This window comes from Glycomyces lechevalierae (assembly GCF_027622945.1).
GTDB lineage: Bacteria > Actinomycetota > Actinomycetes > Mycobacteriales > Micromonosporaceae > Glycomyces > Glycomyces rutgersensis.
The window spans coordinates 185,215-241,534 of record NZ_JAPZVQ010000005.1 but is presented as its reverse complement, the minus strand read 5'-3'; the positions used below and the strand labels follow the sequence as shown (position 1 = coordinate 241,534).

The 56,320-nt window shown below is 70.0% G+C and carries 53 protein-coding genes (2 of these 53 running past the window's edge); 36 read left to right on the top strand and 17 right to left on the bottom strand.

Going from position 1 to position 56,320, the window contains the following annotated elements:
• The 8 genes in view from O2L01_RS11490 to nuoN are tightly spaced (at most 10 nt apart) and all read left to right on the top strand, a layout consistent with a single transcriptional unit that may run on beyond the window.
• Positions 1-2,200 carry the 3' portion of an NADH-quinone oxidoreductase subunit G gene (locus O2L01_RS11490; RefSeq protein WP_270122068.1) on the top strand. Its footprint begins 248 nt before the window's first position, so only the last 2,200 of its 2,448 coding nucleotides appear in the window; its start codon lies off the left edge, out of view; the stop codon is at positions 2,198-2,200.
• Positions 2,200-3,516, top strand: coding sequence for an NADH-quinone oxidoreductase subunit NuoH (nuoH, locus tag O2L01_RS11485; protein ID WP_270122067.1), 1,317 nt, complete (start codon positions 2,200-2,202; stop codon positions 3,514-3,516). The genes O2L01_RS11490 and nuoH overlap by 1 nt, the downstream gene beginning before the upstream one ends.
• Complete coding sequence (nuoI, locus tag O2L01_RS11480; RefSeq protein WP_270122066.1) at positions 3,517-4,083, top strand: NADH-quinone oxidoreductase subunit NuoI; 567 nt, start codon at positions 3,517-3,519, stop codon at positions 4,081-4,083. It begins immediately after the preceding gene.
• Positions 4,080-4,859, top strand: a complete 780-nt coding sequence (locus O2L01_RS11475) for an NADH-quinone oxidoreductase subunit J (RefSeq protein WP_270122065.1) — start codon at positions 4,080-4,082, stop codon at positions 4,857-4,859. The genes nuoI and O2L01_RS11475 overlap by 4 nt, the downstream gene beginning before the upstream one ends.
• Complete coding sequence (gene nuoK, locus O2L01_RS11470) at positions 4,856-5,155, top strand: NADH-quinone oxidoreductase subunit NuoK (protein ID WP_270122064.1); 300 nt, start codon at positions 4,856-4,858, stop codon at positions 5,153-5,155. Before O2L01_RS11475 ends, nuoK begins: the two co-directional genes overlap by 4 nt.
• Positions 5,156-5,165: 10 nt before the next feature.
• Entirely contained in the window at positions 5,166-7,067 is a 1,902-nt protein-coding gene (gene nuoL, locus O2L01_RS11465) for an NADH-quinone oxidoreductase subunit L (RefSeq protein ID WP_270122063.1), read from the top strand.
• Positions 7,064-8,620 carry an NADH-quinone oxidoreductase subunit M gene (locus O2L01_RS11460; RefSeq protein WP_270122062.1) on the top strand — a complete coding sequence of 519 codons (1,557 nt, stop codon included), beginning with the start codon at positions 7,064-7,066 and terminating at the stop codon, positions 8,618-8,620. The genes nuoL and O2L01_RS11460 overlap by 4 nt, the downstream gene beginning before the upstream one ends.
• On the top strand, positions 8,613-10,166 hold the full coding sequence (gene nuoN / locus O2L01_RS11455; protein WP_270122061.1) for an NADH-quinone oxidoreductase subunit NuoN: 1,554 nt from the start codon (positions 8,613-8,615) through the stop codon (positions 10,164-10,166). Before O2L01_RS11460 ends, nuoN begins: the two co-directional genes overlap by 8 nt.
• Before the next feature lie 68 nt (positions 10,167-10,234).
• On the opposite strand, the gene O2L01_RS11450 is transcribed toward nuoN, so the two are convergent.
• The gene (locus O2L01_RS11450; RefSeq protein ID WP_270122060.1) at positions 10,235-10,954 is read right to left on the bottom strand and encodes a hypothetical protein; all 720 of its coding nucleotides are present in this window, start codon (positions 10,952-10,954) and stop codon (positions 10,235-10,237) included.
• An 89-nt stretch (positions 10,955-11,043) separates the two neighbouring features.
• Between O2L01_RS11450 and O2L01_RS11445 the strand changes: the two genes are divergently transcribed.
• Positions 11,044-11,631, top strand: a complete 588-nt coding sequence (locus tag O2L01_RS11445; protein WP_270122059.1) for a TetR/AcrR family transcriptional regulator — start codon at positions 11,044-11,046, stop codon at positions 11,629-11,631.
• Between the two features lie 48 nt (positions 11,632-11,679).
• On the opposite strand, the gene O2L01_RS11440 is transcribed toward O2L01_RS11445, so the two are convergent.
• Positions 11,680-12,228: a hypothetical protein gene (locus O2L01_RS11440; RefSeq protein ID WP_270122058.1), complete on the bottom strand. Its 549-nt coding sequence runs from the start codon at positions 12,226-12,228 to the stop codon at positions 11,680-11,682.
• A 281-nt stretch (positions 12,229-12,509) separates the two neighbouring features.
• Between O2L01_RS11440 and O2L01_RS11435 the strand changes: the two genes are divergently transcribed.
• From O2L01_RS11435 to O2L01_RS11420, 4 genes are all read left to right on the top strand, one after another.
• A complete protein-coding gene (locus O2L01_RS11435) occupies positions 12,510-14,036 on the top strand; it encodes a DHA2 family efflux MFS transporter permease subunit (protein ID WP_270122057.1) in 1,527 nt (508 codons plus the stop codon).
• Positions 14,014-14,604: a TetR/AcrR family transcriptional regulator gene (locus O2L01_RS11430; RefSeq protein WP_270122056.1), complete on the top strand. Its 591-nt coding sequence runs from the start codon at positions 14,014-14,016 to the stop codon at positions 14,602-14,604. The genes O2L01_RS11435 and O2L01_RS11430 overlap by 23 nt, the downstream gene beginning before the upstream one ends.
• Positions 14,605-14,800: 196 nt before the next feature.
• Positions 14,801-15,070 (top strand): type II toxin-antitoxin system Phd/YefM family antitoxin, encoded by a 270-nt coding sequence (locus O2L01_RS11425; protein ID WP_270122055.1) that lies wholly within the window; start codon positions 14,801-14,803, stop codon positions 15,068-15,070.
• The gene (locus O2L01_RS11420; protein ID WP_270122054.1) at positions 15,067-15,465 is read left to right on the top strand and encodes a type II toxin-antitoxin system VapC family toxin; all 399 of its coding nucleotides are present in this window, start codon (positions 15,067-15,069) and stop codon (positions 15,463-15,465) included. The genes O2L01_RS11425 and O2L01_RS11420 overlap by 4 nt, the downstream gene beginning before the upstream one ends.
• Here the strand turns inward: O2L01_RS11420 and O2L01_RS11415 are convergent.
• Both O2L01_RS11415 and O2L01_RS11410 read right to left on the bottom strand, forming a co-directional pair.
• Complete coding sequence (locus tag O2L01_RS11415; RefSeq protein ID WP_374727641.1) at positions 15,462-16,457, bottom strand: polyprenyl synthetase family protein; 996 nt, start codon at positions 16,455-16,457, stop codon at positions 15,462-15,464. The genes O2L01_RS11420 and O2L01_RS11415 overlap by 4 nt on opposite strands.
• 77 nt (positions 16,458-16,534) lie before the next feature.
• Positions 16,535-17,701, bottom strand: a complete 1,167-nt coding sequence (locus O2L01_RS11410; RefSeq protein ID WP_270122052.1) for an MFS transporter — start codon at positions 17,699-17,701, stop codon at positions 16,535-16,537.
• Between the two features lie 501 nt (positions 17,702-18,202).
• On the opposite strand from O2L01_RS11410, the gene O2L01_RS11405 reads away from it, so the two are divergent.
• The gene (locus O2L01_RS11405; RefSeq protein ID WP_270122051.1) at positions 18,203-19,111 is read left to right on the top strand and encodes an IclR family transcriptional regulator; all 909 of its coding nucleotides are present in this window, start codon (positions 18,203-18,205) and stop codon (positions 19,109-19,111) included.
• 77 nt (positions 19,112-19,188) lie between these two features.
• The gene (locus O2L01_RS11400; protein ID WP_270122050.1) at positions 19,189-20,373 is read left to right on the top strand and encodes a hypothetical protein; all 1,185 of its coding nucleotides are present in this window, start codon (positions 19,189-19,191) and stop codon (positions 20,371-20,373) included.
• Between the two features lie 59 nt (positions 20,374-20,432).
• Here O2L01_RS11400 and O2L01_RS11395 read toward each other — a convergent pair whose 3' ends face one another.
• From O2L01_RS11395 to O2L01_RS11380, 4 genes are all read right to left on the bottom strand, one after another.
• A complete protein-coding gene (locus O2L01_RS11395; protein ID WP_270122049.1) occupies positions 20,433-21,452 on the bottom strand; it encodes a 2-oxoacid:ferredoxin oxidoreductase subunit beta in 1,020 nt (339 codons plus the stop codon).
• Entirely contained in the window at positions 21,445-23,301 is a 1,857-nt protein-coding gene (locus O2L01_RS11390; protein ID WP_270122048.1) for a 2-oxoacid:acceptor oxidoreductase subunit alpha, read from the bottom strand. Before O2L01_RS11390 ends, O2L01_RS11395 begins: the two co-directional genes overlap by 8 nt.
• A 328-nt stretch (positions 23,302-23,629) precedes the next feature.
• Positions 23,630-24,547, bottom strand: a complete 918-nt coding sequence (locus tag O2L01_RS11385) for a hypothetical protein (protein WP_270122047.1) — start codon at positions 24,545-24,547, stop codon at positions 23,630-23,632.
• A complete protein-coding gene (locus O2L01_RS11380) occupies positions 24,544-25,164 on the bottom strand; it encodes an RNA polymerase sigma factor (RefSeq protein ID WP_270122046.1) in 621 nt (206 codons plus the stop codon). The genes O2L01_RS11385 and O2L01_RS11380 overlap by 4 nt, the downstream gene beginning before the upstream one ends.
• 461 nt (positions 25,165-25,625) lie before the next feature.
• On the opposite strand from O2L01_RS11380, the gene O2L01_RS11375 reads away from it, so the two are divergent.
• From O2L01_RS11375 to O2L01_RS11355, 5 genes are all read left to right on the top strand, one after another.
• On the top strand, positions 25,626-25,994 hold the full coding sequence (locus tag O2L01_RS11375; protein WP_270122045.1) for an NADH-quinone oxidoreductase subunit A: 369 nt from the start codon (positions 25,626-25,628) through the stop codon (positions 25,992-25,994).
• On the top strand, positions 25,985-26,512 hold the full coding sequence (locus tag O2L01_RS11370) for an NADH-quinone oxidoreductase subunit B (RefSeq protein WP_270122044.1): 528 nt from the start codon (positions 25,985-25,987) through the stop codon (positions 26,510-26,512). The genes O2L01_RS11375 and O2L01_RS11370 overlap by 10 nt, the downstream gene beginning before the upstream one ends.
• Positions 26,505-27,173 (top strand): NADH-quinone oxidoreductase subunit C, encoded by a 669-nt coding sequence (locus O2L01_RS11365; protein ID WP_270122043.1) that lies wholly within the window; start codon positions 26,505-26,507, stop codon positions 27,171-27,173. Before O2L01_RS11370 ends, O2L01_RS11365 begins: the two co-directional genes overlap by 8 nt.
• On the top strand, positions 27,163-28,116 hold the full coding sequence (locus O2L01_RS11360) for a complex I subunit 1/NuoH family protein (RefSeq protein WP_270122042.1): 954 nt from the start codon (positions 27,163-27,165) through the stop codon (positions 28,114-28,116). Before O2L01_RS11365 ends, O2L01_RS11360 begins: the two co-directional genes overlap by 11 nt.
• Positions 28,117-28,178: 62 nt before the next feature.
• On the top strand, positions 28,179-30,353 hold the full coding sequence (locus O2L01_RS11355) for a transglycosylase domain-containing protein (RefSeq protein WP_270122041.1): 2,175 nt from the start codon (positions 28,179-28,181) through the stop codon (positions 30,351-30,353).
• A 55-nt stretch (positions 30,354-30,408) separates the two neighbouring features.
• On the opposite strand, the gene O2L01_RS11350 is transcribed toward O2L01_RS11355, so the two are convergent.
• Both O2L01_RS11350 and O2L01_RS11345 read right to left on the bottom strand, forming a co-directional pair.
• Positions 30,409-30,729, bottom strand: coding sequence for an FmdB family zinc ribbon protein (locus O2L01_RS11350; RefSeq protein ID WP_270122040.1), 321 nt, complete (start codon positions 30,727-30,729; stop codon positions 30,409-30,411).
• 92 nt (positions 30,730-30,821) lie between these two features.
• The gene (locus O2L01_RS11345; protein ID WP_270122039.1) at positions 30,822-31,424 is read right to left on the bottom strand and encodes a 5-formyltetrahydrofolate cyclo-ligase; all 603 of its coding nucleotides are present in this window, start codon (positions 31,422-31,424) and stop codon (positions 30,822-30,824) included.
• A gap of 158 nt (positions 31,425-31,582) precedes the next feature.
• Between O2L01_RS11345 and O2L01_RS11340 the strand changes: the two genes are divergently transcribed.
• The 4 genes from O2L01_RS11340 to O2L01_RS11325 all read left to right on the top strand — a co-directional run bounded on the left by O2L01_RS11340 (position 31,583) and on the right by O2L01_RS11325 (position 36,548).
• On the top strand, positions 31,583-33,628 hold the full coding sequence (locus O2L01_RS11340) for a diguanylate cyclase (protein ID WP_270122038.1): 2,046 nt from the start codon (positions 31,583-31,585) through the stop codon (positions 33,626-33,628).
• An 81-nt stretch (positions 33,629-33,709) separates the two neighbouring features.
• Positions 33,710-34,600, top strand: coding sequence for a UTP--glucose-1-phosphate uridylyltransferase (locus O2L01_RS11335; RefSeq protein WP_270122037.1), 891 nt, complete (start codon positions 33,710-33,712; stop codon positions 34,598-34,600).
• 54 nt (positions 34,601-34,654) lie between these two features.
• Positions 34,655-35,893 carry a molybdopterin molybdotransferase MoeA gene (locus O2L01_RS11330; protein WP_344469270.1) on the top strand — a complete coding sequence of 413 codons (1,239 nt, stop codon included), beginning with the start codon at positions 34,655-34,657 and terminating at the stop codon, positions 35,891-35,893.
• Positions 35,894-35,918: 25 nt separating this feature from the next.
• Positions 35,919-36,548, top strand: a complete 630-nt coding sequence (locus O2L01_RS11325; RefSeq protein WP_270122036.1) for a GNAT family N-acetyltransferase — start codon at positions 35,919-35,921, stop codon at positions 36,546-36,548.
• Positions 36,549-36,695: 147 nt separating this feature from the next.
• On the opposite strand, the gene map is transcribed toward O2L01_RS11325, so the two are convergent.
• The gene (gene map, locus O2L01_RS11320) at positions 36,696-37,463 is read right to left on the bottom strand and encodes a type I methionyl aminopeptidase (RefSeq protein ID WP_344469330.1); all 768 of its coding nucleotides are present in this window, start codon (positions 37,461-37,463) and stop codon (positions 36,696-36,698) included.
• A 53-nt stretch (positions 37,464-37,516) separates the two neighbouring features.
• On the opposite strand from map, the gene O2L01_RS11315 reads away from it, so the two are divergent.
• The 4 genes from O2L01_RS11315 to O2L01_RS11300 all read left to right on the top strand — a co-directional run bounded on the left by O2L01_RS11315 (position 37,517) and on the right by O2L01_RS11300 (position 39,956).
• Positions 37,517-37,777: a helix-turn-helix domain-containing protein gene (locus tag O2L01_RS11315; protein ID WP_270122034.1), complete on the top strand. Its 261-nt coding sequence runs from the start codon at positions 37,517-37,519 to the stop codon at positions 37,775-37,777.
• Positions 37,778-37,875: 98 nt separating this feature from the next.
• A complete protein-coding gene (locus tag O2L01_RS11310) occupies positions 37,876-39,009 on the top strand; it encodes a 5-(carboxyamino)imidazole ribonucleotide synthase (protein ID WP_270122033.1) in 1,134 nt (377 codons plus the stop codon).
• Entirely contained in the window at positions 39,009-39,521 is a 513-nt protein-coding gene (purE, locus tag O2L01_RS11305) for a 5-(carboxyamino)imidazole ribonucleotide mutase (protein ID WP_270122032.1), read from the top strand. The genes O2L01_RS11310 and purE overlap by 1 nt, the downstream gene beginning before the upstream one ends.
• A 45-nt stretch (positions 39,522-39,566) precedes the next feature.
• Positions 39,567-39,956 carry a RidA family protein gene (locus O2L01_RS11300; protein WP_270122031.1) on the top strand — a complete coding sequence of 130 codons (390 nt, stop codon included), beginning with the start codon at positions 39,567-39,569 and terminating at the stop codon, positions 39,954-39,956.
• A 62-nt stretch (positions 39,957-40,018) separates the two neighbouring features.
• On the opposite strand, the gene O2L01_RS11295 is transcribed toward O2L01_RS11300, so the two are convergent.
• From O2L01_RS11295 to O2L01_RS11285, 3 genes are read right to left on the bottom strand one after another with little or no spacing between them, the layout of a single operon-like run.
• Positions 40,019-40,453, bottom strand: coding sequence for a nuclear transport factor 2 family protein (locus O2L01_RS11295; protein ID WP_270122030.1), 435 nt, complete (start codon positions 40,451-40,453; stop codon positions 40,019-40,021).
• A gap of 56 nt (positions 40,454-40,509) precedes the next feature.
• Positions 40,510-41,001 (bottom strand): HPP family protein, encoded by a 492-nt coding sequence (locus O2L01_RS11290; protein ID WP_270122029.1) that lies wholly within the window; start codon positions 40,999-41,001, stop codon positions 40,510-40,512.
• 41 nt (positions 41,002-41,042) lie between these two features.
• The gene (locus O2L01_RS11285; RefSeq protein WP_270122028.1) at positions 41,043-41,585 is read right to left on the bottom strand and encodes a carboxymuconolactone decarboxylase family protein; all 543 of its coding nucleotides are present in this window, start codon (positions 41,583-41,585) and stop codon (positions 41,043-41,045) included.
• Positions 41,586-41,697: 112 nt separating this feature from the next.
• Between O2L01_RS11285 and O2L01_RS11280 the strand changes: the two genes are divergently transcribed.
• The gene (locus O2L01_RS11280) at positions 41,698-42,219 is read left to right on the top strand and encodes a CGNR zinc finger domain-containing protein (protein ID WP_270122027.1); all 522 of its coding nucleotides are present in this window, start codon (positions 41,698-41,700) and stop codon (positions 42,217-42,219) included.
• Between the two features lie 157 nt (positions 42,220-42,376).
• Positions 42,377-43,795, top strand: a complete 1,419-nt coding sequence (locus tag O2L01_RS11275; protein WP_270122026.1) for an ATP-binding protein — start codon at positions 42,377-42,379, stop codon at positions 43,793-43,795.
• Here O2L01_RS11275 and O2L01_RS11270 read toward each other — a convergent pair.
• A complete protein-coding gene (locus tag O2L01_RS11270; RefSeq protein WP_270122025.1) occupies positions 43,776-44,945 on the bottom strand; it encodes a class I SAM-dependent methyltransferase in 1,170 nt (389 codons plus the stop codon). The genes O2L01_RS11275 and O2L01_RS11270 overlap by 20 nt on opposite strands.
• Positions 44,946-45,204: 259 nt before the next feature.
• Here O2L01_RS11270 and groES point away from each other — a divergent pair, with 259 nt between their 5' ends.
• Together groES and groL are read left to right on the top strand one after the other, a co-directional pair.
• Positions 45,205-45,504, top strand: a complete 300-nt coding sequence (groES, locus tag O2L01_RS11265; RefSeq protein ID WP_091037834.1) for a co-chaperone GroES — start codon at positions 45,205-45,207, stop codon at positions 45,502-45,504.
• 86 nt (positions 45,505-45,590) lie between these two features.
• On the top strand, positions 45,591-47,228 hold the full coding sequence (gene groL / locus O2L01_RS11260; protein WP_270122024.1) for a chaperonin GroEL: 1,638 nt from the start codon (positions 45,591-45,593) through the stop codon (positions 47,226-47,228).
• A 307-nt stretch (positions 47,229-47,535) separates the two neighbouring features.
• Here the strand turns inward: groL and O2L01_RS11255 are convergent, their stop codons facing one another.
• On the bottom strand, positions 47,536-49,272 hold the full coding sequence (locus tag O2L01_RS11255) for an ABC-ATPase domain-containing protein (RefSeq protein ID WP_270122023.1): 1,737 nt from the start codon (positions 49,270-49,272) through the stop codon (positions 47,536-47,538).
• A 189-nt stretch (positions 49,273-49,461) separates the two neighbouring features.
• Between O2L01_RS11255 and O2L01_RS11250 the strand changes: the two genes are divergently transcribed.
• Positions 49,462-50,082 (top strand): helix-turn-helix transcriptional regulator, encoded by a 621-nt coding sequence (locus O2L01_RS11250; RefSeq protein ID WP_270122022.1) that lies wholly within the window; start codon positions 49,462-49,464, stop codon positions 50,080-50,082.
• 622 nt (positions 50,083-50,704) lie between these two features.
• Here the strand turns inward: O2L01_RS11250 and O2L01_RS11245 are convergent.
• On the bottom strand, positions 50,705-51,832 hold the full coding sequence (locus O2L01_RS11245) for an amidase (protein ID WP_270122021.1): 1,128 nt from the start codon (positions 51,830-51,832) through the stop codon (positions 50,705-50,707).
• Between the two features lie 237 nt (positions 51,833-52,069).
• On the opposite strand from O2L01_RS11245, the gene O2L01_RS11240 reads away from it, so the two are divergent.
• From O2L01_RS11240 to O2L01_RS11230, 3 genes are all read left to right on the top strand, one after another.
• Positions 52,070-53,266 carry an LppU/SCO3897 family protein gene (locus O2L01_RS11240; protein WP_270122020.1) on the top strand — a complete coding sequence of 399 codons (1,197 nt, stop codon included), beginning with the start codon at positions 52,070-52,072 and terminating at the stop codon, positions 53,264-53,266.
• Positions 53,267-53,622: 356 nt separating this feature from the next.
• The gene (locus tag O2L01_RS11235; RefSeq protein WP_270122019.1) at positions 53,623-54,687 is read left to right on the top strand and encodes a patatin-like phospholipase family protein; all 1,065 of its coding nucleotides are present in this window, start codon (positions 53,623-53,625) and stop codon (positions 54,685-54,687) included.
• Positions 54,668-56,320 carry the 5' portion of a protein kinase domain-containing protein gene (locus O2L01_RS11230; protein ID WP_270122018.1) on the top strand. 693 nt of this gene lie beyond the right edge of the window, so the window shows 1,653 of its 2,346 coding nt (coding positions 1-1,653); the start codon lies at positions 54,668-54,670; its stop codon lies beyond the right edge, outside the window. Before O2L01_RS11235 ends, O2L01_RS11230 begins: the two co-directional genes overlap by 20 nt.

Sequence of the window (56,320 nt, the reverse complement as noted above, 5' to 3'; positions counted from 1 at the left end):
CCAGCACACCAGCGAGGTCGCCAAGGAGGCGCAGGAGGGGATCATGGAGTTCCTCCTGATCAACCACCCCCTGGACTGCCCCGTCTGCGACAAGGGCGGCGAGTGCCCCCTCCAGAACCAGGCCATGAGCGCCGGCCGCACCGAGACGCGCATGGAGCCCAAGGACAAGCGCCGTTACAAGAAGGCGCTGCCGATCTCCTCCCAGGTGCTGCTCGACCGCGAGCGCTGCGTGCTCTGCGCGCGCTGCACCCGCTTCTCCGACCAGGTCGCCGGCGACCCGTTCATCGAGCTCATGGAGCGCTCGGCGCTCGAGCAGGTGGGCGTCTACGAGGACGAGCCGTTCGAGTCCTACTTCGCGGGCAACACCGTCCAGATCTGCCCGGTCGGCGCGCTCACCGGCACGCAGTACCGGTTCCGCTCGCGGCCGTTCGACCTCGTGTCGAGCCCGAGCGTGTGCGAGCACTGCTCGGCCGGGTGCGCGCAGCGAACGGACCACCGCCGCGGCAAGGTCCTGCGCCGCCTCGCGGGCGAAGACCCGGCGGTGAACGAGGAGTGGAACTGCGACAAGGGCCGCTGGGCCTCCTCCTACATCGAAGCGTCCGACCGCATCACGAAGCCGCTCGTCCGCGACGAGGACGGGTCCCTGCGCGAAGCGTCCTGGCCCGAGGCCCTGCGCCGCGCGGCCGCCGGACTCAAGGAGGCGGCCGGCCGCGTCGGCGTCCTCCCGGGCGGGCGCCTCACCGTCGAGGACTCGTACGCGTACTCGAAGTTCGCGCGGGTCGTCCTCGGCACCAACGACATCGACTTCCGCTCCCGCCCGCACTCCACTGAGGAGTCCGAGTTCCTGGCGCACGCCGTGGCCGGGGTCTTCCCGTCGAGCGGCGCGGTCACCTACGAGGACCTGGAGAAGGCCCCCGTGGTCGTCACCGTCGGCCTCGAGGTCGAAGAGGAGTGCCCGATCGCGTTCCTGCGCCTGCGCAAGGCGGTGCGCCAGCACGGCCAGCGCGTGCACGTGGTGGCGCCCTTCGCGACCCGCGGCACGGCGAAGCTCAACGGCAACCTCATCGAGGCCCTGCCGGGCGAGGAGGCCGAACTCCTCGACGGCTGGAAGCGCGGCGGCTTCGTGCGCGACGCGCTCAGCGAGGACGGCGCGGTCATCCTCCTCGGCGAGCGTCTCGCCACTGTGGAGGGCGCGTTCTCGGCGGCGGTCAGCTTGGCCAAGGCCACGGGCGCGCGGCTCGCGTGGATTCCGCGGCGAGCGGGCGACCGCGGCGCGGTCGAGTCCGGTTGCCTCCCCGCGCTCCTGCCGGGCGGCGGTCTCGCCTCCTATGCGGCGGACCGCGAGCAGCTCGCCGAGTACTGGGGCGTCGAGTCCCTGCCGAGCAGCGACGGCCGCGGCGCGTGGGACATCCTGCAGGCCGCCGCGGACGGTGACCTGGACGGCCTCCTGATCGGCGGCGTGGACCCGTACGACTTCGCGGACGGTCCGGCGGTCGAGGCGGCGCTGTACGCCGCCCGCTTCGTGGTCTCGCTGGAGATCCGGCACTCGGCCGTGACCCGCGTGGCGGACGTGATCCTGCCGGTCGCGCCGGTGACCGGCAAGCCGGGCGCGTACTTCGACTGGGAGGGGCGCCTGCGGACCTTCGACACGGTGATCCCCACGGATCTGATGTCGGACCACGCGGTGCTGGACACGCTCGCGACGGCGATGGGCGTCGAGCTCGGGACGGCCGAGACCCGCACGGTGCGTGCGGAGCTCGCGGGCCTTCCGGACCCGCTCACCCGCCAGCCGGCCCCGGACTGGGCCGCGGACAAGCCCGCGCACACGCATGAGGACGGCAAGGCCGTGCTCGCGACGTGGCGGCAGCTGCTCGACGGCGGTTCGCTCCAGGAGAACAACCCGCACCTGGCCGGCTGCGCGCCGGACCCGGTGGTGCGGCTCTCCGCCGCGACGGCGAAGGCGATCGGGGCGAGCGAGGGCGGCGGTGTCACCGTGGCGACCTCGATCGGCGGGATCACCTTGCCGCTCAAGGTCACCGACATGCCCGAGGGCGTGGTCTGGCTGCCGCAGAACGCGCCGGGTCGCGGGATCTACCGCCACCTGGGCGCCGGTTCGGGCGATGTGGTCACGATCCGCGCCTACCCGAACGTCCCTCGCCCGGTCACCGACGTCGGAGAAGCCGTGGAGGCGGTCAAGTGATGAACGATCCGATCTGGCTCATGCTCGTCAAGGGCGTGCTCGTCTTCGTGGTGCTGGTGCTGCTGGTGCTGTTCACCATCTGGTTCGAGCGGCGCGTGGTGGCGATCATGCAGGTGCGGCCGGGGCCGAACCGCAACGGGCCCTTCGGGCTCCTGCAGTCGCTCGCGGACGGTCTGAAGCTGGCGTTCAAAGAGGACGTGATGCCGCGGACGGCGGACAGGGTCGTGTTCATCGCGGCGCCGGTCATCGCCGTGGCGTGCGCGTTCACGGCGTTCGCGGTGATCCCGTTCGGGCCTGAGGTGAACGTCTTCGGGATGGAGACGGAGCTGCAGCTCACCGATTTCGAGGTGAGCGTGCTGCTGATCCTGGCGTGCTCGGCGGTCGGCGTGTACGGCATCGTGCTCGCCGGCTGGTCCTCCGGTTCCACGTACTCGCTGCTGGGCGCGCTCCGCGCTGCGGCGCAGGTGATCTCGTACGAGATCGCGCTGGGCCTGGCGGTCTTGACGGTCTTCTTCCAGTCGCAGCTGATGTCGACGGGCGCGATCGTGGAGGCGCAGGCCCAGGGCCTGCCGCTGAACATCGCGGGTGCGGAGATCACGCTGCCGGGCTGGTACTTCCTGGTGCTCGCGCCGAGCTTCGTGATCTTCGTGATCGCGATGGTGGGCGAGACGAACCGCGCCCCGTTCGACCTTCCCGAAGCGGAGTCGGAGCTGGTGGCGGGGTTCGCGACGGAGTACTCGAGTCTGAAGTACGCGTCGTTCTTCCTGGCGGAGTACGTCAACATGGTGACGATGTCGGCCCTGTGCGTGACGCTCTTCCTGGGCGGCTGGGCCGCGCCGTTCCCGAACTCGTGGTGGCCGGGCGCGAACGAGGGGTTCATGCCGCTGGTGTGGTTCTTCGGGAAGGTCCTGGCGTTCCTGTTCTTCTACGTGTGGCTGCGCGGCACGCTGCCGCGCCTGCGCTACGACCAGTTCATGCGCCTGGGCTGGAAGGTCCTCGTGCCGGTCTCGCTGGTGTGGCTCATGGTCTTGGCGGCCATGAACATCGGCCTGGACACGGACAACGAGCTGCCGACCCGGATCGCCTTCGCGGGCGGCGCGGCGATCGTGGTGATGGCCCTGATCTTCTTCTGGCCCAGCCGGAAGCCGTACGAAGACCCGGCCGAGCCGGACACGGGCCTGGGCGGCTTCCCCGTCCCGCCCCTGGATCTCGCGGTCCCGCCGAACCCGCGCGCGCTGCGCGAGCTCGAACCTGCAAACACGTCTGCCGTCCCTATCAACGGCTCTCGTCCGACTGACAAGGGAGAGGAGGAGTAGATGTCCGGTTTCGCAAAGGGTTTCGGCGTCACCTTCTCGCACATGTTCAAGCCGAAGGTCACGGTCGACTACCCCGAGGAGCCTTCGAAGCTCCAGCCGCGCTTCCACGGCCGCCACGTGCTCAACCGCCACCCGGACGGGCTCGAGAAGTGCATCGGCTGCGAGCTGTGCGCCTGGGCCTGCCCGGCCGACGCGATCTACGTGGAGGGCGCGGAGAACACCGAGGCCGAGCGGTTCTCGCCCGGCGAGCGGTACGCCAAGACCTACCAGATCAACTACGCGCGCTGCATCTTCTGCGGCCTGTGCATCGAGGCCTGCCCGACGCGTTCGCTCACGATGAGCAACGAGTACGAGCTGGCCCGCGACGACCGGCGCGACCTCATCTTCACGAAGGAGGAGCTGCTGGCCCCGCTCATCGAGGGCATGGAGCAGCCGCCGCACCCGATGCGCCTGGGCGCCAGCGAGAAGGCCTACTACGACTCGGGCCCGGTCAACCCCGGCGCGAGCGAGGGCGCGGAGTTCTCGCTGACGGAGATGCTGGCGCAGAACCGGAGGGGTGAGCAGTGATCGACCTGGCGCAGACCGTCGCTCAGAACGCCTCAATGGGCGAATCGGTCTTCTTCTGGATCCTCGCGCCGATCGCGCTCGGCGGGGCCATGGGCCTGGTGCTGGCGCGCTCGGCGATCCACGCGGCGCTGATGCTGGCGATCACCATGATGTGCCTGGCGGTCTTCTACATCATGCAGTCCGCGCCGTTCCTCGGCTTCGTGCAGATCATGGTCTACACGGGCGCGATCATGATGCTGTTCCTGTTCGTGCTCATGCTGTTCGGGCGCGACTCGAAGGACTCGATGTTCGAGACGCTGCGCGGGCAGCGGCTCCTGGCCGTGCTCCTCGGCATCGGCCTGGCGGCGCTCCTGGCCTCCGGGCTGGCCCGCGCGGTCTCGGGCATGACGATCGCGGCCGACCCGCGCTGGGCCACCGGGGCGCAGACGAACGTGGAGGCGATCGCCGAGGCGCTGTTCTCGACGTACCTGTTCCCGTTCGAGGTCGTCTCGGGCGTGCTCACCGTGGCCGCCGTGGGCGCCTTGATGTTCGCGCACGTCGCCAAGAAGGGCGGCCACCGCGGGCAGCGGGAGCACAGCCGCGAGCGGTTCGCGCCGGGCAACTACCCGGGCCCGAAGCCCGGCCCTGGCGTGTTCGCGACCTCGGACTCGACGGCGACGCCCGCGCTGCGGCCGGACGGCTCGATCGAGCCGGCGTCGCTCTCGGAGTACGTCCCGCCGCGCCAGCTCACGGCCGCCGAGTCGGCCCCGAAGCACACGGAAGGGCGGGACGCATGAGCCCCGAGTACTACCTGATCCTGGCGGCCGCGCTGTTCACGATCGGCGCGGTCGGCGTCCTGGTGCGGCGCAACTCGATCGTCGTGTTCATGTGCGTGGAGCTGATGCTCAACGCCGGGAACCTGACCCTGGTCACCTTCGCCCGCACCACCGGCAGCATCGACGGGCAGGTGATGGCGTTCTTCGTGATGGCCGTGGCCGCCGCCGAGGTCGTCGTCGGCCTGGCGATCATCATGGCGATCTACCGGTCCCGGCGCTCCGCCTCCGTCGACGACGCCAACCTGCTGAAGGCCTAGAGAGGACACAGTGGACGAAATCTCGTACGCACCGGCCGAAGGGCTCCTCTCGTGGACGTGGCTGCTCATCGCCCTGCCCGCGATAGGCGCGACGGTCCTGCTGCTCGCGGGCCGCCGCTCCGACAAGTGGGGCCACTGGCTCGGCGTCGTCACCGTCGGCGGCGCCTTCGCACTCGCCGTCGCCATGTTCAGCTCCCTTGCGGGCCTTGACAACAAGAGCGCGAACCTCGACCTGTTCACGATCATCTCGATCGGAGACCTGCGCCTCGAGGCGAACCTGCTCTTCGACCCGCTGAGCGCCGTGTTCTGCCTGCTCATCACCGGGGTCGGGCTGCTCATCCACGTCTACGCCGTCGGCTACATGGCCCACGACGAGGGACGCCGGAAGTTCTTCGCCTACTTCAACCTGTTCGCCGCCGCGATGCTCGTGCTCGTCCTCGGCGGCAACTACTTCATGACCTTCATCGGCTGGGAGGGCGTGGGCCTCGCCTCCTACCTCCTGATCTCCTTCTGGCAGTTGAAGCCCGCCGCGGCCACCGCCGGCAAGAAGGCCTTCCTCACCAACCGCGTGGCCGACGTCGGGTTCCTCCTGGCGATGTTCACGATGCTCGGCGCCCTCGGCACCGTCGACTTCCAAGAGGTCTTCAACGGCGCCGGGTCGCTCTCGACCGGGACGAGCCTCGCCATCGGGCTGCTGCTCCTCGCGGCCGCCTGCGGCAAGTCCGGCCAGTTCCCGTTCCAGACCTGGCTCCCGGACGCGATGGAGGGCCCGACCCCGGTCTCGGCCCTCATCCACGCCGCCACCATGGTCACCGCGGGCGTCTACCTGATCGCCCGCTCGAACGTCATCTTCAGCCTCAACGCCGACGTGCAGACCGCCGTCGTCGTCGTGGGCGCCCTCACCCTCCTCTTCGGAGCGATCGTGGGCTGCGCCAAGGACGACATCAAGCGGGTCCTCGCCTGGTCCACGGTCTCCCAGATCGGCTACATGTTCCTCGCCGTCGGCCTCGGCGGCGGGGCGTTCGCGCTCGGCATCATCCACCTGCTCGCGCACGGCTTCTTCAAGGCCGGCCTCTTCCTCGGCTCCGGCTCGGTCATGCACGCCATGAACGACCAGACCGACATCCGCCGCTTCGGCGGCCTCTGGCGGAAGATGCCCCTCACGTACGCGACCTTCGCCGCCGGCTGGCTCGCCATCATCGGCCTGTTCCCGTTCTCGGGCTTCTGGACCAAGGACCCGATCATCGCCTCCGCGTTCGCCCGCGAAGGCTGGCAGGGCTGGGTCGTGGGCAGCGCCGCCCTCCTCGGCGCGGCGCTCACCGCGTTCTACATGACCCGCCTGTTCGTGCTCACCTTCCACGGCCCCAAGCGGTGGACCGAGGACGTGCACCCGCACGAGTCCCCGGCGATCATGACCGCGCCGCTGGTGCTGCTCGGCCTCGGCTCGCTCGGCGCGGGCGGCCTCATGGCCACCTCCGTCGCCGACTGGCTCGTCCCGGTCTTCGGCGAGCCGCACGAGGTCCACGGCCACCTGAGCCACATGCAGGTCACCATCGCCACCACTGTCGTGGTGGTCCTCGGCGCGGCCCTCGGCTGGTTCCTGTTCCGCAACGGCACCGACGAAGTGCCGCGCGCCGCGGCCTGGCCGGTGCGCTTCGCCCGCGCCGACCTCGGGGGCGAGGCCGTCAACCGCGGCGTCTTCGAACGCCCGAGCCGCCTGGCCGCCAGCGCTTCGGTCGCCATGGACGGCCGCGTCGTCGACGGCGCCGTGAACGGCCTCTCGGCCGCGATCGGCGGCACCTCGCGCCGCCTGCTCGTGGTGCAGACCGGTTTCGTCCGCACCTATGCCCTGTCCATTCTGTCCGGCGCCGTCATCGTGGTGGCCGCGCTCATGGTGGTGGTCGTCCAATGAACGAACTCCCGTTGCTGTCGGCGCTGGTCGCCGTGCCCCTGATCGGGGCCGTGATCGTCGCGTCGATCCGCCGCGAGAACGCCGACGCGGCCCGCTGGACCGCCCTCGGCGTCTCCGGCGCGGTCGCCCTGCTGACCGCGCTCGTGGCGCTCGGCTTCGACTACTCCGCGGGCGCGCCGTGGCTCCAGTTCACCGAGTCCTACACGTGGATCGACGCGTGGGACCTGAACCTGTCGTGGGGGATCGACGGCATCGCGCTGCTCCTGGTCATCCTCACGGCCGGGCTGACGCCGATCGCGATGCTCGCGGCCTGGCGGGACCTGGACTCGGTGAAGCGCTCGGTGCCGGCGTTCTTCGCGCTGATCCTGGCGCTCGAGGCGGCGATGCTGGCGACCTTCCTGGCCTCCAACGTGCTGCTGTTCTACTTCTTCTTCGAAGCGATGCTCGTCCCGATGTACTTCCTCATCGGCTCGTACGGCACCGGTCAGAAGAAGCAGTACGCGGCGGTGAAGTTCTTCCTCTACAACCTGCTCGGCGGCCTGCTCATGCTCGTGGCCGTGATCGCCCTGTGGGTGGACAACGGCGGCGTCTTCGACTGGCAGACCCTGGTGGACGCGGATCCGATGGCGGCCGGGACGCTGCAGAACTGGCTGTTCCTCGGCTTCTTCCTGGCGTTCGCGATCAAGGCCCCGTTCTTCCCGTTCCACACGTGGCTGCCGGACGCGGGCGGGGCGGCGCCCGCCGCGGCCGCGGCGCTCCTGGTCGGCGTGATGGACAAGATCGGGACGTTCGCGATCCTGCGCTACTGCATCCCGCTGTTCCCTGACGCGACGAAGACGTTCGCGCCGTGGGTGATCGGCATGAGCGTCATCGGCGTGCTGTACGCCGCGTTCGTGGCCATCGGGCAGACCGACCTGAAGCGCCTGGTGGCCTACACGTCGATCGCGCACTTCGGCTTCATCGGCATCGGCATCTTCGCGTTCACGCAGGAGGCCGCCACCGGCGCGGTGCTGTACATGTTCAACCACGGCCTCGCCACGGGCCTCTTGTTCATGGTCGTCGGCTTCCTCACGATCCGCCGCGGCTCGGCGCAGATCGCGGACTACGGCGGGGCGGCCAAGACGCTGCCGCTGCTGGCCGGGATCTTCCTGTTCGCCGGGCTCGCGTCGCTCTCGCTGCCGGGCACGGCGCCGTTCATCTCCGAGTTCCTGGTCCTGCTGGGCGCCTTCAACGGCACGTTCGGCGGCAACGAGCCCGTGGCGGTCCTCGCGACCCTCGGCATCATCCTCGCCGCCGCGTACGTGATCTGGATGTACCAGCGCACCATGCAGGGCACCCGGAACCCGGTGCTCGACGAGATGCCGGGGATGAAGCGCGACCTCACGGTCCGCGAGAAGGCGCTCGTGGCGCCGCTGGTGATCGCGATCCTCGTCTTCGGGTTCTACCCGCAGCCGCTGATCGACGCGGCCCAGCCGGCCGTCGACAACACGCTCCTCTTCATCTCCGGTTCCACCGAGGACCTGCCCGCCGCCGAAGGAGTCACCAATGAATGAGGCCCAGCAAGCGGGGCTCCAGATCGACTGGGCCGGCCTGGCCCCCATGGTCATCGTGTTCGTCGCGGCCTTCGGCGGGCTCCTCGTGGAGGCCACGGTCCCCAAGGGCCGCAGGCTCGTGGTGCAGGTGTCCCTCGCGGTCCTCGCCCTGGCCGCCGCGTTCGTCGCGGTGGTCCTGAACTCTGACAAGCACGGCACGGCGTTCTCCATCGAGGGCGTCGGCATCGGCTCGGTCGTCCTGGACGGCCCCGGCCTGTTCCTGCAGGGGACGCTGGCGATCCTGTCGATCATCGCGGTGCTGCTCCTCGCGGAGCGGCGCACGACGCGCGGCGGCGACTTCGTGGCCGAGGCCGCCGTGGTCGCGGACTCGGCGGCGGACAAGGCGCAGCGGCGCGAGGACGGCGCGACGGAGATCTTCCCGCTGACGCTCTTCGCGGTCGGCGGCATGATGATGTTCGTGACCGCGGGCGACCTGCTCACCATGTTCGTGGCGCTCGAGATGCTGAGCCTCCCGCTGTACCTGCTGTGCGGGCTGGCGAAGCGCCGCCGCCTCATCAGCCAGGAGGCCGCGCTCAAGTACTTCCTCTTGGGCGCCTTCGCCTCCGCGTTCTACGTGTACGGCATGGCGATGCTCTTCGGCTTCGCCGGCACCGTCGACCTCGCCGGGATCAACCAGGCGGGCGTCGACTCCGGCCAGCCGCGCCTGTTCCTGTACATCGGGGTGGCGATGATCGCGGTCGCGATGCTCTTCAAGGCCGCCGCGGTCCCGTTCCACATGTGGACCCCGGACGTCTACACGGGCGCGCCGACCCCGGTCACCGCGCTCATGGCCGCGTGCGTCAAGGTCGCGGCCTTCGGCGGGCTCCTCCGCGTGTTCAACGTGGGCCTGGCGTCCTCCGCGTGGGACTGGCACCTGATCCTCACGGTCATCGCGGTGGCGACGATGCTGGGCGGCGCGATCTTCGCCGTCACGCAGCGGAACATCAAGCGGCTCTTGGCCTACAGCTCCATCGCGAACGCCGGCTACCTGCTGATCGGCGTGATCGCCCTCGGCGAGGCGGTCGGCCAGACCATGTTCTACCTGGCCGCTTACGGCTTCACCGTGATCGCCGCGTTCGCCGTCGTCTCGCTCGTGCGCGACGGCGACGAGGAGGCGACCCACCTGGCCCGCTGGGCCGGGCTCGGCAAGAAGTCCCCGGGCACCGCGGTCGTGGTCACGATCCTGATGCTCGCCTTGGCGGGTCTGCCGTTCACGAGCGGCTTCACCGCCAAGTTCAGCCTGTTCGCCGCGGCCCTCCAGGCCGACGAGCTCGGGCTCGTGATCGTCGGCGTGGTCTCCTCGGCGATCCTCGCCTTCCCGTACTTGAAGGTGGTCGTCCTGCTCTGGCTCAACGAGCCCGCGCCCGACGCCCCCACGGTCAACCTGCCGAGCCCCATGGCCGGCACCGTGGTCGCCGCGGGCGTCGCCGCCACGATCCTCCTCGGGATCGTGCCCGGCTTCCTCCTCGACCTCGTCGACCAGGCCAGCACCTTTCTGAACACCTAAGGCACGCAACGAAAAAGGGCCGCGGGGAGCATTGCTCCCCGCGGCCTTTCCATACCCCCTAGGCAGGTCTACGGCTCCCTCGACGCGTCCGCGTAGGGAGGTGCGGGCTGCGGCCCGGTGCCCTCATAGGCCGCGATCCACGAGTCGTGCAGCCACATCTGGGTCCCGCGGCGGCCTTCGCCGGAGTCCCACGCGATGTCGCGCTCGTAGGTCAGCACGCCCCCGTCAGGGCCGACGATGACCCAGGCGTACAGGCCGTCCTCGTGGTGCATCTTGACCTTCATGCCGGAGACCGTGATCTCGGCGCCGTCGTCGGTCGTGACGGTCTCGTCGTGCTGCTGCACGAAGTTCACGGAGAGCCCGCCCAGGTAGTCGGGCGCGACGGTGTGGATGAAGTCGAACGCGCGCTTCTCGGCCTCCTCCTCGTCGAGCAGCGCCGCCCCGGCGCCCTCCTCCGAGAGCTTCGTGAAGCCCAGGATCGTGCCCTCCTGGTCGAGCACGACCGTGGCGTGCGGCCCGCCGAGCCGGTAGTCCCCGGGCTGGTGGCGAATGACGTGGACGGCGCGCTCGTCGTGGTGCTCGGTGCGCACGTCGACGATCTCCCACCCCTCCGGGATCTCCAGGCCGGTGCCTTCCAGCGCGGCGGTCTCGAGTTGCTGTGCGGTCTGCATGTCCGGCTCCGGCAGGTCGGGTTCGGGTTCGGTGTCGTCGGCGGCGTAGACCGCCGCTGCGGTGCCGACGGTGACCAGGACGGCGCCCGTCACGACGGCGGTGGCTATGCGACCCATTCGGTCTGCTCCTTCCAACGGAAACGTTGGAGTTGAGTATAAGCATAGCGTGGATGGATTTCAACGCAACCGTTGGATATGATTCCCGCATGGCCTGGAACACCGCTGAGACCAAGCGCAAGCTCAAGGAAGCCGCCGTCGCGGAATTCGCCGAGCACGGGCTCGGCGGCACCACCATGGAGCGCGTCGCCCGCCGCGCCGGCGTCAACAAGGAGCGGCTCTACAGCTACTTCGGCGACAAGTCCCAGCTCTTCGCCACCGTCCTCGCGGACGAGCTGAACAAGGTCGCCGCCGCCGTCCCCCTCACCGCCCTCGAAGGCCCCGAAGCGGTCGGCGACTACGCGGCCGACGTCTACGACTACCACTCCGAGCACCCCGAGCTCACCCGCCTGCTCCTCTGGGAAGCCCTCACCGACCTCCCCGAAGTCCCCGACGAAGAGGCCCGCACCGACTACTACCGCGCTAAGGTCGCCGTCTTCGCCGAAGCCCAGCGGGCCCGCCGCATCAGCGACCACCTCGCCCCCGCCGACCTCGCGTTCCTCATCCTCGCCCTCGCCGGCTGGTGGTACGCCGTCCCGCAGATGGCCCGCATGATGCACGCCCACGCCACCGCCGAAGACTCCCCGCGGACCGCCCTCCGCAAGGCCGCCACGACCCTCGCCACCCCTGCTCCTTGAACGCGAAAAAGCCGCGGAGCGTGCTCCGCGGCTTTCTCTCCATGCGTCTTAGCGGGCGTTGACCGCTTCGAGTTCCCCGGTCTCGGAGAGCTCGCGGTCGATCTCCTCGAACAGCTCTTCGGCGGCGAACCAGGCCTTGGCGGCCTTGGTGCGCAGGAGCAGGAGGGTCGCGGTGGGGAAGGAGCCGCAGACGACGAGCATCGCGGCGGCGCTGAGGAAGAACGGGGCCTCATCGGGGAAGGTCGCGAAGTAGGCGCGGCCGAGGATCCACAGGTACATCGCGGCGGGGACGATCGCGAGGGCCCACCACGCGGCCGTGACCGCGTGGGCGCGGCGGCGGCCGAGGCGCGTCGCGATGAACGGCATCGAGACCGTGACGGCGACGCTGAGCAGGATCGTGACGAGGCGTTCGAGGTCGATCGAGCCGATGACGTCGAGCATCGTGTCGTGGCTGGAGGTCGACCGCGTCGCGTCGAAGAGGAACCGCACGCCGATCGAGTAGAGCAGCACGATGGCCGCGAACTGGAGCCAGATGACGCCTTGCGCGGCGAGGACGGACTTCGGCTTGGCAGAGGGCCCGGTGTGTCTGGGTCGCACTGCGCTCCCTTCTCGGCCGCGGATGCGCGCCGAAGGATCGCCCGGCGGACCACGGGTCGACACCGGAACACTCAAGCGTTGGCACGGCTCGCAAGCTTCGCCGTGGCGGAGGGCGCCGCTTCCTGGGGACAGCGACCTTTGAACGATAGCGAACCCCGACTACCCGCAGGGAACCGGTGCGATCCAGAACACGAACGATCCGGACACAGTTCGGGCACCCTTGACAGCCGAAATTCTGATAGCTACTGTCAAATGACAGTAACTTCCAGAATTGAGGCGCCATGGCACCCGTATCCGCCCGCCGTCGCTGGTGGGCCCTCCTCTCGCTCCTGTTCGGCCTGCTCGTCGTGGGCCTCGACATCACGATCCTCAACGTCGCCCTGCCGACCCTCGCCGTCGACCTCGACGCCTCGACCGCGGACCTGCAGTGGATCGTCGACGCGTTCATCGTCGCGCTGGCGGCGCTGCTCCTGCCCGCAGGCATCCTCGGCGACCGGCTCGGACGCAAGAAGGTCCTCCTCGCCGGCCTCGCGATCTTCGGCCTGGCCTGCGGCCTCGCGACGATCGCCGACTCGGTGGGCGTGCTCATCGCCGCCCGCGCCCTCATGGGCGTCGGCGCGGCCGTGGTCATGCCCGTCTCGATCGCGGTGGTGCCCAGCATGTTCCAAGGCGCCGAACGCACCCGCGCCGTCGCGCTCCTGACCGCCGGCATGGCGGTCGGGCTGCCGCTCGGCCCGCTCCTCGGCGGCTGGCTCCTCGAGCACTACTGGTGGGGCTCGGTCTTCCTCATCAACCTGCCGCTCATCGTGATCGGCTTCTTCGCCATCGCGTTCCTGCTCCCCGAGTCCACCGACCGCAACGCGCCGAAGCTGCACCTCTTCGCGACCCTCGCGGCCGTGGTCGGGCTGGCCGCCCTGGTCTACGGGGTCATCGAAGCGCCCGTCGACGGGTGGCTCTCGGCCTCGACGCTCATCGGGTGCCTCGGCGGGCTCGCGCTCATCGCGGCCTTCGTCGCCTCGCAGGTCCGGTCTCCCGAACCGATGGTCGACCTCGGCCTGTTCAAGGACCGGGCGTTCCTGTGGGGCTCGATGATCGCCACGGCCGCCTCGATGCTCATGATGGGCGCGCTCTTCCTTGTGCCGCAATACCTCCAGATCGTCGAGGGGCACAGCGCCTTCGGCACGGGCCTGCGGCTGCTGCCGATGATCGGCGGGCTCATGGTCGGCGGGCTCGGCGCGGAACGCCTGGCCGCCCGGTTCGGGTACCGGTTCACCGTCATCGCGGGCCTGGTCCTCTCCGCCGCCGGGTGCGCGCTCGCCACCGCCACCGACCCGGGCACGGGCTTCGGGCTCGTCGCGATCTGGCTCGCGGTCCTCGGCGCCGGCTTCGGGCTCTCGCTCGTGCCCGCCACGGACGCGGTCCTCGCCGCCCTGCCGCCCGACCGCGCCGCGATCGGCTCGGCCCTGATGCAGACCCTGCGCCAGACCGGCGGCGCGATCGGCGTTGCCGTCTTCGGGTCGATCGCCTCCAGCGTCTACCGCTCCGAGCTCGACCTGCCGCCGCTCCCGCCCGAGGCCGCCCACGCCGCGGAGGACTCCGTGGCCGGCGCCGCCGCCGTCGCCGAAGCGCTCGGCTCGCCCGAGACGGCGCAGCAGGCGTTCGACGCGTTCACGGACGGCATGGGCGCGGTGTTCCTGGTCTGCGCGGTGCTCGCCGTCGTGGTCGCGTGCGCGGCCGGCCCGAGGTTCCCGAAGCACCCGGGAGCCGAAGAGGCACAATCGCAGCATGAACCGTCCCGGGCTGCGTGAGCGCAAGAAGATCGAGACCCTGCACCGGTTGCAGGAGGAGGCCCTGCGGCTCTTCGACGAGCACGGCTACGACGCGACGACGATCGAGCAGATCGCCGAAGCCGCAGGGGTCTCCCCCTCGACCTTCTACCGCTACTTCCCGACGAAGGAGGACGTGGTCGTCCAGGACGAGTACGACCCGCTCATCGTCAACGTGTTCGAGAGCCAGTCCGCGGACGACGCCCCCCTCGACGCGCTGCGCGCCGTCCTCAGCGTCCTCTTCGCCGAGTTCACCGACGCGGACATCGAACGCGTGCGCCGCCGCGTCCGCATGATCTTCGCCGTCCCGGCCCTGCGCGCCAGGCAGGTCCAGCAGACGGTCGCCACCGAGGAACTGCTCGCCCGCATGGTCGCCGAACGCACCGGCCGCTCGCCCGGCGACCTCGAGATCCGCCACTTCACGGCCCTCATCGTCACCTCGTGGACCGTGGCCATCAGCGCCTGGGCCGAGACCGACGGCGGCAAGGACGACCTCGCGGCCACGATGGACCGCTGCCTCGCGCACCTCGAAGCGGGCGCCCCGCTATGAGGCCGAAGCACCGACGGGAAGACTTGGAGGACACGATCGCCATCCTCCGCAACCGGATCGCCCGAGCCGGAGACGCGCAACCGGTCGAGCATGAGGAGGCCAAACGGCGTCTCCGCGAAGCCGCAGCCAAGGCGGTAGGGCGCGACGGCCGCTCAAGTCCGTAGCCCAACGTGTCTCGTCGTGCTACATTGGGGGTATGGAGACGATCACACAGCGCGAGTTTCGCAACAATTCCGCCGCGGTCATGACCGCTGTCGAGGCGGGGCAGAGTTTCGTCATCACCCGCAACGGCGTCGAAGTCGCGGAGGTGCGACCAGTAAGCCGTCGGCGCAGGCTTACTACCGCCGAGTTGATCGAGCGTCACAAGCGTCTTCCGAAGATCGATTACGCGGAGATGCGTGCTGAAGCGGACGAGTTCTTCGGGGAGAACCGCCTCGGCGACAGCGATCCTTGGGAGCGAAAGTGACCGAGCCTCGCGGAGTGCTGGACACCTGCACCTACATCGATGTGGTCGAGATCGACCCGAAACTGCTGCCCGCGATACCAGAACTGACGGCGATCACGCTGACCGAGCTTCACCAAGGCGTTGCGATGGCGCGGACCGCGACCTCGCGTGCCCTTCGGTTGGAGGTACTCAACTCCGCCATTGACGAGTTCGAACCGTTGCCTTACGACGGTGAGGCCGCCAGCCGATTCGGCACGCTCGCGACCTTGACGGTCGAACAGGGGCGTTCGCCGAAGCCCCGCCAGATGGACCTCATGATCGCAGCCGTCGCATCGGTGCACGAGCTGCCGCTCTACACACGCAATCCGGAGGACTTCAAGGGACTTGAGTCCCTGGTGCGGGTCGTAGGGGTCTAGGCGTCGCGCTCGATCATGTAGTCGCAGATGTCGACCAGGGCCTTCTGGGCCGGGCCCTCCGGAAGGGATTTCGCGAGGGCGCGGGCCCGCTCCTGGTACTGCAGCAGCGTCGCCTTGGCCTGCTCGAGGGCCTTCGACCCGCGCAGGAGTTCAAGGGCCTCTTGGAGATCCGCCTCGGGGACGGGACCGGCGACGAGCTCGCGCAGGCGCGCGTCCGCCGGGTCGTCGTCGGCGAGCGCGTAGATCACCGGGAGCGTCGGCACGCCTTCGAGGAGGTCCGTGCCCGGGGTCTTCCCCGACGAGTCCGAGGCGATGTCGATGATGTCGTCGGCGATCTGGAACGCGACGCCGATGACCTCGCCGAACTCCTCGGCGGTCGCGATGGTCTCCTCGGTCGCGCCCGCGAACCACGCGCCGAACTTGGCGCATGTGGCGATGAGCGAGCCGGTCTTCTCCGAGAGGATCTCGAGGTGCCATTCGACCGGGTCGACGCCCTCGGGCTGCGGCATGGTCTCGTTGATCTGGCCGCGCACGAGCCGCGCGAACGTCGCGGCCTGGAGGCGCACGGCGTCGATGCCGAGGTCGGCCATCATCTGCGCGGCCTGGCTGAACAGGTAGTCGCCGGTGAGGATCGCGACCGAGTTGTCCCAGCGGGCGTTGGCGCTCGGGGCGCCGCGGCGCACGGCGGCCTCGTCCATGACGTCGTCGTGGTACAGCGTCGCGAGGTGCGTCAGCTCCAGCGCGACGGCGGCGTCGAGGATCCCGGGCCGGGCCGGGTCGCCGAGGTGCGCGCACGCGAGCGTGAGCATCGGGCGGAAGCGCTTCCCGCCGGCGCGGATGAGGTGGGACCCGGACTGGCGCAGCAGCGGCTGGTCGGTGTCGACGGCTTTGAGCAGTCGTTCCTCGACGAGCTCGAGGGAAGCGCGGATGGCTTCGGCGAAGGCCTCGTCGGAGAAGGTCAGCGCGGTCTGGGCGCGTCGGGTGGTCACCACAGCCTCACCTTATCGTGTGAACGCCCCGGACCGCTCGGCACGGGATGAGGGAGTCGCGCGCGCCGCAACGAGGAACGTCAATGCGCGAGGCGTTTGCCGACCATGCTGCCCGCGACGATGAACAGGGCCGACGCCGCCATCGCCGCGACCGCCGCCGTCCAGCCGACGCCCCACCCGGCGTGGTCCACGATGAGGCCGAATCCGATCGGGCCCACCGCGCCGCCGAGGAAGACCCCCGTCTGGGTCACCGAGGTCGCCAGCGCGGGCGCGTCCGCGTACCGCTGCACCACCGCGTGGTTCATCAGTCCGGGCCAGGCCCAGCCCAGCCCGTACGCGGCGGCGGTGCCGAACGGCAGCAGCCACGGCAGTTCGAACAGGTACGTGGCGACGCCCGCGGCCCCGGCGGCGAGCATGAGCGCGATGATCGTGAACTCGCCGCCCTTGCGCACGTCTGCGAGCGCGCCGAACCCGGTGCGGCCGATGACGCCCGCGATGCCGCCGATCATGAGCACGAGGCCCGCGTAGCTCTCGGAGCCGCCCACGTCGACGGTGAACGTGGTGACGAATGAGCCGATCGGCGTCGCCGCGAGCGCCCCGAGGAAGGTCGCGACCGCGAACAGCACGAGCTGCGGGTCGAAGGAGCGCGCGCCTTTGGTCTTGGGCCGCACGGCGGGCCGTCCGAGCCCGGCGAGGGGGACGAGCGCGAGGAGCACGAGCCCGGCGCCGATGACGAAGGCCCACCGCCAGCCGAGGGTCAGCGCGACGAGCGGGACGCTCGCGCCGCCGAGCATGGTGCACAGCGGCACCGAGGCCTGCTTGGCGCCGAAGAGGAGCCCGCGGCGGCCCTGCGGCGCCCATTCGCTGAGGACCGTGTTGGAGGCGAGCTGCCCGAGTCCGTTGGCGGGTGCGCACAGGACCATGAAGACGGTGAGCACGACCGGGTCGTGTGCGAAGGCGGCGATGCCGAGGAGCCCGGCGGCGGACATCGCGATGGCGACCCTGGCGGTGACGAGCGCGCCGAAGCGGTCGACGAGCCGCCCTGAGGGGACGGTGGTGACCGCGGTGACGGTGAAGTAGATGCCCGAGATCCAGCCGATCGCGCTGAGGCCCATGCCGAGTTCGCCGGTGATCTGCACGGCGAGGCCGCCGAAGAGGAAGAGCGGGAGGACGGCGGCGACCTGGACGGTCATGGCGGCGGTGACCGTGGTGGAGGTTTTCGGACGAGCTGGTGCGGAGGTGGACACGATGGCAACCGTACTCCGCTTATCTGATAACCAGTCTCGTTCTTGCGCGTGGTGAAACGTGAAGGTTCGTCCCTCGTCCGCGTGATCTGTCTCGGCTCTGTCTTGACTCCGACACGTAGTGTGTGCGACCGTTGCGTCTGTACGACAGCACCACTGGATGACGACTGGTTCCCTTCAGAACCGCCGTATCGCTTTCCGGCCCATAAGGTCTCAGGGGGAAACGAAACGCGGCGGCCCTGGTGGGAGGGAGCCGCCGCGTTACGTTTATTCGAATGTTCCGCGACGGCGACGAGGAAGTTTGGTGGGGACTCGACGCCGCCGTCGCGGGTTGTCCGCGACCGGCGGAAGCCGGACCGCGAACGGTGCTGACACATAGATACTGCCCCGTATGCGACCGTGACGCAACCGGCTGTTGTTTATATAGTTAGATCACGGCCGGTTCGACCGGCGCCACACCCGGTGCCGACAGTCGGATCAACTGGTGCAAATTGGAGCGGCGGCATGGTGGAGCAGCGGCGACCAGGGGACGAGCCGCAAGGCGGCGTCCCGAACTACAAGAGCGCGCCCCGACAGCGGGACACCAGGAACCGGCCCGCGCCTCCGGACCGCAAGCCCGCCAAGGCCTCGGCCGCCGGCGCCTTCGCGGCCGCGCAAGGCGAGCCGACCAAGATGATCCAGAGCGTCCAGAGGGCACTGCGCATCATGGAGCTCGTGGGCAACCACCCCTCCGGCGTCACCGCCCCGCGCATCGCCTTCGAATGCGGCCTGAACCGGGCCACCGCCTACAACCTCCTGCGCACGCTCGTCTACGAGCGGTACCTGCGCCGGGACGAGAACGGCCGCTACACGCTCGGCCTCGAGGTCTCCGACCGCTACTCCGAGCTCACCCGCGCGATCGCCGGGCCGAGCACCTGCGGCGAGTTCATGCGCCGCATGTCGAACGAGACCGGCTACTCCACCTTCATCGCCCGCTTCGTGGAGGGCCGCCCGGCCGTCACGGACGTGATCGAGGGCCAGCGCAGCCCGCACGTGGAAGAGCTCATCGTCGGCTTCGACGACGGCGCGCACGCCACCGCGCTCGGCAAGGCCCTCCTCGCCACGCTGCAGCCGCACGAACGCAACCGCTTCCTCAAATCCGCCGGGATGCGCCCGTTCACGCGCCGCACCCTCGTCGAACCGGACGCCCTCGAATACGACCTCGCCGTCTACGGCGAGTCCGGGGTCTACGCCGAGATGGGCCAGTTCCGCGAAGGGGTCGGCTGCGCCGGCGTCGTCGTCCGCGTCGGGGACACCCCGAGCGAGCGCATCGTCTTCGCGGTCGCGCTGCCGCTCGAGGAGATCCGCACCTCCTGGCCGGAGCTCACGCGCCGCCTGCGCGTCGCCGCCGTCGAGCTCGAGCCGCTGCTGTAGGGCAACCGAACCGCGCCGGGGACGCGTACTCAGGGAGTCGAAGGCCTTTCGACGCCACCTGAGAGGAACGCGGATCGATGCTACGCAAGACCCGGGCCGTCTGCGCCCTCGCGGCCGCGCTGGCCCTGACGGCCGCCTGCACGGACGACCCGAAGGACGACGCCGAGGGCGCGGGCGAGGTCTTCGAGGAGCCGCGCCTGGTCGACATGGTCAACGAGAGCAACCGGCTCCTGTACGAACTGGAGTCCGCGGAGAACCGGATCATCCAGGCGTGCCTGGAGGAGGACGGCCTCACGGTCCACGACCAGCTGTGGTTCTCGGCCACCGAGCCCGAGGAGCAGGAGGCCCTGTTCGGCGCGGACGACTGGGGGAACTGGCTGCCGCCGGTCGAGGAGGCCCAGAAGTACGGGCTCGGCGACTGGCGGTTCACCGACGAGGGCATGAACTCCGCGCTGGCCGAGGAGTACGCCGAGTTCAAGGGCTACGAGATCGACGCCGACTCCCCCGAGGCTGGCGGGGGCTCCAATCTGCCCGACAACAGCGCGTTCGAGGCGCTCTCCCCTGAGGACCAGTACGCCTGGTACGTCGGCTACTTCGGCGAGGCGGCCGCGGCGCAGGAGTGGGGCTACCTGGTCGGCGAGGAGGCCGCGGACACCGGCGGGGGCGACGATGGCGAGATCGACCTCGGCGACGACTTCGCCTATGTCCAACCGGAACCGGGCGGCTGCCAGCGCGAGATGATCGACGCGCTGTACGGCGACGCCCTGCAGCGGGTCGACACCCCCGAAGGCGAGGAGTACCGCGAGTCGACCTGGTCGTGGCGGCCGCTGAACCCGGTGGACGACCTCGCGGCCTACGAGGAGTTCGACCTGCTCTACGAGGAGCGGCTCACCGGCGTCCAGGGCGAGCTCGTCACCTGCCTCGCCGAGCGCGGCCACCCGGGCTGGGAGTTCGGCGAGGAGGGCTCGCTGCCGACCACGGACTACTTCATGGAGCTCTACGAGGGCAGCGCCGACGTGCACGACCACCCGGACCTGCCCGACGACGCCCCCACCGATTTCGAGGGCAAGATGGCGTTCGAGATCGCGTTCGCCGTGGACCTCGCCGAGTGCGGCGACGAGACCGGCTACCGCGAGACGGCCGCGCAGGCCTGGGGCGACACGCAGGAGGAGTACTACCTGTCGATCGAGACGCAGGTCTACGCCTGGCAGGAGGAGGTCCGCGGGATCCTGACGAAGGCCCAGGAGGTCCTCGAAAGCTAAGCAGCGCAAAGCAAGACGGGCCGGACCTTTCGAGGTCCGGCCCGCTTCATGCTTCTTGCTTACAGCACGGTCCAGGTGTCGCCCGAGTGCAGGAGCCGGTCGAGGGCCTCCTTGCGGTCGACGCCGGCGGCGGCCTCGTCGACCTGGGAGCGCACGCCCGCGTCGTACGTGGGCCGCTTGACGTTGCGGAACACGCCGATCGGGGTGTGGTCCAGGGCGATGCCCGAGAGCCGCGACAGCGCGAACGCGTACGCCGGGTCGTCCACATCGGCCTTGTGCACGACCACGTCGGCGGCGTCCGCCTCCGAGGCGTCCTTGACCTGCAGGCCGTAACCGGACTGCACGACGACCTTGTCGCCGAAGGTGATCGGTTCGCCGTCCTGGAGCCGGATGATCGACTCGTCGCGGGTCTCCGGGTTCTTCAGGACCTCGAACGCGCCGTCGTTGAAGATCGGGCAGTTCTGGTAGATCTCGACGAACGCGCTGCCCTCGTGCTCGGCGGCGGCCCGCAGCACCTCCTGCAGGTGCGCGCGGTCGGAGTCGAGCGTGCGGGCCACGAACGTGGCCTCGGAGCCCAGCGCCAGCGACAGCGGGTTGAACGGCGCGTCGACCGAGCCCATCGGGCTCGACTTGGTGAGCGTGCCCGGCCCGGAGGTGGGGGAGTACTGGCCCTTGGTGAGACCGTAGATCCGGTTGTTGAACAGCAGGATCTTCAGGTTCACGTTGCGGCGCAGCGCGTGGATGAGGTGGTTGCCGCCGATCGACAGCGCGTCGCCGTCGCCGGTCACGACCCACACGGACAGGTCCGGGCGGGAGACCGCGAGGCCCGTGGCGATGGCCGGGGCGCGGCCGTGGATCGAGTGGAGGCCGTACGTGTTGAGGTAGTACGGGAACCGCGAGGAGCAGCCGATGCCGGAGACGAACGCGATCTTCTCGCGCTCCAGGCCCAGCTCGGGCAGGAAGGACTGGACGGCGGCCAGGATGGCGTAGTCGCCGCAGCCGGGGCACCAGCGCACCTCCTGGCTCGACTTGAAGTCCTTGGCCTTCAGCTTGGGGGCGTCGAGCTTGACGTCAGCCATTCTTGATGACCTCCTCCAGGGCGTCCTGCAGTTCGTTGGAGGTGAACGGCAGACCGCGCACCTTGTTGTAGCCGACCACCTCGGTGCCCGGGAAGTTGTTGCGCAGCAGCATGGTGAGCTGGCCCAGGTTCATCTCCGGCACCACGACCTTGTCGTAGCGGGCGAGGACGCGGGCCGTGTTGTGGGGCATGGGGTTGAGGTAGCGCAGGTGCGAGCGGGCGATGGTGACGCCCTTCTCGCGCAGGCCGCGCACGGCCGCGCCGATCGGGCCCCAGGTGGAGCCCCAGCCGAGGACGAGCACGTTGGCGTCGCCCGTGGGGTCGTCGACGTCCAGGTCCGGGACCTCGATGCCGGCGATCTTCGCGGCACGGGTGCGGACCATGTGGTCGTGGTTGACCGGGTCGTACGAGATGTCGCCGGTGCCGTCGGCCTTCTCGATGCCGCCGATGCGGTGCTGCAGGCCGGGGGTCCCGGGGACCGCCCACGGGCGGGCCAGGGTCTCGGGGTCGCGCTGGAACGGGAGGAAGATCTCCTCGCCCTTGGCGTCCACGGCGTTCATCTCGGTCGCGAACTTGACGGTGAGGTCGGGCAGGTCCGACATGGCCGGGAGCTGCCACGGCTCGGCGCCGTTGGCGATGTACCCGTCCGAGAGGACCATGACCGGCGTGCGGTACGTGGTCGCGATCCGGGCGGCCTCGAGCATGATGTCGAAGCAGTCCGAAGGGGACTGCGGCGCGATGACGGCGATCGGGGCCTCGCCGTGGCGGCCGAACATGGCCATCACGAGGTCGGCCTGCTCGGTCTTGGTCGGCAGGCCCGTCGAGGGGCCGGCGCGCTGCACGTCGACGACGACGAGCGGCAGCTCGAGCGAGACCGCGAGCGAGATCGTCTCGGACTTGAGCGCGATGCCCGGGCCCGAGGAGGTCGTGACGCCGAGCGCCCCGCCCCACGAGGCGCCGAGGGCTGCGCCGACGGCCGCGATCTCGTCTTCGGCCTGCACGGTGGTGACGCCGAAGCGCTTGTGCTTGGACAGCTCGTGGAGGATGTCGCTGGCCGGGGTGATGGGATACGCGCCCAGGAACACCGGCAGGCCGGTCGCCACACCGGAGGCGGTGATGCCCCAGGCCAGCGCCACGTTGCCGGTGATGTTCCGGTAGGTCCCGGCCTTGAGCTTGGCCGGCGGGATCTCGAAGCGCACGGCGAACGCCTCGGTGGTGTCGCCGTAGTTCCACCCGGCCTTGAGCGCGGCGATGTTCGCCTCGGCGATGACGGGCTTGGCCTTGAACTTGCCGCGCAGGAACTCCTCGGTGGCCTCGGTCGGACGCGAGTACATCCACGAGACGAGGCCGAGGGCGAACATGTTCTTGGAGCGTTCGGCGTCCTTCTTCGAGACGTCGAAGTCCTTGAGCGCCTCGATGGTCAGGGACGCGAGGGCGACGGCGTGGACCTGGTAGTCCTCGAGCGAGCCGTCCTCGAGCGGGTTGTCGCCGTACCCGACCTTGGTGAGGTTGCGCTTGGTGAACTCGTCCGTGTTGACGACGATGGTGCCGCCCGGCTTGAGGTCGCGCAGGTTCGCCTTGAGCGCCGCCGGGTTCATCGCGATCAGGACCTCGGGGTGGTCGCCCGGGGTGAGGATGTCGCTGTCGGCGAAGTGGATCTGGAAGCTCGAAACGCCGGGGAGGGTTCCTGCGGGCGCCCGGATCTCGGCGGGGTAGTTCGGGAGGGTCGACAAGTCGTTGCCGAGCTTGGCGGTCTCCGCCGTGAAGCGGTCACCCGTGAGCTGCATCCCGTCGCCGGAGTCCCCTGCGAAGCGGATGACGACCCGGTCGAGCTGCCGGACGGTGTTCACCTAGGTTCTCCTCATTGCGGGTTCTGGGGCACGCAAGGACTGCGGCGTTTCGGTCGGGGAGCGGGGCTCCGCCGTGTCTGCTACTTGCGATGCTACGCGGGCGTCACCTCGCGATGCCAACCCTGCGACGCGGGCGCGATGTAGGCGACACCACTTTTCGCGATCTGGCTCACATGGTGAGACGCCGGTGGGTCCGCAGTGACCTGGACCTCTCGTTTCGGCTTTCCCGAGGCGTGTTCTGCCGCCTTCGATCATCCCGGATATTGGACGAGGGCCGGGCGCGGCGACACGCCGGAGTCGGTAATCCGACCCCGGTTCGTGTCTCCAATCAGGACCCGCTGGAGGCCGTCGACTGAGCGCTTTCCTCGGTCGTCGGCGTCTCGGCGGGAAGCGGGCTCGACGTGCTCTCGGTCGGCGTCGGCTCGGTCGGCTCCTCGGTCGCGACGGGCGCGAAGGCCTCGGCCTCGGCGTCCCACGCGTACTTGAACTCGCCGGTGTAGGCGGGCGAGGAGGTGTCTTGGGCGTCGACGGTGATGACGCCGTCGGCGACCGAGACCGCCGAGACGGTCCCCTCGATCGAGTACGGCTCCCACACCCAGCCGAGCTGTTCGAGCGAGGTGCCGTCCTCGTTCCACGAGAACGCCGCGACACCCGCGTAGAACACGATGTCCGAGTCGTCGGGCCGGCATTCGAGCACGGCGGTCACGTCGTCGGCGCCGTCGTTGTTCACGTCGCCGAGCACGGGCCCGCGTTCGTCGTCGAACGCGATCCTCCACGCCGTCTCGTCGCTGAACGTCCAGTCCTCGACGTTCAAGCCCAGCGAGACCGCCGTGCACGCGTCCCCGAAATCGCCGGGGTCGGTGATGACGAGGGTCGTCTCGGCCGGGATCGCGGCCGTCTCGGTCGGCTCCTCGCCGCCGGAGGAATGCGGGCTGGCGGGGTCGCCGATGCTGAAGCTCGTCGCCTCGTCGGACTCGGAGACCTGCATGGAGGAGTTCTCGGTGCCGGAGGGCTCGGGGCCGAACGCGATGGGGCCGATGGTCTGGGCCACGGCGAAGCCGCCCGCGGTGACCGCGGTGCACGCGCCGACGATCGCGGCGAGCGACACGAGCCGGCGGCGGCGCTGCGCGGCGGGGGCGCGGCCCAGCAGCTCGTTGACCGGCGGCGGCGGGAACTGCGCGGCGGACTCCGCCTTGAAGCTCGCGAAAGCCGCTGCGACCTTGTCGTCCTCAGGGTCGACGGTCATGAGCGGTCCTCCTTCACGGAAGCTCGGCGGGTCGCGGAACGAGGGGTCCGCTGCGCGCCGGGGAGGGCGCGCTTGATGCGGATGGGCATGGTGTCGGGGTCGGCCTCGACGGCCTTCGCCTTGGCGGGCTTCGCTTCGGCGGCCTCGTCGGTGAGCAGCGCGGCTAGCTCCTTGCGGCCGCGGTGCAGCCAGGACTTGACCGTGCCTTCCTTCGCGCCGGTCGCCTCGGCGATCGCGGCGACGGTCATGTCCGCCATGTAATGCATGACGAGCGCCTGGCGGCGCTTGGCCGGGACCAGCTTCAACGCGGCGACGAGCGCGACGTGGTCGGGGCTCGCGGCCGGGGCCAGCTCGGGGGCGGAGGACTTCTGGAGGAACTTGCGCGCCACCTGGTTGCGGCGGTGCCGGCTGGTGGCGAGGTTCCACGCGACGCGGCGGACCCACGCGACGGGCTCTTCGTAGCCGCCGACCTTGTCCCAGCGCTGCCACGCCCGCAGGAACGCCTCCTGGACGAGGTCCTGGGCTTCGGTGGCGTCGCCGAGGTAGGCGCATACCTGGGCCGCGAGCTCCGAGAAATGCTTCTCGTAGAGGTCGGTGAACTCCGCCTCCGTTCGCACATCCGCTCCAGCGCAGGTAGGTGGGACAAGGGAATCTTCCGGGTCATCGCGTTCGTGCCCGGCGGCAACCATTGTCGCGTTCGAGAAGGGGGAGATGCGAGGCGGGGTCGTTATGTCGACAATCCTCTCAGCGACGAGACCGGCCGGGCCCTCGAAGGCGTCGCCGAGGTCCACGGGGCGGTCGAGCAGCATCGTGGCCGACCCGGTGTCGGCCCGGAGCAGCGTCGGTGCGCCGGCGGCGGTCATGTGCGGTGATCCCATTTCTGTTACCTGTGCGTCCGCGCCCGTCCCCTTTCGGGTGCTGAGCGGCGTTCGAGTGAATCCTCTTCGTACAACAACACGCCCCTGCGTGCCGGGCGGTTGCGCCCGGTGCGGCGAAGTTCGCGAAGTCGCTCGGAATCGCGCCGATTCGCCCGCGCGCACGGGTATCGCGAGCCGCCCCGCGCCACTAAGGTGTCGGTATGGACACCACCCGGTTGAGCGATTACGCCGTATTCGGGGTGCTTCTGCTCGCCGGTTTCGCGTTCGTCGCCGCCGCGATGACCGCCAATCGGCTCCTGCGCCCGAGCGCCCCCTCGAAAGCGAAGGGGCAGACGTACGAGTGCGGTGTGGACCCGGTCGGCAAGGATTGGGCGCAGGTCCAGATCCGCTACTACGTCTACGCGTTCCTGTTCCTGCTCTTCGCGGTCGAAGCGGTGTTCCTGTTCCCGTGGGCCGTGGTGTTCCGGGCCTTCGGCCCGGCCGCCGCGGTCGAGATGGGCGTGTTCGTGGGCGTGCTCGCCCTCGGCCTCGCCTACGCCTGGAGGAAAGGGGTCCTGCGATGGCGGTGAAACTCCCATTCCCTTCGCGCCCAACGGAAACAAGCATTCTCGGCGAGCCGATCCGCTTCGTCCTCAACTGGGGCCGGCGCTATTCCCTGTGGGTCTTCAACTTCGGACTCGCCTGCTGCGCGATCGAATTCATCGCCGCCTCGATGAGCCGCCACGACTTCATGCGCCTCGGCGTCATCCCCTTCGCGCATTCACCGCGCCAAGCGGACCTCATGGTCGTCTCCGGCACCGTCACGGACAAGATGGCGCCGGCGATCAAGCGGCTCTACGAGCAGATGCCCGAGCCGAAATACGTGATCTCCTTCGGCGCCTGCTCCAATTCCGGCGGGCCCTATTGGGACTCGTACTGCGTCACGAAAGGCGTCGACCAGATCATCCCCGTCGACGTCTACATCCCCGGCTGCCCGCCCCGCCCCGAAGCCCTCCTCCACGGCATCGGCGAGCTCCAGAAGCAGATCGCCAGGGAACCGCTGCGCAAGCCCAGCCTGCGCCCGCTCGTGAGGAGGCCCCGTGACTGACGCCGAAGCCCCCGACGACTGGACCGCCCGCGTCCGCGCCGCCCTCGACCTCGAGGACACCGGCACGGACGGCCCGCGCGCGGTCGCCGACATCGCCGCCAAGGACTGGCACGAGGCCGTGCGCGTCTGCCGCGACGACCTCGGCTGCGACTTCTTCGACTGGCTCTCCGCCGTCGACGAGGGCCCCGGAGAAGCAGGCCGCGGAAAAGAAGCCAGCGCAGAAGAGGACGGCGCAGAAGAGGACGGCACGGAAGAGGACGACGCCCCCGCGATGCGCTTCCGGATCGTCGCCCACCTCTGGTCCGTGGCCGAACGCCGCGGCGTGCTGCTCCGCGCGCTCCTCACCGAAGGCGCGATCGCGTCCGTCGTCGACCTCTACCCCGGCGCGGACTGGCACGAGCGCGAGACCCACGAGATGTTCGGCGTCGACTTCCCCGGCCATCCCGACCTGCAGCCGCTCCTCCTCGCCCCCGAGTTCGAGGGCCACCCGCTCCGCAAGGACTTCATCCTCGCCGCCCGCGTCGTCAAACCCTGGCCCGGCGCCAAGGAACCCGGCGAAGGGCACGGCACCGTCCGCAAGCGCGCCCCGAAACGCCCGCCGGGCGTCCCCGACGACTGGATCGAACCGGATCCTCGCCTGAGGCGCCCCGATGCTTCTTGAGATCGCGGTCAAGCTCGCTGCCGTCCTGGCCGCGTTCCTGGTGCTGCCCTTGGTGGTCGGCCAGACCGAGCACAAGCTCATGGCCCACATGCAGGGCCGCCTCGGCCCGATGCACGCCGGGCGCTTCCACGGCTGGGCCCAGCTCATCGCCGACGGCGTCAAGTTCGCGCAGAAGGAGGACCTCGTCCCGGACGACGCGGACAAGCCCGTCTTCAAGCTCGCGCCCGCCGTCGCGCTCCTGCCGTACCTGCTCGTCATCCTCTTCATCCCGCTCGGCCCCGGCGACCTCGTCGGCGCGAACCTCGACATGGGCCTGTTCATCGTCGTCGCGCTCGTCGGCGTCGGCGTCCTCGCGGTCCTCATGGCCGGCTGGTCCTCCGCGAACAAGTACACGCTCGTGGGCGCCCTGCGCGGGGCCGCGCAGCTCATGGCCTACGAACTGCCGCTCGTGCTCGCCGCCGCCTCCGTCGCCGTCGCGGCCGGCACGCTCAGCCTCCCGCAGATCATCGAGGCCTGGAACCCCTGGTGGCTGCTGTGGCAGGCCCCCGCGGCGCTCGTGTTCTTCACCGCCGGGCTCGCCGAGATCCGCCGCCCGCCGTTCGACGCGCCCATCGCCGACTCCGAACTCGTCTTCGGCTACCTCACCGAGTACGCCGGGCTGCGCTTCGCGCTGCTGCTCCTCGCCGAGTACGTCGGCATCGTCGTCATCGCGGCCCTCACCGCGGTCCTCTTCCTCGGCGGCTGGAAGGGCCCCGGACCCGAATCGCTCGGCCCGGTCTGGATGCTCGCCAAGACCGGCGCGCTCGCGGCCGTCGTCATCTGGCTCCGCGTGGCCTGGCCGCGCCTGCGCGTCGACCAGATCCAGGCCCTCTGCTGGAAGGCCCTGGTCCCGATCGCCCTGGCCCAGCTCGTGCTCACCACAGCGGTCGCACTGGCCCTCTGAGCCACATCTGTCTCTTTAGTACCGAGGCAACCGATAGGCGCGTTTCGCGCGTATCTCTGGGCATGGAGTCAGGTCGCGCCACCGAGACCGAAGATCCCCGCCGCAGGTTCACCCTGCGGCCCTTCGGGAGACGGCCCGCGGAACCTCCGGGCCGGCCCCGGCGCTCCAGGCCCAAGCACCGCCGCAAGAAGCGCAAGATCGCCGCGCTCGGCCTCGCGGTCCTCATCCTCGCCACCACGGTCTCCGTCGTCGGCTACGTCTTCTACGCGAGCGTCGACCTCCCCGAAGCGCTCGACGACGACCTCAGTCAGGGCTCCACCGTCTACTACAGCGACGGCACCACGGTCATGGGCGAGCTCGCGGCCGAGCGGCGCACCTCCGTGGACCTCGCCGATATCGCCGACGACGTCGAGGTCGCGGTGGTCGCGGCCGAGGACTCGAACTTCTACGAGCACCCCGGCGTCGACGCCAAAGGCGTCCTCCGCGCCCTCGTCAACAACGTCAAAGGCGGCGACCAGCAGGGCGCCTCGACGCTCACGCAGCAGTACGTGGGCTATGTGGCGGACATCCGCGGCGACGGCTCGTACCTCCGCAAGGCCCGCGAAGCGGCCATGGCGATGAAGATGGAGGACGAGTACTCCAAGGACGAGATCCTCAACCACTACCTCAACATCGTCTACTTCGGACGCGGCGCGTACGGGGTGGAGGCCGCCGCGCAGGCGTTCTTCGGCGTCTCGGCCGCCGAGCTCTCCACCTCCCAGGCCGCGCTCCTGGTCGCCCAGATCAAGTCCCCGGACGGCCCGTACGACCCCCGCGACCCCTACGGCCAGGGCGGCAGCGTCGAAGAGGCCGCCGAGCGCTGGGAGTACGTGCTCGACCGGATGGTCGATACCGGCGGGCTCGAGCAGGTCAAGCGCGACGCGATCACCGAGCTGCCCGAGACCCTCGACCCGACGAACGACCCCGAAGGCCTCGGCCCGGAAGGGTTCGTCACCGACGGCTACGTGCTCCGCGAACTCGCCGACGCCGGCATCGGCACCGACGAGGTCCTGCGCGGCGGCTTCGACATCGTCACCACCCTCGACGCCGACCTGCAGAAGCTCGCCGTCGAGCAGTCCGGCATCCGCGACGTCGCGTCCCAGGACGGCATGGCCGCCGCCCTCAGCGCCGTCGAGCCCTCCACCGGCCGCGTGCTCGCCTACTACGGCGGCGAGAACGGCGCGGGCCTCGACCTCGCCGCCGACGTGGGCCACCGGCCCGGCACCGCCTTCAACACGGTCGTCCTGGCCGCCGCCCTCGACACCGGCCTCGACCCCTGGTCGCCCTGGCTCGACGGCTCCTCCCCGCGGCAGTTCGAGACCTACGTTGACGACGAGGGCGAACCCATGGACCTCGTGAACATCGGCGGCGCCCAGGACCACGAGGTCAGCCTCGTCGACGCCGTCCGCGACAAGCTCGACACCCCGGTCTACCAGGCCGCGGAGCTCATCGGCGGCGACGCGATCGCCCGGACCGCCGCCGACCTCGGCATCGACCGGATGTGGGACCCGCACGACGTGGACGAGCACGGCATCGCCGCCGAGATCGACCCGGCCGAGGCCACCGGCTTCCGCCCTGACATCGGCATCGGCGCGTACCCGGTCACCACCCTCGATGCGGCCGTCATGAACGCGGCGCTCATCAGCGGCGAGGTCGCCGAGCCCTACTTCGTGGAGACCGTCCGCGACGCCGACGGCGAACGCTACGAGGCCGAACCGGCCGTCATCCCCGGGCTCGCAGTCGGCGTCGCCGCCGAGTCCGCACTGCCCATGTACGACAACGCCCTCGAATACGGCGACCCCCAGCTCGGCGTGAACGCCTCCTCGACCTGGCACACCGGTTTCGCCCCGAACCTCGCGCTCGCCGTCTGGGCCGGCGACGAAACGAAGGAGGGCGACGGCAGCTCGCACAAGGGCACGATCGCCGAGTCCATCTGGTGGAAGGTCATGAGCGGCCGCTCGGACGCGTACCGCTGGGACCCCAAGGAGATCCAGGAGGAACGGAGCGGGCCGTCCCAGCTCCTGCCCGACGAGTCCGATGCGGACGAGATCGGGCCCAACGGCACCGAGTCGTACGAGACCGGCATCGGCGAGGAGGCGCTGACCGACGAAGAGGCCGCGCGGGCTGCCGAGGAGGAGGCCGCCGGGGCGCCCGAGCCGTTGCCCGAGACCCCGACCGACGAACTCACCGAGGACTGAACACACCGGTGCCCCGACCGCTTCACGCGGCCGGGGCACCGGCGGAAAGTTCAGATCAGGCGGCCTTGGCGGCGCTCCCGGACCCGGACGCGCTCGAGGCGGCGGCCTTGGTCTCGGACTTCGGCTCCGACTTCGTCTCGCTCTTCTTGGCCCCGTTCTTGGAGCCGTTCGAGCCGAGGGAGCTGGAATCGGTCGACCTGGAGTCGGTGCGGTAGAAGCCGCTGCCCTTGAAGGTCACGCCCACGTTCCCGAAGACCTTGCGCAGCGCGCCCTCGGCCTCGCAGTTCGGGCAGTCGGTGAGGCGCGCTTCAGAGAACGACTGGTGTTTGTCGAACTCGTAACCGCACTCCTTGCAGCGGTATTCGTAGACAGGCACGTCCTAGACCTCCAGCACTCAACACAGATCTCGATCGACATTAGCAGTCAACGCCGCTGAGTGCTAATCCCATCCGCCTGAGCCTGTGTGGCCTATCTCAACGAGGTGAATCCCGTGGCAGGAGTGATCACACCCGTCACGGGCCTGTCGTGCGGCTCGGCCGGCACCAGGAACCCGAACTCCCCGTCCCGCAGCAGCGCCACCACCGGCACCTCCGGCCCCACCCGGGCTAGCGCCCGGTCGTACGAGCCGCCGCCCCGCCCGAGCCTCATCCCATCGTCCGAGACGGCGAGCGCGGGGACGATGACCGCCGCGGCCTCCTTGATCGCGTCCGGCCCGAGCGTCTCCCCGCCCGGGTTCGGGCCGTCGCCGCCCTGCGAGTTCGCGTCCGGCTCCTCTTGCCCCCCAGGGCCTCCGGCATCCCGCCACGCGAGGTCCTTGTCGGGCAGCAGCACCGGTTCGATGACCTTGTAGACCACCGCGAGGCGTTCGGGCAGTTCGGGTTCGAGCGCCGCGCCCGGTTCGGAGCCGAACGGCCGGTACGCGGCCACCACGGCCCCTTCGTCCACGACTTCGATCAGGAAGTCCCGCAAGGCCTTCCATGTGGCCAGATCGGCGTACCCGCGCTGTTCCCCGGGCATCGCTTTGCGCGCCTCCAGCAACTGCCGACGTGCCGCACTCTTCGCCTCTTGCATACCGTTTCCTTCCTTCTCGAGCCGGTACCTGGGAGGATTCCCCTGAATGGTCGCCTCCACTCACCCTTTCGGTTAGTCCCGTTTACATTGCCCTGCCGTGTCGTGTCGAGTCGGTTGCTCTAGGTAGTCTTCTAAGTAGTGAACTTGAGGGGGATTCGGTGTCGCTGCGCTCACGGCTCACCACGGCGTTCCTCGTCGTCGTACTCGGGCCGGTCCTGGTGGGGGCCGTCTTCGTCGCTGCCGTCATGTCCCATCTGGCGGACTCCCGCGGGGAGGCGCTGGCGAACTCGGCGGTGACGATGGTCGACTCGACCCTCGGCACCATCTGCGAGCGCATCCAGGCTTCGGCCGCCGCGGTGGCATTGAACTACCGTAACGGCGATCAGGAGAACGCGGTAGAAATGGCGCAACTCCTCGTCGACCGGGCCGTGGTCGACGGCGTCGTCTTCTCCAGCCTCGCCACCGTGAGCACCGACCCCGGCACGGACATCGGCGCGGAGGCCCCGCAGGGCTCCTGGGTCGACTGCGGCGAGACCGTCGCCTACGCCGGCTCGGGCCCGATCGTGGCGCTCGGCGCGCAGGCCGAGGTCCAGAACTCCGACGGCTCGACCGCCGTCTTCAGCGCCTTCCGCGAGGTCGACCAGGCGTTCCTGGCGCGCCTCTCCCGCGTCGCCGACGCCGACCTCATCCTCCAGGACTCCCGCCCCAACCCGCTCGAGGTCGGCTCCGCCGGCGCGGGCCGCTGGGACTTCACCGATTCCTTCCTGCCCTTGAGCATCGGTACGGTCGCCACCGACGTCACCCCCATGTACTGGACCCTCGCCGCGATGGTCACCGCCTCCGCCGTGTGCGCCGTCGGCCTCGCCGCCTGGCTCGCCCGCTCCACCACCAGACCGCTCGCGGAGCTCTCGGCCGCCGCCGAACGCGTCGCCCAAGGCGACCTCAACGTCCGCGTCCCCGTGCACGGCCGGGACGAGGTCGCGCAGCTCGCCTACGCCTTCAACCGCATGACCGCCCAGACCCAGTCGTACGTCAACGCCCTCACCGCCTCCCGCGACCAGATGCGCGGCCAGCTCGGCCGCCTCGGCCAGACCCTCACCGCGACCCTCGACCTCGATCGCATCCTCGAGGTCATCCTCGACACCGCGATGGTCACCGCCGGAGCCGAAGCCGGCGTCATCATGCTCGTCGACGTGGACGACGCCGACCAGCTCCGCGAACGCGCCGGCGAAGGCGACCTCGGGCTCACCGAGCCCGCGAGCATCCGCATCGGCGAAGGCATCATCGGCGCGATCGCCGCCGGCGGCGTCCCCGCCCACGGCCGGATCGTCGACGGCCGCTTCGAAGACCGCCTCCGCGCCGCCACGGAACCCAACGCGCACACCATCGTCGCGGTGCCTTTCAGCGGGCGTCAGCCCGTTGAACATGAGCGGAGTAGCGGGCGTCAGCCCGTTGAACATGAGCGCAGCAGCGGCAGGCAACCCGTCGAGCAGGAACGCACCACGGGCCGCCCCAGCGACTCCGAGTTCGGCGGCGCCCCCCGCACCGACGCCGGCGTCCTCGGCGTCCTCGTCCTCTACAACCGGATCGCCGGCGACGACTTCGAACCGGGCGACGTCGACACCCTCAAGACCTTCGCCGGGCAGGCCTCCGTCGCCGTCGAGAACGTCCTCCTGCACCGCCACGCCGAACGATTGAGCCTCACCGATCCCCTCACCGGCCTGTGGAACTACCGCTTCATGCAGACCTCGCTGCGCCGCGAGGCGGAGCGCTCCCGCCGCTACCAGCGCCCCTCCGCGCTCCTCGCGATCGACCTGGACCGCTTCAAGACCGTCAACGACACCTACGGCCACCCCGTCGGCGACCAGGTCCTCATCGAACTCGCCCGCCGCATCACCGGCCAGATCCGCGAAGTCGACCTCGCGTTCCGCCACGGCGGCGAGGAGTTCATGGTCCTGCTGCCCGAGACCGACGCGGGCGGCGCGTCCGTCGTCGCCGAACGACTCGGCAAGGCCGTCAACGCCCGCAAGTTCAAAGTCAACGACGCCACCGGCGGCCGCGAACTCAACGTCACCGTCTCCATCGGCGTCGCCGTCCTCGGCGAGCACGCCGACACCGCCACCGGCATCCTCGCCGCCGCCGACGAGGCCCTCTACGCCGCCAAGGCCGCCGGCCGCGACACCTGGCGAGTCGCGACAGCCTGAGACGAACCGGCACGAACGTTCACCGGCTGTTCTCCCGGGTGGCTGACCGCCGACGCAGCGTGTGCACGCTACCCTCGCGGTATGTCAGCAACCGCGCCCCGCGCCACCAAAGCCGTCATCCCCGCGGCAGGTTTCGCCACCCGCTTCCTGCCGGTCACCAAGGCCATCCCCAAGGAACTCCTGCCGATCGTCGACAAGCCCGTCCTCCAGTACATCGTGGAGGAGGCCGCCGCCGCCGGCGCCGCCGACGTCACCCTCGTGACCGCCCCCGGCAAAGACGCCATGATCGACTACTTCGACGCCCGCGCCGACCTCGACAACGCCCTCAAAGCCAAGGGCAAGAACGAGATGCTCGCCAAAGTCAAGGCCCCCGAGACGATCGCCGAGATGACCGCGATCCGCCAGGGCGGCGCCAAGGGCCTCGGCCACGCCGTCGGCCGCGCCGCCTCCCACGTCGGCGACGAGCCCTTCGCGGTCCTCCTCGGCGACGAGTGGTGCCACCTCGACGACAAGCTCCTGCCGCGCATGATCGACCTCCAGTCCGAGACCGGCGGCATCGTCCTCGCCCTCATCGAGGTCCCCGACGACCAGGTCTCCCGCTACGGCGTCGCCGCCGTGCAGCCCACCGACGCCGAGGACATCGTCGAAGTCACCGGCCTGGTCGAGAAGCCCGCCGTCGAAGACGCGCCGTCCAACCTGATCCTCATCGGACGCTACGTCCTCCCCGGCTCCATCTTCCCGGTCCTCGAGCAGACCGAGCCCGGCAGCGGCGGCGAGATCCAACTCACGGACGCCATGGAGGCCATGCGCGCCAAGGGAACCCCCGTCCACGCCGTCGTCTTCCGCGGCCGCCGCTACGACACCGGAGAGCCCGTCGCGTACCTCCAGACGCTGGTCGAGCTCGCAAGCCAGCGGGACGACTTGCCCGGCTTCAACGCCTGGCTGCGCGAATTCAGTGCGACACTTGACTGACCCGGCGACCGCGAGGCGGCGCTGAGAGGAACTTGACCGACGGGGGGATGAGGAGTGAAGGGGACCGGCGAGGCGACACCATTGGCCGACTTCCTGGCGAAGGCGCTGGCCCTGGTGCGACCCCTGCCCCCGGTCGACATCGACATGACCCAGTCGACCGGGTCGGTCCTGGCGGAGAACGCCGTCAACCCGGGACCGCTCCCCGCCTTCGACTACGCCGCGATCGACGGGTACGCGTGCAACGGCGACGACATCGCCGGCGCGAGTCCTGAACGCGGCGTTGGCCTCAAGGTCCTCGGCGACCTCGCCGCCTCCTCCTGGCGCCCCGTGCGCCTCGTCTCCGGCACCTGCTTCTCCGTGGCCGCCGGCGCGGCCCTCCCGGTCGGCGCCGACATGGTCGTGCCCCTCGCCTGGACCGACGAGGGCATGGCGACGGTCGACGTCCGCCAGGTGCCGCGCCGCGGACACGGCGTGCGCCGCATGGGATCCGAGCGGCCCTCAGGGGAGATCCTGGCCCACGAGGGCCGCCGCGTCACTCCCAACCTCATCGGGCTCCTCGCCGCGGCCGGGATCGCGGACGTGGTCGTGCGCCCCACGCCCCGCGTCGTCGTGATCGCCACCGGCGACGAGCTCGTCGACACCGGCCGCCCCTCGCAGCCCGGCCAGCTCATCGACGTCAACTCCCACCTGGTCACCGCCGCCGCCTCCGAGGCGGGCGCGCACGCGTACCGCGTCGGCATCTGCGACGACGAGCCCGATGCGCTCCGCTCCGTCCTCGACGACCAGATCCTCCGCGCCGACCTCGTCATCACCACCGGCGGCACGGGCCTCGGCCCCGGGGACATGGTGCGCCGCACCTTCTCCCGCGACGGCGCCGTCGACTTCAACCCCGTCGCCGTCTACCTCTGCGAGACCATGGGCTTCGGCACGATCGGACCCGAAGAGGTCCCGGTCGTGTGCCTCCCCGGCGACCCCGTCGCCGCCACGATCGCGTTCGAGGTGATCGCCCGGCCGCTCATCCAGCGCCTCGCCGGGGCCGAGCCGGTTTTCCGGCCCAGCGTGCGCGCCAACCTGACCGAGCCCGTATCCTCACCGAGCGGGCTGCGCGAATTCCGGCCCGTCCGCGTCGCCGAGAGGCGCGGCGGCGGCTACACCGTCGCCCCGCTGGGAGCCACGTCCTACACGCTCTCCGGACTCGCCGAGGCGACCGGCCTCATGACGATCGGCGAGAACGCGACCCGGGTGCCCGCCGGCTCGACCGTAGACGTGCTGCTCCTGGACCGGAACCGATGATCAACGATCCGCAGTTGGACAACGAATGACCCTCTCCAACCCCGGTTGGCCCGTGAACCTGAACCACGGCGACGTCAGCGTCCGCCCCTTCAAGCGCTCCGACGCCGCCCGCTGGTCCGAGCTGCGCCGCGCCAACGAGGCCTGGCTCGCCCCTTGGGAACCCGGCACCGGCACCACCTGGCACGAAGCGCACTCGCCCGCCGCGTTCCGCGCCATGCTCCGCGGCCTCAAGCGCTCCATCAAGGACGGCACGAGCTGGCCTCTCGCGGTCTGCTGGCAGGGCCACCTGTGCGGCGGCCTCACGGTCGGCAACATCGTGCGCCGCGCCTTCGGCTCCGCCTACGCCGGCTACTGGATCGACCGCGGCCACGCCGGGAAGGGCATCACCGCCACGGCGCTCGCCCTCGTCGTCGACCATGCGCTCACCGTCGGCCGCCTCCACCGCATCGAGGTCAACATCCGCCCCGAGAACGGCCCGTCGAACCGCGTCGCCGAGAAGCTCGGCCTGCGCCGCGAAGGTCTGCACAAGCGCTACCTCTACATCGACGGCGACTGGCGCGACCACTACGGGTACGCCGTCACCGCCGAGGAGATCGCCACCGAGCGCATGATCGACCGTATGGCCCGCCTGGCGAGGACCGAAGCGGACCACTGAAGCGAGCGGTGCGGATCCCCGCACTTCAGCTCCGCTTCAGGTTCCCCGACCTAGCTTGGAAACCGGGGGTCGCCACTGCGAAGCTTGCGAGCAGTGCCTGTGGAGAGCCTGGCCGAGGCTTGCGTCTTTGGAGTGCCCGCCGGACGCCTAGTCGCGTGCCGTCAGAATGATCGGCCCGTCTTCCGTGATCGCCACCGTGTGCTCCATGTGCGCCCCGCGCGAACCGTCGGCACTGCGCAGCGTCCATCCGTCCGGGTCGTAGACGATCTCGTCGGTGGTCTGCAGGAACCAAGGCTCGATCGCGATCACGAGGCCCGGCTTCAGCTTCATGCCCCGGCCCGGGCGGCCGTCGTTCGGGACGTGCGGGTCGCCGTGCATCGTGCGGCCCACGCCGTGCCCGCCGAACTGCGTGTTCACCTTCAGGCCGTCGCCGCGCGCCACGGTCGCGATCGCGTGCCCGATGTCGCCCAGCTTGTTCCCCACGGTCGCCGCCGCGATGCCCGCCTCGAGCGCCCGCGTCGTCGTGTCGATCAAGTGCAGGTCGTGCTCGCTCGCGTCGCCGACCACGACCGACAGCGCCGAGTCCGCGACCCACCCGTCCACTTCGGCCGCGAAGTCGAAGCTCACCAGGTCGCCGTCCTTGATCTTGTAGTCGAACGGCAGGCCGTGCAGCACCGCGTCGTTCACCGAGGTGCACAGCACCTTCCCGAACGGGCTCCCGCCGAACGACGGGTGGTAGTCCACATAGCAGGACACCGCGCCGGCCTCCTTGATGCGGCGCGCGGCCAGATCGTCCAGCTCGAGCAGGTTCATGCCGACCTCGGCCGTGCGCGCCAGCTCGGCGAGCACCCCGGCCACGAAGCGCCCGGCCGGGCGCATCGCCTCGATCTCGGCGGAGGAGTAGTACTCGATCATGGACGGCCTTTCAGACATCGTTGGTATTTGTATACCGGTACTATAATACCGATATGATTCGACCGCCGCTGAGGCCCGAAGAGCACGACCGCGGACGCGCGCTCGGCCGGGCGCTGCGCGAAGCACGCGGCTCCCGCAGCCTCCTCGACGTCGCCGCCGAGGCCGGCATCTCCCCGGAGACGCTGCGCAAGATCGAGACCGGGCGCATCGCCACACCGGCGTTCTTCACCATCATGGCCCTCTGCGACGCCCTCGGCACCACCGCCGACGAACTCGCCGCCTCCACCGCCGCAGAACGTCCCATGACCGGTTGACCATGCCAATATATGGCCTGCAAGCTGCGCCAAGGGCGCAGGTCACGCCGCGTCCCGAACGCCGAACCCGAGGTCGCGGCCCGGGTTACGCTCTGGCCGTGGACGCCGCGACGCAACTTCCGACGGTGGGCATGATCGGCGCCGGTCAGCTCGCCCGCATGACCCATCAAGCCGCCATCGCCCTCGGCCAGTGCCTCAAAGTGCTCGCCGGCGACCCCGCCGAGAGCGCCGCGGTCGTCACCCCCGCCACCAGCCTCGGCGACTACCGCAACCTCGACGACCTCCGTGCCTTCGCCAAGGGCTGCAGCGTGGTCACCTTCGACCACGAGCACGTCCCCCAGGACGCCCTCCAGACGCTCGTCGCCGAAGGCGTCGAAGTCCAGCCCCGCCCCGAGGCCCTGCTCTACGCCCAGGACAAGCAGGCCATGCGCACGCGCCTCGCCGCCCTCGGCCTCCCGCAGCCCCGCTGGGCCCCCGTCGACTCCATCTCCGACGTCGAGGCCTTCGGCCTCCCCTGCGTCCTCAAGGCCGCCACCGGCGGCTACGACGGCAAGGGCGTCTGGATGATCGACACCCCCGCCGACGCCCAGGCCGTCCTCGCCTCCGGCATCCGCCTCATCGCCGAGGACCGCATGGCCCTCCAGCGCGAACTCGCCGTCCAGATCGCCCGCTCCCCGCGCGGCGAGACCGCCGTCTACCCGGTCGTCGAGACCGTCCAGACCGGCGGCGTCTGCACCGAAGTGATCGCCCCCGCCCCGCACCTGAACGACGAGACCGCCGCCGAAGCCCGCCGCATCGCCGAGACCATCGCGAGCGAACTCGGCGTCTGCGGCATGCTCGCCGTCGAGCTCTTCCAGACCTCCCACGGCCTCTTCGTCAACGAACTCGCCATGCGCGCCCACAACTCCGGCCACTGGACCATCGAAGGCGCCCGCACCAGCCAGTTCGAGCAGCACCTCCGCGCCGTCCTCGACTACCCCCTCGGCGCCACCGAGACCGCCGCGCCCTACACCGTGATGGCCAACGTCCTCGGCGGCGCCCCCGGCGGCCCCCGCATCGACGAACGCCTCCAGCACCTCCTCGCCGAGGACCCCGGCGCGCACGTCCACCTCTACGGCAAGGCCGTGCGCCCCGGCCGCAAGATCGGCCACGTCACCGTCTGCGGCGACGACCCCGACGTGCTGCGGCGCCGCGCCCTGCGGGCCGCCAAATGGCTCCAGGAAGGCGAGTAATGGCAGAGCAGAAACCCCGGGTCGGCGTCATCATGGGCTCCGACTCCGACTGGCCCACCATGGAACCGGCCACCGAAGCCCTCACCGACTTCGGCGTCCCCTACGAAGTCCGCGTCGTCTCCGCCCACCGCACCCCCCACGGCATGCTCAGCTACGCCGACTCCGCCGCCTCCCGCGGCCTCCAGGTCATCATCGCCGGGGCCGGCGGCGCCGCCCACCTGCCCGGCATGGTCGCCTCCGCGACCCCGCTGCCCGTCATCGGCGTGCCCGTCCCCCTCAAATACCTCGACGGCATGGACTCCCTCATGTCCATCGTCCAGATGCCCGCCGGCATCCCCGTCGCCACCGTCTCCATCGCCGGCGCCAAGAACGCCGGCCTCCTCGCCGTGCGCATCCTCGGCGCCGCCGACGAGACCCTCCGCGGCAAGATCGCCAACTACCAGGTCGACCTCGAACGCATGGTCACCGAGAAGGACGCGAACCTCCGCTACAGGATCGCCCACCCCGACTAGCGAAAACCGGTTCCGGCGCAACGGCACCGGCCATAGACTCGCGGTGTGTCAGACACCGAACTCCACCCCACCGGGGGATACGAGCACGTGACCGTGGTCGAGGCCGGACGCCTCGCGATGCTCGCCGGGCAGTGCCCCGTCGACGCCGACCAGCAGGTCGTCGGCATCGGCGACCTCAGCGCCCAGATCGACCAGGTCGCCGAGAACGCCATCGCCGCACTCGCGTCGGTCGGGGCCGCCCCCGACGACGTCATCCGCTCCGTCGTCTACGTCGTGAGCGCCGACAGCGCCGTCGTCGGCGCCGCCTGGCACCACTTCTCCGAACGGACCCCGCTCGGGCCCGCCTTCAAGGCCGCGAGCACCGTCGTCGGCGTGACCGCCCTCGGCTACGCGGGCCAACTCGTCGAAGTCGACCTCACCGCGCGCCTGCCTTAACAGCGCCTTCCAGAACAACGACGAAAGCCGGGCCCCGCTCGTGGCGGGCGCCCGGCTCTTCCTCAGCGTTCGCTGTCGGGACGCGGACCGAAGATCGTCCGATCCGCCTCCGCGATCTCGACATCGTTGATGCTCGCCTCGCGGCGGCGCATCAGGCCCTCGGCGTCGAACTCCCACAGCTCGTTGCCGTAGCTGCGCCACCACCGGCCCTCGTCGTCGTGCCACTCGTACTGGAACTTCACCGCGATGCGGTCCTCGGTGAACGCCCACAACTGCTTCCGCAGCGCGTACTCGTGCTCCCGCGCCCACTTCGCGGCGAGGAACCGCTTGATCTCCTCGCGGCCGGTCAGGAACTCGGAACGGTTGCGCCACACCGAATCCGGCGTGTACGCCAGCGCCACACGCTCGGGATCGCGGGTGTTCCAGCCGTCTTCGGCGGCCTGCACCTTCGCGGCGGCGGACTCGGCGGTGAACGGGGGCAGGGGAGGACGGGACATGGCATTTCCTTTCAAAGCAACGACTTTCAAGGCAACGACTTTCAGAGCGGTTGGGGTTACCACCAGCGGGCCGGGTACTTGTGCCCCGGCAGGGCCTTGCCGATCAGCCATCCGACGAGGACGGTCGCGGCGCTGGCGAGGAGGATCGGGTCGACGAGGAACCACAGCGAGGGTCCGGTCGCGCCGATGAGCGCGGCCGTCGCCGTCGCGGGCGGGTGCGGCGCCTTCAGGGCGACCATCGGCGCGGTGGCCAGGCCGGCCGCGACGGCGGCGGTCCAGATCGACGGGCCCATGACCGCGACGGCGGCGAGGCCGACGACGCCGGCGCTGACCTGGCCGATCAGCATGTTCCGGGGCTGCGCGAACGGCGCCTGCGGGGCGACGGCGATGATGCCGACGGCCGCGACCCACGGCAGCGCGAACAGGGCGGCGCCGGTCGCCTCTTCGAGTCCGGCGAGTGCGAGGAGGCCGAGGAGTCCGGCGAGGGTCGGCACGGCGGTCTGGACCCAGGCGGGCCTGGCGGTCTGGGGTTTCGGAAGGGTGGTCATGGGGGTTCTCCGTTTCCGTTGCGGCGCTTGCCGCTCGGGTCCTAGTGGTCGTGCCGGACGACCGGCCAGTCGATGTCGGTGTCGGCGGTCTTGTTGAAGTAGTTGGTGAAGACCTGGAGCGCGACGGTGGCGACCACTTCGGCGATCTCCTCGTCGCTGAGGCCCGCCTCGCGGGCGGTCTTCAGCTCGGCGTCCTCGACGCCGCCCTTGCTGCGCAGCACCGCTTTCGCGAACGCCAGGGCCGCAGCGGATTTCGGCTCCTCGGCCTCACCGCGCCGTGCGGCCGCGATCTGGCCGGCGTCGAGCTTGCCGCGCCTCTCGCCCAGGTACGTGTGGGCCGAGAGGCAGTAGTCGCAGCCGTTCTCCTGCGCCACAAGCAAGGACAGCCGTTCGCGGAGGTGCGCGGGCAGCACCCCGGCGGCGAGCGCGCCGGAGAAGCCGAGGTAGCCCTTGAGGACGGCGGGGCTGTTGGCCATCGCCTTCGTCATGTTCGGGGTGACGCCGAGGGCCTGCTGCACGCCGGCGAGGAGCTCGGCGGCCTGGCGGTTGGCGGTGTCCGGCTGGATCAGGGGGAGGCGTGACATGGGGCGTGCCTTTCACTTCTAACCGGCTAACTTTGTTTAGCCGGTTTCACGAGGAGAACATTAGCGCCCCTTGCTAACCGACTACAAGACTTTTACCGGTTATACTTGCGAGATGACCGTCACGCGACCGCTCACCGGCGAACCGCTCCCGCTCGATCTCCTCAACACCACGTGGATGAGCGGCGGCGCACCCTTCGACATGCTCGAAACCCCAGGCGCACTTCAGGACTGGCTGGCCGAACACGACTTCCCGCTCGACGCCCCGGAGTCCGAGGTCAAGCCCCACCTCATCGAGGCCCGCGAAGCGATCCGCGCCGTCGTCGCGAAAACCGAAGGCGCCGAAGCGAAGCTCAACGCCGTCCTCGCCCACGGCGTCCGCCGCCCCCGCCTCCTCGGCGGCGTCCCGACCCTCACCGACGAGGTCGACGACCCCGCCCGCCTCCCCGGCTGGCGCGCCGCCGTCGCCCTCCTCGACCTCCTCGAGTCCCGCCCCGACCGCATCCGCAAGTGCGCCAACCCGAACTGCATCCTCTGGTACCTCGACACCACCCGCAACGGCTCCCGCCGCTGGCACTCCATGGAGACCTGCGGCAACCGCGCCAAAGCCAAGCGCTTCCAAGACCGCCACGCCTGAGGCGCTCGCCCCGCTCTGGCGAAACCCGCGGGAATGCTCCCGCGGCGTACTACCGCTGGGTGGTAGTACCGCACCGCGGTAGTACCAGCCTTGTTACTATCGGAAGCGATACTATCTCCAGCGATAGTATTTAGGTCGATAGCTTAGTGAGGTGCGCATGGACGATTTCGTCGGGCGAAGCAGAGAGCTCGCCATGCTCGATGATGTCCTTGACGGTGTCAAGGAGGGCATCGAGCACCGCAGCCCCGGCAAGTGCCTGATGCTGCGCGGCCGTCGGCGTGTGGGCAAGTCGGCTCTGGTCGAGGAGTTCACCCGGCGTTCCCGCCTGCCGACCCTGTTCTTCACCGCTGCCCGAGAGGTCCCCGGGGGCGAGCTCGAAAGCTTCAGCGAAGCGGTCGCCGACTCCGATCTCCCCGAGCGCGCCCAATATCTCGAAGACCCGCCGGCCAACTGGAGCGCCGCCCTTCGACTGCTCGCCGACATCTTGCCCGACGACACCCCGAGTCTGGTGGTTCTCGACGAAGTCCCGTACCTGATGGACCGAGTGGACGCCTTCGAAGGCATCCTGCAGCGCGCCTGGGATCGGCAGTTGTCCCGTAAGCCCGTCCTATTGCTGCTCATCGGCTCTGACTTGTCGATGATGAAGGCTCTCAACAGCTATGACCGACCGTTCCATCAGCGCGGAACGGAGATGGTGCTCGGACCGCTCAACCCGGCCGAGATCGGGCAGATGCTCGGCCTCGAACCCGCTGCCGCCTTCGACGCGGCCCTGGTCACGGGCGGCCTCCCGCTGATCTGCGCCGACTGGCGGAAGGGCGCGGGCCTGTGGGATTTCCTCGAACGGTCGCTCGCCAAGCCGCTCTCCGCACTGGTGGTGTCTGCGCGGCTCATGCTCGCCGCCGAATTTCCCGATCAAGCCATGGCGGAGCATGTGCTGAGGGCCATCGGCAGCGGCGAACGGACTTTCACCAATATCGCCCGCGCCGCCGGTGGCATTTCACATTCAACCCTGAGCCGCGCCCTGGATCTCCTGGTGCAGAAAGGGATCGTCGCCTCGAATCTGCCGGTTTCCCTGAGACCTTCGAAAGAGCGCAGGTACACGATCGACGACCCGTACCTGAGGTTCTGGCTCGCGCTCGTCGAACCGTACCTGGACGAGATCGAGCGGCTCCGAGGAGACCTGGTCGTGAACCGGATCCGTGCGTCCTGGACCAGCTGGCGGGGCCGGGCGATCGAGCCGCTGGTCAGGGAGTCGCTAGCAAGGACGCTTCCCTCGCAGTCGATTCCGTACGCCCGAAAGATCGGTGGCTACTGGACCCGCAGCAATGATGTCGAGATCGACATCGTCGGTGCAGACGATGCCCCGGTGGCGAAAGAGCTGCTTTTCGTCGGTTCGATCAAGTGGCTCGACAACGACAAGTTCGACCGGCGCGACCTGACTGCGCTGCAGAACCATCGGGCAGCGCTTACTGACGAGGATCTGCCGTTGGTCGGTGTATCCCGCAGCGGCTTCGACTGCAAGGGTCTCGACGGTGCCTTCGGGCCCGACGACCTGATCAAAGGCTGGCAGCGCTGACTTCCCGGCAGAGGATCGCCACGTGGTCCGTTCCGACCCTGGTCGCGACAAGGGTCGCCTCGTTGGGGCCCTTGAGTTTGAGCTGCTTTCTGAGGGCTGCGGGGTCGATGCCGGTGCCGCGCTGCTTGATCGTGAGGCGGCCGATGCCTCGTTCTGCGAGCAGGGCTTTGAGCTTCTTGGGGTGGAGGGGCCAGACCTCTTCGACCTTCCAGGCCCTGGCGAACGGGGTCTCGACGAGCCGGTCGCTGTAGAGGTAGGCGATGGTCTCGTTCGCCGTGTGGGCTTCCAGTGTCTCGGCCAGCTCCGCCACCAGGCCCGCCCTGATCACCGCCCCATCGGGTTCATAAAGGTAGGCGGCTACTGCTCCGACCCGGGCTTTCTCCTCACCGCTGCCGGTCAGCTCGTGCCACTCGCCCGCCTTGCACAGGCTCGCGCGCCGCGGCACTTCGGCCGCTTCGCCCAGCCACAGGCACGCCTCGACCACGTCCCGGTCCACCGACACCCATTCCGCTTCGGCGCCTTCGGGAATCCAGTCGTGGCTGATGCCCGGTCCGAGTTTCAGGGCGGCGAAACGCGTCGATGCCATGTGGTCCAGCACCCGGTCCAGCGGCGGCGAGTAGTCGGCCGGGTTGAAGTTCCTCGTCGAACCCGAGCGGCGGGCCGGGTCGGCGAAGGCCGAATCGGCGATCGGGGTCTCCAGCGCGTCGCCCACTTCGATCTCGACCCTGACGCCCGCCGCTTCGGCGTTCGCCTTCGCGTACTCGGCCGTCTCCTCGCTCATGTCCACGGCCTTGACCGCCATGCCCGCCTCCGCGAACGCCAGGGCCTCGGTGCCGAGGCCACAGCACAGGTCGGTCACCGTCGTCGCGTGGCGCGCGAACCGGGCGGCGCGGCGCTCCGCGACGACCCATCGCGTGGCCTGTTCCAGACCGGCGCGGGTGAAGTAGAGGCGCTCGGCGCGGGCGCCGAACTTGGCCGCGGCGTGGCGCCGGAGGTCGGCGAGGGTGAGGGCGGCGGCGGCGAGATCCGGTGTGACGCCGGCCTTGCGGAGCGCGAGCGGGGCGCGGTCGCCGTCGCGGGCGAGGGCCTCGGCGGCGGCGCGCTGGAGCTCGGGGTCGGCCCGGAGGGCGGCGAGCAGGCTGGGTTCCACGGGTTTCATGATCCCTCACCGGCGGTACCCGCGGTCGCGGGGCTATGACTTCGCAGACCCGGCGTTGACGTCCCCACCTGGGCGAACTATCTTGACCCTTAGCACTCGCAGACCGAGATTGCTAAGCGCTATGATCGGCTTGGCACTCTCGCCTCGAGAGTGCCAACAGCCACGGGCCGGTGCCTCGGCACCCGCGACGACGAGACCCGCGCCGTCGTGGCGTACATCCGTATTGAACACGCAGGTTTGGAGAAACCAAGTGAGCAAGGCTGCCATCAAGCCGCTGGGCGACCGCATCGTGGTCCAGGCGAACGAGGCCGAGACCACCACCGCCTCGGGCATCGTCATCCCCGACACCGCCAAGGAGAAGCCCCAGGAGGGCACCGTTCTGGCCGTCGGCCCGGGCGCCTTCGACGACAAGGGCAACCGCCTCCCGATCGACGTGAAGGTCGGCGACGTGGTCATCTACTCCAAGTACGGCGGGACCGAGGTCAAGTACAACGGCGAGGAATACCTCGTCCTGTCCTCGCGCGACGTCCTCGCGGTCGTCGAGAACTAGCACGTTCCGGGCCCTACCCCACTGATTTACGGCTCGCAAGCGTCGCCGTGGGTGAAGGGCCCGATCGTGTCTTAGGAAGGGAAACCATGCCGAAGATTCTCAACTTCGCCGAGGACGCGCGGCACAACCTGCTGCACGGCATCGACCAGCTCGCCGACACCGTCAAGGTCACGCTCGGCCCGAAGGGCCGCAACGTCGTCCTCCAGCGCTCCTTCGGCGCGCCGCTGATCACCAACGACGGCGTGACGATCGCCAAGGAGATCGAGCTCGCCGACCCGTACGCCAACCTCGGCGCGCAGCTGGTGAAGGAGGTCGCGACCAAGACGAACGACGTCGCGGGCGACGGCACCACCACCGCGACCGTGCTGGCCCAGAAGATGAGCCGCGCGGGCATCAAGGCGGTCACGGCCGGGGCGAACCCGATCGCGATCCGCAAGGGCATCGAGGCCGCGGCGAACGCCGTGTCCGAGGAGCTGCTGGCCCAGGCCATCCAGATCGACTCGCACGAGCACATCGCGCAGGTCGCGGCCGTCTCGGCGCAGGACCCGGAGATCGGCGAGCTCATCGCGAAGGCGATGGACTCGGTCGGCGTCGAAGGCGTCATCTCCGTCGAGGACGGCTCCAGCCTGGAGACGATCCTCGAGGTCACCGAGGGCATGCAGTTCGACAAGGGCTTCATCTCGCCGAACTTCATCACCGACCAGGACTCGCGCCAGACGGTCTTCGAGGACCCCTACATCCTCATCACCAACGCCAAGGTCGGCTCCATCGAGGAGCTGCTGCCGGTGCTGGAGAGGGTCGTCGAGACCTCGAAGCCGCTCCTGATCATCGCCGAGGACGTCGAGGGCCAGGCCCTCGCGACCCTGACGGTGAACGCCCTGCGCGGCACGCTGCGCGTGTGCGCCGTCAAGGCCCCGGCCTTCGGCGACCGCCGCAAGGCCATCCTGGGCGACATCGCGGCCCTCACGGGCGCCGAGGTCATCTCCTCCGAGGTCGGCCTCGAGCTCAAGGCCGCGGACCTCTCGCACCTGGGCCGGGCCCGCCGCGTCACCGTCTCCAAGGACGCCACCACGATCGTGGACGGCGCCGGGGAGAAGGAGACCGTCGACGCCCGCATCGCGCAGATCAAGCAGCAGGCCTCCACGACCGAGTCGTCCTGGGACCGCGAGAAGCTCGAGGAGCGCCTCGCGAAGCTCTCGGGCGGCGTGGCCGTCATCCAGGTCGGCGCGGCCACCGAGGTCGAGCTGAAGGAGCGCAAGCACCGGATCGAGGACGCGGTCAACGCGACCAAGGCCGCGGTCGAGGAGGGCATCGTCGCCGGCGGCGGCGCGGCCCTGGTGCACGCGATCTCCGTGCTCGAGAAGATCGAGCTCGACGACCCCGAGGCCCGCGTGGGCCTCAAGATCGTCGAGGAGGCGCTGTCCGAGCCCCTGCGCCGTATCGCGATCAACGCCGGCGAGTCCGGCGACGTGATCGTGAACGCGGTTGAGGGCAAGGGCTGGCGCGAGGGCTGGAACGCCGCCACCGGCGTGTACGAGGACCTGGTCGCGGCCGGCATCCTCGACCCGGTGAAGGTCACCCGCAACGCCCTGCTCAACGCCGGTTCGATCGTCGGCATGCTGCTGACGACCGAGGTGACGATCGTGGACAAGCCCGAGGAAGAGGAAGAGGAGGCCGGTCACGGCCACTCGCACTCCCACGGCGGGCACAGCCACTCGCACTAGCGCCGGGAGCCGGTCCCGACCGGCGAAGGAACGCACGCAAGGCCGCCGACGCCCCGTCGGCGGCCTTGCCGCGTTTCAAGACCCTGGTTTAGCCGCAGGTCGATCGGGGGGTCGGAACCGCAAGTGTCAACATCCCGACACTTAGTCGCACTACTGTCGGGAAACCGATAGAGTTCAAGAGCCTTCGCGGCCTTTGGGGATCGGAGCCGCGAAGGCACTTTTCTGCCCGTAAACAACGGGTTCGGCCCCTCACCGCCGCAAGCCCCCCAGAAAGCCCCGTCCGGGCCCGAACGGCAAGGGCCCCAACTCATTCGCCGCTCTGGCGCACCCGCAGCTCCCGCATCCGGTTGAGCGTCGCCGCCACCTCGTGCCGCCGCGGCACCGCCAGGTCGATGTCCCGGATCTTCAGCAGCTCGGCCTCGCCGAACACGTCCAGCACCTCGTCCATGCGGTCCAGCGCCTCAGCAACCGTGGCCTCCCCGTCGATCCAGCCGTGCCGCACGGCCGCCTCGATCGCCAGGCCGATCCCGGTGGTCATCGCCGGGTCGGTGATCTGCTCCACCGACCTCACATCGACATCGGACTCGCCGAACCGCAGCCCGTCCGTGCCCCCGGCCTTGATCTTCTGCTTCCCGCGCGACTCCGACGACACCGACCGCGGGTCGACGACGCGCGCCCGCGGCATCCGGAACCCCTCGGCCTCCACCTGCCGCCCGGTCGGCTTGGCCGCCAAGGCCTTCGCCCGCTCCGTCACATCCTCCGGCCGGTACGCGTCCATGAGGATCACCCGGTCCGCGACGTCCATGTAGTCGCCCGATCCGCCCATGACGAGTATCGTGGCCACCCCGTGCTCGTCGGCCATCGACCGCACCAAGTCCACCAGCGGCGTCAGCGGCTCGCGGTCCTTCGCCACGAGCTCCTGCATCCGCGCGTCCCGGATCATCAGGTTCGTCGCGGCCGTGTCCTCGTCGATGAGCAGCGCCGTCGCGCCCGCCTCCAGGGCCTCGACCACGGCCGCGGCCTGCGAGGTCGAACCGGACGCGTTCTCGGTCGTGAAATGCCGCGTGTCGTCCCCGCTCGGCAGGTGGTCGACGAACGCGTGCACGTCCACGCCCGTCACCGCGCGCCCGTCCTCGGCCCGGATCTTCACCGCCGACCGGTCCGCGACCACGAGATCCCTGCCGTCGCCGGGAACGTGGTCCCACACCCCGGACTCCAAGGCCCGCAACAGGGTCGACTTCCCGTGGAACCCGCCGCCGACGATCAGCGTCACGCCCGGCCCGATCCCCATGCCCCGCACCGTGCCCGCATGCGGCAGCTCGAACGCCACCGCCATCGACTCCGGGCTCGCGAACGGCACGCCTGATTCCAACGGCCGGTCGTCCACACCCGAGCGCCGGGCGAGCATCGACCCGTCCGCGACGAACGCCACGAGCCCCGCCGCCGCCACGGCCTCCCTGAGCGCCTTGACATCGTCGGCGTGGCGCGTCCACACCGTCGCCTCCTCCTCGCTCACCGCCAGCGCCTCGTCGGCCGCGTCCGGCAGCATCTCGCACAGCAGCCGCGCGGCCTGCCGGCCCGCGATCCGCCGCCCGTGCCCGGGGAACTGCGCGCCGAGCCGGAAGACCACCGACCCGTCCGCGCCCACGGTGCACGACGCGCGCCGCAGGATCTCCTGTCCGCCGCCGTCGATCCGCAGGTCCTTTGACGGACACGCCTTCCGGAACCGCTTCGCCAGCAGCACCGCCAGCGCGCGCCGCCGCTCGGGCGTCGCGTACCACTCTTCGAGCAGGTCAGCGGCCTCGGCGTCGAACTCGAGAGCGACTCGGCTGGGCGGCGCGTACGGGTCGGACTGCACCCGGGATATGTCCAGAATCGCCGGACCCGCCCACCATTTGCCACGCAAGGATTTATATCGGCCGTAACTCGTACCTTCCAGGGCCGTTAGTTCGTTAGACAAGTCATGGCGAGGTGGATGTGAACGATGGTCACCAATATCGCGGGCCTCGGCTCGGTACGGTCGTCCGCCTCTTCGCTGTGTCATGCCCCCAGTTTCCCATCCGGGACGAGGAACTCGGGTCAACCGAACCCGAACAGCATGCGTCCGCGACTCGCCCCGGAAACCTCGAAAAGTCACTCGAAAAACTCGCGCGAAACCGCGTCATGGCGGCGGACCGCCTGCGTGCTGGTAACAGAGACACGCACGGCCTACCGCAGCGAAAGGTAGAACAAAGTGAGAACCGTACTGGTCTGTGTTAAGACTCCTCAAGCCGGACAGAAGATCTCGGCCTGCGCGACCCGCATGGGCCTGGCGCAGGCGGTCAAGTCGGTCGAGGGCTCTTCCGAGCTGTTCCTCGAACTCGGGCGCCGCCAGGTGGACGTGGTGCTGGTCGACGTGGCCTTGGCCGCGCCCGACCCGGTCAAGTTCGTCAAGACCGTCCGCGCCCGCTCGCCCCGGACGGGAGTCCTCCTGTCCGGCGCGGCCGATCCGCGCACGGCGGCCATGGTGGTCGCCGCGGGCGCCCGGGGTGTCATCCGCACCCCGTCCAACAACTGCGACGACCTGCTGGTCGCGCTGGCGCAGGCGATCATGTTCGCCTCGCCGACGCTCCAGCGCGTCACCGAGACCGTGCCGCGGCAGCGCTCGACGCTGCAGGGCATGAAGCTCACCGAGCGCGAACTCCAGGTCCTGCGGGGCATGAGCGAAGGGAAGTCGAACGCGGAGATCGGGCGCGACCTGTTCGTCTCCGAGGACACCGTCAAGACCCACGCGCGGCGCATGTTCCGCAAGCTCGGCGCCCGCGACCGGGCCCACGCGGTGGCCGAGGCCTTCCGTTCCGGCCTCGTCTGCTGACCATCCACTAGCGACGGCCGCGTCCCGACTGGCAGGAGAGGACGCGACGTTCCCCGGATCGACACGCCCGCAAGGCGACCGTGGTGACCGGCAGGTCATGCACGGCGGTCCGCCGAGGCGAGGCGCGGTGGCGCGAGGCGCCCGACAGGCAGTTCCAGCAGTACACGGTGACATGACAGGACCGAGGGATTCCGCGGGGCGAGGGGGCCCCGCGGCACCGGCGCCCCGGTCCGCATCGGCATGAGACGCGGCAGCATCGCTTGGGCCGCAACAGGATCGGGACACCCATCGTCCCGACCGGACGCGAGTCGATGATCGATCGGGCACGCGCGCGAGCCGTCTCGACCGTCTGACGTGTCGGCCGCCCATCGGCCGACCGGACCGGCGAGCGGCCGCGAGCACTGGCCGTCTCGACCACCGGGCCGCCCATCGGCCCGGCCGAGACGGCCGGCCGCCGGTCGCCCGAACACGTGGTCGGAACGACCGTCTCGCACAGCACTGTCGCGCGATCGATCCGCCTGAGCCGCTTCCATTCTGGCCGATCGGTCCCGGCATGGCGGCCCCGAGAGGGGGCAGCCTCCGTCGGACGCGCCCGCGCCGATCGCCCCTGTGCGCCTGCGGCTCAGGCCAGTTCCAGCAGCCTTTCATCGCCGCCCGGTGCGGCCACGAGCTGAAGGCCCACGGGCAGACCCTCGACCGTGCCCGCCGGCACGGCCAGGCCCGGTGCGCCCGAGAGGCCCGCGATGCACGTCAAGCGCACGATCGCCTCCCGGTTCGGCTGGTCCCCGATCAAGAAGGCCGGTCCCGGCGCGGCCGGGATCGCCAGGGCCGTGCCCTCCGGCAGCCGGTCGCGCACGAGCGCGGTCACGCCGCTGCGGACCCGTTGCGCCGCATCGATGTCCGCGCCGTCCAGCTTCGCGGCATTGGCGAACCGCATCGCCACGCCCGGCCCGAACTCCGGCTCGTTCGCCTCGATCCACGCGCCGTGCGCCTGCCATGCCTCCCACGCCTGCAAGGTCGCGTACGCGACCCGCGCGGTCTCCAGCGGCGCCGCGTCCCCGCTCTCCGGGAAGAACGGCGTGCGGTCGATCGGCAGTCCCAGCGACTCGGCCTTCGGCATCACGACCGCCCGGGTCGCCTCCGGGATCTCCGCCCAGATGTCCTGCGGCGCCAGCAGTCTCGTGATCGGCCCGGCCTCCGCCGCGCCTTCGAGGAGCACTCCCATCGCGAGCCGCAGCGTCGCCGCGTCCCGCGTCAGGACCCCGGCCGTGTCGAACGACGGCGCCAGCGGCACCGCGCCCTCCAGACTCACCCGGCCGTGCGTCGGCCGCAGCCCGAACAGTCCGCAGTAGGACGCCGGGACGCGGATCGACCCGCCCGTGTCCGTGCCGAGCCCGATGTCCGCGCGCCCCAACGCGACCGCCGACGCCGAACCCGACGACGACCCGCCCGGCACCCGCCCGGGGGCGGCCGGGTTCTCGGGGGTCCCGTAGTGCGCGTTGGTGCCGTTGAGGCTCCACGCCAGCTCATCGGTGATGGTCTTCCCGACCACCCGCGCGCCGGCCGCACGCAGCCGCGCCACCGCGACCGCGTCCTCGCCCGGGACCTCGTGCGTCTCGAGCCAGCGCGGGTTCCCCGCGCCCGTGGGAACGCCCGCGAGGTCGAACAGGTCCTTGACCGCCAGGCGCAGACCCGCAAGGGGCCCTTCGTGTCCGGCGTCCTCGAACGTCCTGATGAACGGGTCAGTCAAGGCTCAGCTCCTTCGGCAGTGCGCAGTGGACGCCCTTGACGGGGTCGACCACCTGCGGGTTCGGCGACCGCCACGTTCAGGGTCCGGTCGTGGTCCAGTGTTCCGCAGTCTCGGCGAACGGACCGCCTAGGGCGGCCGCGAGTCGAAGTGTCGCTCGTCGTGACGGGACTGGGACGGACCCGTGACCGGGCGCCGCAAGCTCTCATCGAGGACCACCCCTTTCGATGAGGAGCGCCCATGGACTCGAACGGCCGCGACAGCGACGGCACCGCCCGCAAGCCCGACAAGGACGACAAGAAGGCCCGCCCGTCAGGGCGTCCCGCCGATGACGACGACGGCGCGGCGGCTTTCGGCGTGAGCTTCGGCGTCGGCGCTCCGCAACCGGCCGACCCGGCCGCGAGCGGCGGCCCCGACGTGAACGTCCCCTCCGGCGAGGCCGCCAGTCTCGGCTTCGACCCGAACCACGGCGTCACCGGCAACATTCCCTTCGCTGACACGCAGATCCCGGTCCCGGTCGGCGACCAGGTCGTCCCCGTGAAGGCCGTGCTCGGCCTGACGTTGAAGGGCTGGGCCGCGGTCGGCGGCGTGGTCCTCGCGGGACTCATCGGCGTCAGCGTCGCCAACGCCGACGACGATACCGGTCCGGGACCCGGCACCGGTTCCGCAAGTGAGACCGACGATTTCAGCATCGAACCGACCGACGACTGGGGGAGCGGGGAGACCGAGGACACGAGCGACTCCGTCGAGCCCGACCCGGTCGCGGATGCCGCCGTCGGCGACTGCTTCTACGTCTCCGGCGACATCACCGATGTCGAGGTCGACATCGAGTCGACCTACTGCGGCGCCGGGGCGTTCGAGGTGATCGACATCGTCGAAGGCACCAACGACCTCGGCGTCTGCGACGCCGACGTGTACTCCGACCAGTCGGTCACCTCCACGGTCACCGCCCGGGTCCTCTGCATGGCCTACATCCCCATCGACGGCGACACCGCCTACCGCGCCCAGACCGGCGAATGCGTATACGGCCCCAACGACTACAGCTCCGCCTGGACCACAACCTCGTGCGACACCGGATCGTTCCGCGTGCTCGAACGCTATGAGGGCCAATCGGACCCGAACGCCTGCGCCAACGACGCGTATGGCGAACGCTCACGGACCTACGCGGCGACCGACTCCTACTTCGATGTGACCCTCTGCCTGCAGATCGTCTACCCGGACGACATCGGGTACGCCGAGCAGTACACCTGCATGGTCCTGTACGAGGACGACACGTTCGCGTTCGCGGACAGCTGCGACACCGCGAACGTCCGCGTCGTGGGCCGCACCAGCGACTACGACGCCTCGGGCTTCTGCGACGGGTACGGCTGGTCCACCTGGAGCAGCCCCGAGTTCCCGGAGCACTCCTACACGGTCTGCTGGGAGTGGTACTACTGAGCGGGCGCCAAGTGTGAAGCCGCGGCGGGAGTTCGGTTGAACTCCCGCCGCGGGTGCTCTTGCGCCAGTTCCGCTGCTGACCGGCCGAGAACCCTGCCCTGCATGGCATCAGCTTCGACGAGGACAAACGCGCCGGGCCCCGGCCCGTCGCGGTCTTCACGGAGCCGCCGGTCGGGCCGATCGAATGGCGGGCGACCGGATGTGCCGCGCGATCGAGCGCGACGCCCGCAGGATCGCCTCCGGCTGGTGCTCCGGCGCTCCCGAGCGCGATTCGGGGACTGCGCATTGTGGGCGAACGGGCTATCCTGAGGACAATCCGATTCCGCCGCAACGCCGCACCCCTGAGCGAGGCCGAATTGTCCGACATCTATGCCCACGACGCCGACCGCTACTGGGCCGTCGATCACCCTGTCCTGGAACTGATCCGGGCCCGCCAAGCCGCAGGCTCCCAGCCCGGCGCGCGGACCGACGGCCACAAGCTCGGCCTCGCCGTCGAAGGCGGCGGCATGCGCGGCGTGACCTCCGCCGCCATGCTCGTCGCCCTCGACGACCTCGGCCTGCGCCCCGTCTTCGACGCCGTCTACAGCTCGTCCTCCGGCTCCATCAACGCCGCCTACTTCATGGCCGGCGGCGACTGCTGGTACCCGCTCACCATCTACTTCGACGACCTCGCCACCCGCAAGTTCGTCGACATCCGCAACATGTTCACCGGCCGCCCGCTCCTCAACCTCGACTACGCCTTCGACGAGGTCATCGAGACCGTCAAACCCCTCGACTTCGAGAAGATCCTCAAGAGCCCCACCGAATTCCACGTCACCATCAGCCTCGTGGACAGCCTGAAAGCCATCGGCCCCCACGAGTTCGAATCCCGAGACGACCTGAAAGCCGCACTCAAAGCCAGCTGCTGGATGCCCGTCGCCGTCCCCGGCACCGGCACGTTCCGCGGCGAACGCGCCCTCGACGGCGGCGTCCTCACCGCCCACCCGAGCCTCCTCGCCCTCGAAGACGGCTGCACCCACGTCCTCTCCCTCAGCACCAAACCCCTCAAAGCCCCGCCCACCCGCCTCTCGCCCGGCCGCCGCTACTCCATCGCCTACCTCGAACGCCTCCGCAAAGGCCTCGGCAAGGCCTACGTCGCCTCCCAGTTCCAATACCGCAGCCAGCGAAAACAGCTGCAGCACTGGATGACCGACCCCGGACCCGGCCCGCAGGTCCTCGACCTCGCCCCGCTCCCGTGGATGAAGGAAGTCGGCAACCAGACCCGCGACCGCGACGCGCTCATCACCGCCGCCCGCGAAGCCCACGCCGTCATGGCCGCCGCCGTGCAGAGCATCCCCGTCAAAGAGATCCGCGACGGCGCCTTCCGCTCCGTCCCCCGCATCGTCACCGTGAGGACCGCCGATGGCAAGCGCATTGGTTGACCGCCTCACCGACGCCTGCGCCCACCTCACCGGCCGCATCGACGACCGCGACGCCGCCACCGAACTCGACCAGTGGCAGACCGGCGACTGGCGCACCGCCCTCCTCGACCTCCCGCTCGACGAACGCGCCTACGCCGACCGCTTCGGCATCGACCGCGCCGCCGCCCTCGAACAGCTCTGGACCTGGTGGGCCGCACCCGAACCCGACGAACGCGTCAGCCACGCCACCACCGGCCACCTCGGGTTCTTCCTGCTCACACTCATCGCCATGCACCGCTCCGACCGGATGCGCTACCACGGCGAGACCTACGAAGGCGGCGACATCGCCGGCCGCTCCGCCGACGACCTCTGCCGCGACCTCGTCGCCCACCCCCGCGTCCAAGACGCCATCGAAGCCCTCTACCGGCCCGCCGACGAGGACACCGAAGCCCGCGACGTCTGGGACACGATCGACTTCGCCACCATGGCCTTCCACCGCCAGGGCACCACCTCGGTCATCGTCACCGTCGACTCCGACACCCCCAAAGCCGGCTGGGCCACCCACTACGCCCTCAAAATCCTCATCTACCCCTACCTGCGCCTCCCCGCGATCGTCAAGGCCACCAGGGACTACCAGCGCGACTTCGGCGGCGAACGCCCCGAAGGCTCGCCCCTCGTCACCGTGTGGGCCAGCCACGACAGCTGGGTCCTCATGGAGTTCGTCAAAGGCACCACCCTCACCGACCACCTCCGCACGATCGCCAAGGGCCGCAGGAAACCCAAGTCCGAGATCGTGCGGCCAGTCGACATCGGCCAACTCCGCGTCCTCGGCACCGCCCTGCTCGACGCGATGACCGCGCTGGCCGAGAACGTGGGCCACCACAACGACCTCACGCCGTCGAACATCATCGTCCAGGTCGAGAACCCGACCACGGTGAAGCTCAAGCTCATCGACCTCGGCGTGAACTTCCTCCACACGCGGACCCTCGTGGGCGCCGAGTCCCGCGAATCCGTGTACATCGCCCCCGAGGTCAAGGCCACCGGCAAAGGCGGCCACCTCGCCGACCTCTACTCGGTCGGCATGGTGCTCATGGCGATCGGCGGCATCCCGCACAGCGCCCCCGGCACGGTCCCCGACCAGTTCTACGTCGCTTCGGTCGGCCTCGCGCGGCTCCTCGAAGACCTCGTCGACGCCGACCCCTCGCAGCGCCTCGCCGTCTCCGGCATCGACGCCGGCCGCGGCCGGTTCACTGAGATCCGCGACCTCTTCGTGTGCGAACTCGAAGTCCTCGAAGCGGCCGAGAAGGACCGGCCGACGACCCGCCGCGAGCGGCTCAAGAACCTCCTGCCCGGCGTGGCCGCCGTCAAGCGCCAGCGCGAGATCTGGAAGGTCCGCCGCAGGCAGGTCAAGGCCACCGACGAAGCGACCCACCCCATGCGCGCCCACCACCTGCGGCAGGCGCGGGGCCTCAAACGCTGGGCCGTGGCCTGCGCGCTCTTGTCGTGGGTGACGCTCGCCCTCGTCCTCACCTGGTGGTCGCGGGACCTCGACCTGTTCTGGCAGGCCAAATGGATCGAGTACGCCAACTGGCTGTTCAACCGCTCAGGGCAGCAGGGCATCCCGCTGCTCGACGACATCCGCGCCGCCGACTAC

Excerpts from the sequence above, each read along its gene's own strand:
- nuoH (WP_270122067.1), top strand. The coding sequence starts at position 2,200 with ATGAACGATCCGATCTGGCTCATGCTCGTCAAGGGCGTGCTCGTCTTC.
- nuoI (WP_270122066.1), top strand. The coding sequence starts at position 3,517 with ATGTCCGGTTTCGCAAAGGGTTTCGGCGTCACCTTCTCGCACATGTTC.
- nuoK (WP_270122064.1), top strand. The coding sequence starts at position 4,856 with ATGAGCCCCGAGTACTACCTGATCCTGGCGGCCGCGCTGTTCACGATC.
- O2L01_RS11460 (WP_270122062.1), top strand. The coding sequence starts at position 7,064 with ATGAACGAACTCCCGTTGCTGTCGGCGCTGGTCGCCGTGCCCCTGATC.
- nuoN (WP_270122061.1), top strand. The coding sequence starts at position 8,613 with ATGAATGAGGCCCAGCAAGCGGGGCTCCAGATCGACTGGGCCGGCCTG.
- O2L01_RS11450 (WP_270122060.1), bottom strand. The coding sequence starts at position 10,954 with ATGGGTCGCATAGCCACCGCCGTCGTGACGGGCGCCGTCCTGGTCACC.
- O2L01_RS11445 (WP_270122059.1), top strand. The coding sequence starts at position 11,044 with ATGGCCTGGAACACCGCTGAGACCAAGCGCAAGCTCAAGGAAGCCGCC.
- O2L01_RS11435 (WP_270122057.1), top strand. The coding sequence starts at position 12,510 with ATGGCACCCGTATCCGCCCGCCGTCGCTGGTGGGCCCTCCTCTCGCTC.
- O2L01_RS11430 (WP_270122056.1), top strand. The coding sequence starts at position 14,014 with ATGAACCGTCCCGGGCTGCGTGAGCGCAAGAAGATCGAGACCCTGCAC.
- O2L01_RS11425 (WP_270122055.1), top strand. The coding sequence starts at position 14,801 with ATGGAGACGATCACACAGCGCGAGTTTCGCAACAATTCCGCCGCGGTC.
- O2L01_RS11405 (WP_270122051.1), top strand. The coding sequence starts at position 18,203 with ATGGTGGAGCAGCGGCGACCAGGGGACGAGCCGCAAGGCGGCGTCCCG.
- O2L01_RS11400 (WP_270122050.1), top strand. The coding sequence starts at position 19,189 with ATGCTACGCAAGACCCGGGCCGTCTGCGCCCTCGCGGCCGCGCTGGCC.
- O2L01_RS11395 (WP_270122049.1), bottom strand. The coding sequence starts at position 21,452 with ATGGCTGACGTCAAGCTCGACGCCCCCAAGCTGAAGGCCAAGGACTTC.
- O2L01_RS11385 (WP_270122047.1), bottom strand. The coding sequence starts at position 24,547 with ATGACCGTCGACCCTGAGGACGACAAGGTCGCAGCGGCTTTCGCGAGC.
- O2L01_RS11375 (WP_270122045.1), top strand. The coding sequence starts at position 25,626 with ATGGACACCACCCGGTTGAGCGATTACGCCGTATTCGGGGTGCTTCTG.
- O2L01_RS11370 (WP_270122044.1), top strand. The coding sequence starts at position 25,985 with ATGGCGGTGAAACTCCCATTCCCTTCGCGCCCAACGGAAACAAGCATT.
- O2L01_RS11360 (WP_270122042.1), top strand. The coding sequence starts at position 27,163 with ATGCTTCTTGAGATCGCGGTCAAGCTCGCTGCCGTCCTGGCCGCGTTC.
- O2L01_RS11355 (WP_270122041.1), top strand. The coding sequence starts at position 28,179 with ATGGAGTCAGGTCGCGCCACCGAGACCGAAGATCCCCGCCGCAGGTTC.
- O2L01_RS11345 (WP_270122039.1), bottom strand. The coding sequence starts at position 31,424 with ATGCAAGAGGCGAAGAGTGCGGCACGTCGGCAGTTGCTGGAGGCGCGC.
- O2L01_RS11335 (WP_270122037.1), top strand. The coding sequence starts at position 33,710 with ATGTCAGCAACCGCGCCCCGCGCCACCAAAGCCGTCATCCCCGCGGCA.
- O2L01_RS11325 (WP_270122036.1), top strand. The coding sequence starts at position 35,919 with ATGACCCTCTCCAACCCCGGTTGGCCCGTGAACCTGAACCACGGCGAC.
- map (WP_344469330.1), bottom strand. The coding sequence starts at position 37,463 with ATGATCGAGTACTACTCCTCCGCCGAGATCGAGGCGATGCGCCCGGCC.
- O2L01_RS11315 (WP_270122034.1), top strand. The coding sequence starts at position 37,517 with ATGATTCGACCGCCGCTGAGGCCCGAAGAGCACGACCGCGGACGCGCG.
- purE (WP_270122032.1), top strand. The coding sequence starts at position 39,009 with ATGGCAGAGCAGAAACCCCGGGTCGGCGTCATCATGGGCTCCGACTCC.
- O2L01_RS11295 (WP_270122030.1), bottom strand. The coding sequence starts at position 40,453 with ATGTCCCGTCCTCCCCTGCCCCCGTTCACCGCCGAGTCCGCCGCCGCG.
- O2L01_RS11290 (WP_270122029.1), bottom strand. The coding sequence starts at position 41,001 with ATGACCACCCTTCCGAAACCCCAGACCGCCAGGCCCGCCTGGGTCCAG.
- O2L01_RS11285 (WP_270122028.1), bottom strand. The coding sequence starts at position 41,585 with ATGTCACGCCTCCCCCTGATCCAGCCGGACACCGCCAACCGCCAGGCC.
- O2L01_RS11280 (WP_270122027.1), top strand. The coding sequence starts at position 41,698 with ATGACCGTCACGCGACCGCTCACCGGCGAACCGCTCCCGCTCGATCTC.
- O2L01_RS11275 (WP_270122026.1), top strand. The coding sequence starts at position 42,377 with ATGGACGATTTCGTCGGGCGAAGCAGAGAGCTCGCCATGCTCGATGAT.
- groL (WP_270122024.1), top strand. The coding sequence starts at position 45,591 with ATGCCGAAGATTCTCAACTTCGCCGAGGACGCGCGGCACAACCTGCTG.
- O2L01_RS11255 (WP_270122023.1), bottom strand. The coding sequence starts at position 49,272 with ATGACACAGCGAAGAGGCGGACGACCGTACCGAGCCGAGGCCCGCGAT.
- O2L01_RS11240 (WP_270122020.1), top strand. The coding sequence starts at position 52,070 with ATGGACTCGAACGGCCGCGACAGCGACGGCACCGCCCGCAAGCCCGAC.